Source organism: Pseudomonas antarctica (assembly GCF_001647715.1).
Taxonomy (GTDB): Bacteria; Pseudomonadota; Gammaproteobacteria; order Pseudomonadales; family Pseudomonadaceae; genus Aquipseudomonas; species Aquipseudomonas antarctica_A.
This window is the reverse complement of sequence record NZ_CP015600.1, coordinates 4325611-4381146: the sequence shown is the minus strand read 5'-3', so window position 1 is coordinate 4381146 and position 55536 is coordinate 4325611. Positions and strand designations below refer to the sequence as shown.

General features: G+C 59.5%; 58 protein-coding genes. 37 read left to right on the top strand and 21 right to left on the bottom strand.

Annotated elements, in window-relative coordinates:
- Positions 1-47 precede the first annotated feature (47 nt).
- Positions 48-695, bottom strand: a complete 648-nt coding sequence (locus A7J50_RS19845; RefSeq protein ID WP_064453341.1) for a TetR/AcrR family transcriptional regulator — start codon at positions 693-695, stop codon at positions 48-50.
- 121 nt (positions 696-816) lie between these two features.
- Between A7J50_RS19845 and A7J50_RS19840 the strand changes: the two genes are divergently transcribed.
- From A7J50_RS19840 to A7J50_RS19820, 5 genes are all read left to right on the top strand, one after another.
- Positions 817-2034, top strand: a complete 1218-nt coding sequence (locus A7J50_RS19840) for an MFS transporter (RefSeq protein ID WP_064453340.1) — start codon at positions 817-819, stop codon at positions 2032-2034.
- 86 nt (positions 2035-2120) lie between these two features.
- A complete protein-coding gene (locus tag A7J50_RS19835; protein WP_064453339.1) occupies positions 2121-3029 on the top strand; it encodes a LysR family transcriptional regulator in 909 nt (302 codons plus the stop codon).
- A gap of 129 nt (positions 3030-3158) precedes the next feature.
- A complete protein-coding gene (locus A7J50_RS19830) occupies positions 3159-3923 on the top strand; it encodes a glucose 1-dehydrogenase (protein WP_064453338.1) in 765 nt (254 codons plus the stop codon).
- 59 nt (positions 3924-3982) lie between these two features.
- Complete coding sequence (locus A7J50_RS19825) at positions 3983-6352, top strand: membrane-bound PQQ-dependent dehydrogenase, glucose/quinate/shikimate family (protein WP_064453337.1); 2370 nt, start codon at positions 3983-3985, stop codon at positions 6350-6352.
- Between the two features lie 140 nt (positions 6353-6492).
- Complete coding sequence (locus A7J50_RS19820; RefSeq protein ID WP_064453336.1) at positions 6493-7359, top strand: DNA/RNA non-specific endonuclease; 867 nt, start codon at positions 6493-6495, stop codon at positions 7357-7359.
- A 34-nt stretch (positions 7360-7393) separates the two neighbouring features.
- Here A7J50_RS19820 and A7J50_RS19815 read toward each other — a convergent pair whose 3' ends face one another.
- The 5 genes from A7J50_RS19815 to A7J50_RS31450 form a co-directional block, all read right to left on the bottom strand.
- Positions 7394-7573 carry a DUF1289 domain-containing protein gene (locus A7J50_RS19815; protein ID WP_064453335.1) on the bottom strand — a complete coding sequence of 60 codons (180 nt, stop codon included), beginning with the start codon at positions 7571-7573 and terminating at the stop codon, positions 7394-7396.
- A gap of 33 nt (positions 7574-7606) precedes the next feature.
- On the bottom strand, positions 7607-8527 hold the full coding sequence (gene dmeF, locus A7J50_RS19810; RefSeq protein ID WP_064453334.1) for a CDF family Co(II)/Ni(II) efflux transporter DmeF: 921 nt from the start codon (positions 8525-8527) through the stop codon (positions 7607-7609).
- Complete coding sequence (locus tag A7J50_RS19805; RefSeq protein ID WP_064453333.1) at positions 8524-8799, bottom strand: metal/formaldehyde-sensitive transcriptional repressor; 276 nt, start codon at positions 8797-8799, stop codon at positions 8524-8526. Before A7J50_RS19805 ends, dmeF begins: the two co-directional genes overlap by 4 nt.
- A gap of 90 nt (positions 8800-8889) precedes the next feature.
- Complete coding sequence (locus A7J50_RS19800; protein ID WP_064453332.1) at positions 8890-10107, bottom strand: MFS transporter; 1218 nt, start codon at positions 10105-10107, stop codon at positions 8890-8892.
- Between the two features lie 7 nt (positions 10108-10114).
- Positions 10115-10255 (bottom strand): hypothetical protein, encoded by a 141-nt coding sequence (locus A7J50_RS31450; protein WP_156526298.1) that lies wholly within the window; start codon positions 10253-10255, stop codon positions 10115-10117.
- Between the two features lie 199 nt (positions 10256-10454).
- Here A7J50_RS31450 and A7J50_RS19795 point away from each other — a divergent pair, with 199 nt between their 5' ends.
- From A7J50_RS19795 to A7J50_RS19775, 5 genes are all read left to right on the top strand, one after another.
- Positions 10455-11666 carry a YeeE/YedE family protein gene (locus A7J50_RS19795; protein WP_064453331.1) on the top strand — a complete coding sequence of 404 codons (1212 nt, stop codon included), beginning with the start codon at positions 10455-10457 and terminating at the stop codon, positions 11664-11666.
- A 27-nt stretch (positions 11667-11693) separates the two neighbouring features.
- On the top strand, positions 11694-12569 hold the full coding sequence (locus A7J50_RS19790; RefSeq protein WP_064453330.1) for a LysR family transcriptional regulator: 876 nt from the start codon (positions 11694-11696) through the stop codon (positions 12567-12569).
- Between the two features lie 110 nt (positions 12570-12679).
- Positions 12680-13105 carry a VOC family protein gene (locus A7J50_RS19785; protein ID WP_064453329.1) on the top strand — a complete coding sequence of 142 codons (426 nt, stop codon included), beginning with the start codon at positions 12680-12682 and terminating at the stop codon, positions 13103-13105.
- 135 nt (positions 13106-13240) lie between these two features.
- Positions 13241-13783, top strand: coding sequence for a cysteine hydrolase family protein (locus tag A7J50_RS19780; RefSeq protein WP_064453328.1), 543 nt, complete (start codon positions 13241-13243; stop codon positions 13781-13783).
- A 4-nt stretch (positions 13784-13787) separates the two neighbouring features.
- Positions 13788-14771: a GlxA family transcriptional regulator gene (locus A7J50_RS19775; protein ID WP_064453327.1), complete on the top strand. Its 984-nt coding sequence runs from the start codon at positions 13788-13790 to the stop codon at positions 14769-14771.
- Here the strand turns inward: A7J50_RS19775 and A7J50_RS30225 are convergent.
- Positions 14742-14909, bottom strand: a complete 168-nt coding sequence (locus A7J50_RS30225) for a DUF2986 domain-containing protein (RefSeq protein ID WP_064502998.1) — start codon at positions 14907-14909, stop codon at positions 14742-14744. The genes A7J50_RS19775 and A7J50_RS30225 overlap by 30 nt on opposite strands.
- A 222-nt stretch (positions 14910-15131) precedes the next feature.
- On the opposite strand from A7J50_RS30225, the gene A7J50_RS19770 reads away from it, so the two are divergent.
- A complete protein-coding gene (locus A7J50_RS19770; protein ID WP_064453326.1) occupies positions 15132-15320 on the top strand; it encodes a DUF1737 domain-containing protein in 189 nt (62 codons plus the stop codon).
- Positions 15321-15369: 49 nt separating this feature from the next.
- On the opposite strand, the gene cynR is transcribed toward A7J50_RS19770, so the two are convergent.
- Complete coding sequence (cynR, locus tag A7J50_RS19765) at positions 15370-16257, bottom strand: transcriptional regulator CynR (protein ID WP_064453325.1); 888 nt, start codon at positions 16255-16257, stop codon at positions 15370-15372.
- A gap of 111 nt (positions 16258-16368) precedes the next feature.
- On the opposite strand from cynR, the gene A7J50_RS19760 reads away from it, so the two are divergent.
- From A7J50_RS19760 to A7J50_RS19745, 4 genes are all read left to right on the top strand, one after another.
- Positions 16369-17010: a carbonic anhydrase gene (locus A7J50_RS19760; RefSeq protein WP_064453324.1), complete on the top strand. Its 642-nt coding sequence runs from the start codon at positions 16369-16371 to the stop codon at positions 17008-17010.
- Positions 17011-17191: 181 nt separating this feature from the next.
- Complete coding sequence (gene cynS, locus A7J50_RS19755; RefSeq protein WP_064453323.1) at positions 17192-17662, top strand: cyanase; 471 nt, start codon at positions 17192-17194, stop codon at positions 17660-17662.
- A 77-nt stretch (positions 17663-17739) separates the two neighbouring features.
- A complete protein-coding gene (locus A7J50_RS19750) occupies positions 17740-17979 on the top strand; it encodes a DUF2790 domain-containing protein (RefSeq protein WP_064453322.1) in 240 nt (79 codons plus the stop codon).
- Positions 17980-18049: 70 nt separating this feature from the next.
- Positions 18050-19273, top strand: a complete 1224-nt coding sequence (locus tag A7J50_RS19745; RefSeq protein WP_064453321.1) for an amidohydrolase family protein — start codon at positions 18050-18052, stop codon at positions 19271-19273.
- On the opposite strand, the gene A7J50_RS19740 is transcribed toward A7J50_RS19745, so the two are convergent.
- Complete coding sequence (locus A7J50_RS19740; protein ID WP_064453320.1) at positions 19252-20313, bottom strand: alpha/beta hydrolase family protein; 1062 nt, start codon at positions 20311-20313, stop codon at positions 19252-19254. The genes A7J50_RS19745 and A7J50_RS19740 overlap by 22 nt on opposite strands.
- A 108-nt stretch (positions 20314-20421) precedes the next feature.
- Positions 20422-20829 (bottom strand): hypothetical protein, encoded by a 408-nt coding sequence (locus A7J50_RS19735; RefSeq protein ID WP_064453319.1) that lies wholly within the window; start codon positions 20827-20829, stop codon positions 20422-20424.
- A gap of 151 nt (positions 20830-20980) precedes the next feature.
- Here A7J50_RS19735 and msrA point away from each other — a divergent pair, with 151 nt between their 5' ends.
- Positions 20981-21487: a peptide-methionine (S)-S-oxide reductase MsrA gene (gene msrA / locus A7J50_RS19730; protein WP_064453318.1), complete on the top strand. Its 507-nt coding sequence runs from the start codon at positions 20981-20983 to the stop codon at positions 21485-21487.
- A 254-nt stretch (positions 21488-21741) separates the two neighbouring features.
- Positions 21742-22641: an alpha/beta fold hydrolase gene (locus A7J50_RS19725; RefSeq protein ID WP_064453317.1), complete on the top strand. Its 900-nt coding sequence runs from the start codon at positions 21742-21744 to the stop codon at positions 22639-22641.
- A 196-nt stretch (positions 22642-22837) separates the two neighbouring features.
- Here the strand turns inward: A7J50_RS19725 and A7J50_RS19720 are convergent, their stop codons facing one another.
- Entirely contained in the window at positions 22838-24373 is a 1536-nt protein-coding gene (locus A7J50_RS19720; protein WP_064453316.1) for a sensor domain-containing diguanylate cyclase, read from the bottom strand.
- A gap of 420 nt (positions 24374-24793) precedes the next feature.
- Here A7J50_RS19720 and A7J50_RS19715 point away from each other — a divergent pair, with 420 nt between their 5' ends.
- Entirely contained in the window at positions 24794-25234 is a 441-nt protein-coding gene (locus A7J50_RS19715; protein ID WP_064453315.1) for an ASCH domain-containing protein, read from the top strand.
- Positions 25235-25342: 108 nt separating this feature from the next.
- Positions 25343-25858: a hypothetical protein gene (locus A7J50_RS19710; protein ID WP_064453314.1), complete on the top strand. Its 516-nt coding sequence runs from the start codon at positions 25343-25345 to the stop codon at positions 25856-25858.
- 169 nt (positions 25859-26027) lie between these two features.
- Here A7J50_RS19710 and A7J50_RS19705 read toward each other — a convergent pair whose 3' ends face one another.
- Positions 26028-26729, bottom strand: a complete 702-nt coding sequence (locus tag A7J50_RS19705) for a hypothetical protein (RefSeq protein WP_064453313.1) — start codon at positions 26727-26729, stop codon at positions 26028-26030.
- A 185-nt stretch (positions 26730-26914) separates the two neighbouring features.
- Positions 26915-27889, bottom strand: coding sequence for a GIY-YIG nuclease family protein (locus A7J50_RS19700; RefSeq protein ID WP_064453312.1), 975 nt, complete (start codon positions 27887-27889; stop codon positions 26915-26917).
- Between the two features lie 454 nt (positions 27890-28343).
- Between A7J50_RS19700 and A7J50_RS19695 the strand changes: the two genes are divergently transcribed.
- Together A7J50_RS19695 and A7J50_RS19690 are read left to right on the top strand one after the other, a co-directional pair.
- Entirely contained in the window at positions 28344-30326 is a 1983-nt protein-coding gene (locus A7J50_RS19695; protein WP_064453311.1) for a hypothetical protein, read from the top strand.
- A 476-nt stretch (positions 30327-30802) separates the two neighbouring features.
- Positions 30803-31234, top strand: coding sequence for a tetratricopeptide repeat protein (locus A7J50_RS19690; protein ID WP_064453310.1), 432 nt, complete (start codon positions 30803-30805; stop codon positions 31232-31234).
- A 443-nt stretch (positions 31235-31677) separates the two neighbouring features.
- Here the strand turns inward: A7J50_RS19690 and A7J50_RS19685 are convergent, their stop codons facing one another.
- From A7J50_RS19685 to A7J50_RS19665, 5 genes are all read right to left on the bottom strand, one after another.
- Positions 31678-32010 (bottom strand): DUF6124 family protein, encoded by a 333-nt coding sequence (locus tag A7J50_RS19685; RefSeq protein WP_064453309.1) that lies wholly within the window; start codon positions 32008-32010, stop codon positions 31678-31680.
- Between the two features lie 325 nt (positions 32011-32335).
- Positions 32336-33586 carry a flavin-containing monooxygenase gene (locus tag A7J50_RS19680; protein WP_064453308.1) on the bottom strand — a complete coding sequence of 417 codons (1251 nt, stop codon included), beginning with the start codon at positions 33584-33586 and terminating at the stop codon, positions 32336-32338.
- A gap of 104 nt (positions 33587-33690) precedes the next feature.
- Positions 33691-34131 carry a type II 3-dehydroquinate dehydratase gene (locus A7J50_RS19675; protein WP_064453307.1) on the bottom strand — a complete coding sequence of 147 codons (441 nt, stop codon included), beginning with the start codon at positions 34129-34131 and terminating at the stop codon, positions 33691-33693.
- A 12-nt stretch (positions 34132-34143) separates the two neighbouring features.
- Complete coding sequence (locus A7J50_RS19670) at positions 34144-35124, bottom strand: NAD(P)H-quinone oxidoreductase (RefSeq protein ID WP_064453306.1); 981 nt, start codon at positions 35122-35124, stop codon at positions 34144-34146.
- On the bottom strand, positions 35121-35543 hold the full coding sequence (locus tag A7J50_RS19665; protein ID WP_064453305.1) for a RidA family protein: 423 nt from the start codon (positions 35541-35543) through the stop codon (positions 35121-35123). Before A7J50_RS19665 ends, A7J50_RS19670 begins: the two co-directional genes overlap by 4 nt.
- A 194-nt stretch (positions 35544-35737) precedes the next feature.
- Between A7J50_RS19665 and A7J50_RS19660 the strand changes: the two genes are divergently transcribed.
- From A7J50_RS19660 to argE, 7 genes are all read left to right on the top strand, one after another.
- Positions 35738-36712 carry a LysR family transcriptional regulator gene (locus A7J50_RS19660; RefSeq protein WP_064453304.1) on the top strand — a complete coding sequence of 325 codons (975 nt, stop codon included), beginning with the start codon at positions 35738-35740 and terminating at the stop codon, positions 36710-36712.
- Between the two features lie 320 nt (positions 36713-37032).
- The gene (locus A7J50_RS19655; RefSeq protein ID WP_064454984.1) at positions 37033-38550 is read left to right on the top strand and encodes an amino acid ABC transporter permease/ATP-binding protein; all 1518 of its coding nucleotides are present in this window, start codon (positions 37033-37035) and stop codon (positions 38548-38550) included.
- A 27-nt stretch (positions 38551-38577) separates the two neighbouring features.
- Positions 38578-39450, top strand: a complete 873-nt coding sequence (locus A7J50_RS19650) for a phytanoyl-CoA dioxygenase family protein (protein WP_064453303.1) — start codon at positions 38578-38580, stop codon at positions 39448-39450.
- A 28-nt stretch (positions 39451-39478) separates the two neighbouring features.
- Positions 39479-40309, top strand: a complete 831-nt coding sequence (locus tag A7J50_RS19645; RefSeq protein ID WP_064453302.1) for an ABC transporter substrate-binding protein — start codon at positions 39479-39481, stop codon at positions 40307-40309.
- 50 nt (positions 40310-40359) lie between these two features.
- On the top strand, positions 40360-41091 hold the full coding sequence (locus A7J50_RS19640; RefSeq protein WP_064453301.1) for a class II aldolase and adducin N-terminal domain-containing protein: 732 nt from the start codon (positions 40360-40362) through the stop codon (positions 41089-41091).
- A 9-nt stretch (positions 41092-41100) separates the two neighbouring features.
- A complete protein-coding gene (locus A7J50_RS19635; RefSeq protein WP_064453300.1) occupies positions 41101-41778 on the top strand; it encodes a DUF1028 domain-containing protein in 678 nt (225 codons plus the stop codon).
- Positions 41775-42926, top strand: coding sequence for an acetylornithine deacetylase (gene argE / locus A7J50_RS19630; protein WP_064453299.1), 1152 nt, complete (start codon positions 41775-41777; stop codon positions 42924-42926). The genes A7J50_RS19635 and argE overlap by 4 nt, the downstream gene beginning before the upstream one ends.
- Positions 42927-43086: 160 nt before the next feature.
- On the opposite strand, the gene A7J50_RS19625 is transcribed toward argE, so the two are convergent.
- Positions 43087-44325 carry an acyl-CoA dehydrogenase family protein gene (locus A7J50_RS19625; RefSeq protein ID WP_064453298.1) on the bottom strand — a complete coding sequence of 413 codons (1239 nt, stop codon included), beginning with the start codon at positions 44323-44325 and terminating at the stop codon, positions 43087-43089.
- A gap of 271 nt (positions 44326-44596) precedes the next feature.
- Between A7J50_RS19625 and A7J50_RS19620 the strand changes: the two genes are divergently transcribed.
- The 4 genes from A7J50_RS19620 to A7J50_RS19605 all read left to right on the top strand — a co-directional run bounded on the left by A7J50_RS19620 (position 44597) and on the right by A7J50_RS19605 (position 47422).
- Positions 44597-45520, top strand: a complete 924-nt coding sequence (locus A7J50_RS19620; protein WP_064453297.1) for an ABC transporter substrate-binding protein — start codon at positions 44597-44599, stop codon at positions 45518-45520.
- A gap of 137 nt (positions 45521-45657) precedes the next feature.
- Positions 45658-45960: a type II toxin-antitoxin system RelE/ParE family toxin gene (locus A7J50_RS19615; protein WP_064453296.1), complete on the top strand. Its 303-nt coding sequence runs from the start codon at positions 45658-45660 to the stop codon at positions 45958-45960.
- Between the two features lies 1 nt (position 45961).
- On the top strand, positions 45962-46336 hold the full coding sequence (locus A7J50_RS19610) for an addiction module antidote protein (RefSeq protein ID WP_064453295.1): 375 nt from the start codon (positions 45962-45964) through the stop codon (positions 46334-46336).
- A gap of 135 nt (positions 46337-46471) precedes the next feature.
- Positions 46472-47422: a DHH family phosphoesterase gene (locus A7J50_RS19605; RefSeq protein ID WP_064453294.1), complete on the top strand. Its 951-nt coding sequence runs from the start codon at positions 46472-46474 to the stop codon at positions 47420-47422.
- Here A7J50_RS19605 and gudD read toward each other — a convergent pair.
- Both gudD and A7J50_RS19595 read right to left on the bottom strand, forming a co-directional pair.
- Positions 47391-48725 carry a glucarate dehydratase gene (gene gudD, locus A7J50_RS19600; protein WP_064453293.1) on the bottom strand — a complete coding sequence of 445 codons (1335 nt, stop codon included), beginning with the start codon at positions 48723-48725 and terminating at the stop codon, positions 47391-47393. The two genes, A7J50_RS19605 and gudD, sit on opposite strands and share 32 nt — an antisense overlap.
- Positions 48726-48744: 19 nt before the next feature.
- A complete protein-coding gene (locus A7J50_RS19595) occupies positions 48745-50106 on the bottom strand; it encodes an MFS transporter (protein WP_064453292.1) in 1362 nt (453 codons plus the stop codon).
- 338 nt (positions 50107-50444) lie between these two features.
- On the opposite strand from A7J50_RS19595, the gene A7J50_RS19590 reads away from it, so the two are divergent.
- The 5 genes from A7J50_RS19590 (at position 50445) to A7J50_RS19570 (ending at position 55379) form a co-directional block, all read left to right on the top strand.
- Positions 50445-51155: a FadR/GntR family transcriptional regulator gene (locus A7J50_RS19590; protein ID WP_064453291.1), complete on the top strand. Its 711-nt coding sequence runs from the start codon at positions 50445-50447 to the stop codon at positions 51153-51155.
- 24 nt (positions 51156-51179) lie between these two features.
- Positions 51180-51911: a tRNA (adenine(22)-N(1))-methyltransferase gene (locus tag A7J50_RS19585; protein WP_064453290.1), complete on the top strand. Its 732-nt coding sequence runs from the start codon at positions 51180-51182 to the stop codon at positions 51909-51911.
- Between the two features lie 219 nt (positions 51912-52130).
- On the top strand, positions 52131-52703 hold the full coding sequence (locus A7J50_RS19580) for an ATP phosphoribosyltransferase regulatory subunit (protein ID WP_064453289.1): 573 nt from the start codon (positions 52131-52133) through the stop codon (positions 52701-52703).
- Between the two features lie 89 nt (positions 52704-52792).
- A complete protein-coding gene (locus A7J50_RS19575) occupies positions 52793-53092 on the top strand; it encodes a DUF3144 domain-containing protein (RefSeq protein WP_064453288.1) in 300 nt (99 codons plus the stop codon).
- A 229-nt stretch (positions 53093-53321) separates the two neighbouring features.
- The gene (locus A7J50_RS19570) at positions 53322-55379 is read left to right on the top strand and encodes a methyl-accepting chemotaxis protein (protein ID WP_064453287.1); all 2058 of its coding nucleotides are present in this window, start codon (positions 53322-53324) and stop codon (positions 55377-55379) included.
- Positions 55380-55536 lie beyond the last annotated feature (157 nt).

Here is a 55536-nt window from a genome sequence, read left to right as displayed (position 1 = left end):
CAGGCGCCCGGTGGGACAGTGCGCCAGTGCATACGCATAGCAACCGTTTAAACGGTTCCGGTGTCTTCGACTCTGCTCGCCACCATCGCAGAAGCAATATCCCACGTCTGCATTAGCTGTGTTATCGCGGCATCAAGGGTGGTGTGTGTCACTTTATCGCGCGCCAGGATCGAAACGCCTTGCAGGAAGCTGTCAAACACCGTCGCCATCACCGGTGCTTCAAGCGTGTCCGGGAGTTGCCCGGCGCGGATTCCGCGCTCAACACACGCCACGATGCCCGCCCGCGTTCGTGCGCGCGATTGCGTCAAGGCATCCGCCACCCGCGCATTTTCAGGGCTGGGTGCGCTCATCACGCCCAGCGCCACCATGCAGCCCTTGGGGTGCCCGTCCTCACACTGCATGCGTGCCGACTGGCGCAGCGCGGTTTCGATGGCCTGGCGTGGAGCCAGGTTTTCGTCCCACAGGCATTCGGTGACCTGGGCGTAGGTCGCGAGGTAGCGCTGCACGCATTCATCGAACAGTGCCTCTTTGGAGCCGAACGCCGCGTAAAAACTCGGCGCGGAGATACCACCGCCCAGGCCGGCCTTGAGCTGGGCGAGTGAGGTGGCGTCGTAGCCGTGCTCCCAGAACAAGTGCAGGGCCTGCTCCACGGCCTGGTCACGGTCAAAATTACGCGGGCGGCCCATCTGTGCCATTTCAAGAGTCCTCTGGATTACGAGATAAATACTAGTCGATACATAAGTCGTTGACAATGCATCACGCCTACCTGCAACAGTTGTATCGATCAGTATTTAAGTGGCTCAAAAGGAGTTTCCCGTGACCCCCTCACTCAGCTTATCCGCGTCGTCCGAGCGCCTGCCCATTGGCGCCTTGCTCGCCCTGGCCATGACCGGCTTTATCTGCATCGTCACTGAAACCCTGCCCGCCGGCCTGCTGCCGTTGATCAGCGAAGGCCTGTCGATTTCCCCTTCGGCAGCCGGGCAGATGGTCACCGCCTACGCATTGGGCTCCGTGCTGGCGGTGATCCCCATGACGATTGCCACCCGGGGCTGGCGTCGGCGTAATGTGTTGTTGCTGACCATTGTCGGCTTCCTGCTGTTCAACTCCATCACTGCGCTGTCGTCCCACTACGGCGTCACCCTGGTGGCGCGTTTCTTCGCCGGTGTGGCGGCGGGCTTGGCCTGGAGCCTGCTGGCGGGTTATGCCCGGCGTATGGTCGCGCCGGAGCAACAGGGCAGGGCGCTCGCATTGGCCATGGTCGGCACACCGATTGCGCTGTCGTTGGGCGTACCGCTCGGCACGTGGCTGGGGGGGCTGGTGGGCTGGCGCACGACGTTCGGCCTCATGTCGGCGCTAACCTTGGTGCTGATTGTGTGGGTGCTGGCGAAAGTCCCGGACTATCCGCCGCAGGCGGCGCATCAGCGTTTGTCGCTGGGTAAAGTGCTGACCACGCCCGGCGTGCGGCCGGTGCTGGCGGTAGTGATCAGTTGGATGCTGGCGCACAACATTCTGTACACCTACATCGCTCCGTTCGTGGCGCCTGCGGGATTGGCCGATCGGGTCGATCTGGTGCTGCTGGTATTTGGCATCGCTGCGTTGGTGGGGATTTGGCTGACGGCAAAATTGGTCGAGCCGCTATTGCGCAAGACCGTACTGGTGAGCCTGGCGACATTCGCGCTGGTGTCTGTGGTGTTCGGTGTGTCGGGCAGCGTGCCTTGGGTGATTTACCTCGACGTGGCTGTGTGGGGCTTGAGCTTCGGCGGTGCTGCCACGCTGCTGCAAACCGCGCTGGCGGATGCCGCCGGGGATGGCGCGGATGTGGCGCTGTCGCTGAATGTGGTGGCGTGGAACAGTGCGATTGCCGGCAGCGGCATAGTGGGAGGGGTGTTACTTGATACGTGGGGTGTCGCAGCTTTTCCATGGGCCATGGTGGTACTGATTGCGCTGTCGTTTGCGATTGCCTGGTGGTCCAGTGAACATGGTTTCAAACCGGGAGCTCGTGGTACCGGCAAGCCAGTGGTGGAAGGCCATTGATACGGTTGCTGAGCACAGCTCATCAATAACCTGCCAAAAACTCGGTAAACTTCCGGGCAGACGTCACCACCGCCCAGGACACTGACATGCAGATCAGCCGCGCCAACCTTGCCGACTTCGTGCTCTTCCTGGCCATTGCCCGGCATCAAAGTTTCAGTCGTGCCGGCCTGGAGGTGGGGATCAGTGCATCCGCGCTGAGCCATGCCATCAAGGGGCTGGAAGCCCGCCTCGGTGTTCGCTTGTTGAACCGTACCACGCGCAGCGTGACGTTGACGGCTGCGGGTGAGGAGCTTCACAGCGTCATCAGTCAGCCTATGGATGACATCGGCCAAGCGGTGGAAGCGCTCAATCGTTATCGCGACGAGCCCACCGGGCGCATCCGCCTGAACCTGCTCAGCGATGCCGCTGACTTGCTGCTCGGTCCGGTGTTGCCGGTGTTCAACGAGCGTTATCCCGACATCCAGGTCGACCTTACCGTCACCAACCTGCTCGTCGACGTGATTGGCGCAGGGCATGACGCGGGTATCCGCTACGGCGGTACGGTGCCGGAAGATATGATCGCCCAGCGGTTGTCTGCAGATATTCGCTGGGTGGTGGCGGGTTCTGCCGAGTATTTGCAGCAGTTTGGTGTGCCGCAGCATCCCAATGACCTGCTCAACCATCGCTGCCTGCGTATTCGCCTGGGCAATGGCTGCATGTACGACTGGGAGTTCGAGAAAGGCACCGAGCAATTGGCCGTTGCGGTGCCCGGCCCGATCACCCTGGATGAAACGCGTGTCGGCCTGTCGCTGGTTCGCCACGGAGCAGGGCTGATGTATGCGCCCGAACCGGCGATGGCGCCTCTGGTGGCGCGTGGTGAGGTGGTTCGGGTGCTGGATGATTGGTCCAGCGTAGCGCCCGGGTTTTATATGTATTACTCCAGCCACCGGCAATTGCCGATGGGCTTGCGACTGCTGATCGAGCTGATCCGAGAAATGCAGCCGCTGGGCGCGTAAATCAGCACAGGGTGCCCCACCTCTACAGTAATTGCTGAGCAGCACTCATCAGTACATCCCGATTTCACCCGGTATTCATCCTTCGCTGCGTTCATTAGCGTGACGCAATGTTTTAGCGAGGAAATACTCATGAGCGTTTCATTCCAAGATCAAGTCGCGCTGGTCACTGGCGGAGCGTCCGGGATCGGCTTGGCAACAGCGAAGGCGTTTGCGCACGCCGGTGCAGCCGTCGCCATTGCCGACGTCAACGCGCAGGCTGCACGCGCCGCCGCCGAGGTGTTGGTGGGCGCGGGTTATCAAGCGATCGGTATCGGCTGCGATGTCTCGGACATTGATCAGGTGCACGCTATGGTCAAAGAGACCGTCGCCACGTTTGGCCGGCTCGACGCGGCATTTAATAACGCAGGGATCCAGAACGTGCTGGCAGAAATCGCCGATGCCAGCGTTGAGGATTACGACCGGGTAATGTCGGTCAACCTGCGCGGCGTCTGGAGTTGCATGAAATTCGAACTGGAACAGATGCGTCGACAGGGCAGCGGCACCATCGTCAACTGTTCGTCCTTGGGCGGGTTGGTGGGGGGGGCGGAGCGGGCCAACTATCATGCGGCCAAGCACGGCGTGATTGGATTGACCAAAAGTGCGGCGCTTGAATATGCCGCGAGAAACATCCGCATCAATGCGGTGTGCCCCGGCTTGATCTGGACGCCCATGGCCGACCAGATGGTCGCTGCAGGTCAAGGCGAAGCGCTGAAGGACATGGTCAAGAGCATCCCCATGGGCCGTCATGGTCGCCCCGAAGAAATCGCGGACGCCGTGCTCTGGCTCAGCAGCTCCACTGCCAGCTATGTCACAGGACAGTCCATTTCGGTGGACGGTGGTTTTGTCATGCGTTAGGGCAGGCCTCAAACCGCAATTGCAGCGCCCGCCATTGCACCACAAGGAGTACCGACTCGATGCCCCAGCCCGTCCTTTCCAAAACGGCCTCGCTACTGTTGTGCGTGCTTGGACTGTTCCTGTTGCTGGGCGGGCTGTGCCTGTTAGGCGGCGGCGCCTATCTGATGGCCCTTGGTGGTTCCTGGTACTTCGCGCTCGCGGGCATCGGCCTGACGGTCAGCGGCGTGCTGTTGATGCGTCGCCTCCCGCAAGGCGCAGTGGTTTATCTGGGCGTGTTTATCGTCACCATCGTCTGGTCGTTATGGGAGGTGGGCCTGGACTTCTGGCCGCTGTTTTCACGGCTGGTAGCGCTCGCGGTCTTGGCTGTGTTGGTACTCGTTGTCAGTGCGCCTCTGCGCAGGAATGTTCGACCTGCCGCCTACGCCGGTGCGGCGGTATTGACACTCTGCCTGGCGGCCACGGTCTACATGGCCTTGCAGCCACAGCCGATCCAGACGGCGGAGGGCGTGTCCGTACCCTTCGCCGGAAGGGCGGTCGGTCGCGTAGAGCCGGCGACGGATTGGCGTTACTTTGGGCAAACGCCTTCGGGGGCCCGGCATGCGCGGATAAACCAAATCACCCCGCAGAATGTTGCCGGGCTGCAAGTGGCCTGGACCTACAGGACCGGTGAAATTCCAACTGGCAGGCAAGGTCATGTGGTCACGCCGCTGCATGTGAATGGTGTGCTCTACGGCTGCACGCAGTCCAGCCAGTTGTTCGCCCTGGATGCCGACACCGGTCAGGAAATCTGGCATCACAACCCGCAGGTACAGGCGAACAACGTTTACCCGCGTTGCCGTGGCGTGGGGTATTACGACGCGACGCACGATGCGCCCACTCAACAGGATGAAGCCTGCACGCGCAGGGTGATTGCGACCACCGTTGACGCGCGCCTGATCGCAGTGGACGCGCAAACCGGGCAAGCGTGTGATGGCTTTGGTGAAGCAGGCAGCGTCAGCTTACGCATCGGTATGGGCAATGCCGATCAAGACCTTTATTTCCCCACCGCAGCACCGACCGTGGTGCGTGATCTGGTGGTGGTGGGTGGGCTGGTTTGGGATAATCAGAAAACCGGCGAACCCTCCGGCGTGGTTCGCGCTTTCAATGTGCGCACCGGAGCACTGGTGTGGGCTTGGGATTTGGGCAACCCGGCGATTACGCGTGAGCCACCCGAGGGCCAAACCTACACGGCGGGTACGCCGAATGTTTGGTCGACGCCAGCTTTCGATGAGGCCCTGGGCCTGATCTATCTACCGACGGGCAATGCCACACCGGACTTTTGGGGTGGTCATCGCACCGAAGCCGATGACCGCTACTCATCCTCTATTGTTGCACTGGACATTGCCACCGGCCGCGAGCGCTGGCGTTTCCAAACCGTGCACCACGACCTGTGGGATTACGATGTGCCGTCGCAGCCCTCGCTGTATGACGTGCCGGATGGCAACGGCGGAACGCTGCCGGCGTTGATCCAGACCACCAAGCGCGGACAGATCTTCATGCTCGACCGACGCACCGGCACGCCGATTGCGCAGGTGCAGGAGCAGGCTGTTCCCCAAGGGGGTATGGCTGACGACCGGACCTCGCCGACCCAGCCGTATTTGGTGGGAATGCCTTCCATCGGCACACAGCCGTTGAGTGAGAAACGTATGTGGGGGCTCACACCGTTGGACCAGTTGGTGTGCCGCATTGAGTTTCGCCAGTCGCGCTACGAGGGCGAGTTCACGCCCCCCAGCGAACGACGGACTCTGCAGTACCCGAGCTGGCTGGGCGGCATGAATTGGGGCTCCGCTTCGATCGCCGAGAACCTCGGCTACATGATCGTCAACGATACGCGGGTAGCGACCTGGAGCCGGATGATCCCGCGCGCCGTTTATGATGAAAAAGCGCTCAGCGGTGGTGGTCACGAAGGCAATGCGCCCCAGGCCGGCACGCCATGGGGCATCGAACAAGGACGCTTCCTGTCGCCCTTGGGCATCCCGTGCCAGGCCCCGCCTTACGGGACCATCAGCGCGTTGGACCTGGCCACGCGCAAAGTCGTCTGGTCGATGCCATTGGGCACCACTGAACAAACCGGGCCGCTGGGCATTGCTACCCACCTGCCCATGCCCATCGGTATGCCCACGCGCGGCGGCCCCGTGACTATCTCCAGTGGCTTGGTCTTCATGGCTGGCACTCAGGACTTTTACATTCGCGCCCTGGATGTGCGTACCGGCAACGAACTGTGGAAGGGCCGTTTGCCGGTCGGCGCAGAAGCGACCCCCATGACCTATATTTCGCCCAAGACCGGGCGCCAGTTTCTGGTCATCAGCGCGGGCGGCAATTCGGCAACCGCACGCAAAGGCGACTACGTGGTGGCCTTCGCATTACCGACGCCGATGATGAAGCATTGAGACGTCGGCACTAAGTCATTAAAGAGTGGGAAGGGGGCAGCACTAATAGGCCTTGCGACGGTCAATAAACCTCGTAAGATCATTCACTTGGCTCCGTTTTTCGGAGCCTGCCGCCTCACTCCCTTTCGAAGAAGTAATGCATGCACCTGCGCAAAATTGCAGTTGGGCTGTCGGCCCTTGTTTTGCTTTCCACTGGGGTACAAGCCCGTGGCCTGCTGGACCTTATCAAGTTACCCGCCCCGGAACACGCCTCTCGCTCCGGCTCGATCAGCCAGCACGCGGCCCTCGACCTTTATTCCAGCAAAGAAAAACAGCCTTCATTCGACGGCTGCGTCGACCTGTTCCCAGGCGCCACGCCCATCAACACGGCCACCGTGCCCGCCACGATGAAACCCCTGGCCCTGTGTTCCGACAACTTTGCGGTGCTCTACTCGCAAACCAGCAAGACGCCGCTGGTGGTGGTCGAACGCTTGAATGCCGCCCAGTTGAAGGATGCCAAAGGCGAGGAGCGCACCAACCAGTTCTACCCGGACCCGCGCATTCCCAAAGGCGCGCGCGCGGAATTGAGCGACTACCGCGGCCAGCAACCGGCTGTGGATCGTGGCCACCAGTCCCCGGCTGCGGATGCGCCGAACGCCAATGCCATGGCCCAGTCTTTCGCGCTGTCGAACATGGTGCCGCAAGACCCCACCAACAACCGCAAGATCTGGAGCAAGGTCGAGGCGGACGTGCGCAAGTTTGCCGTGCGAGCCGGCGGCGATGTGTTTGTGTTTACCGGGCCGCTGTTTGACGCGGGCTACAGCACCGTCGGTGACAACAAGGTCTGGGTACCGACGCGCCTGTTCAAACTGGTCTACGACGCTTCGTCGAAACGCGCCTGGGCCTACGTGCTGCCCAATGCTGAAACCCGTATCCAAAAGCCGATGGACTACGACACCTTCGTGAAAAGCACCGGGCTCAAGTTGCTGGGTAATCTTCCGGTCACAGGCTCGGTGGGGCGCACGTGATGTGACACCCCCAAGGCTGGCAGAACCGCCAGCCTTACTTGGCCTTCTTCAGCGCCTTCAACCGCAACGTCGCGCGTTGTACGGCGGCCATTTTCTCCGGGCGTTTCATGCGCTTCCACTTACGGATGTCGTCCTTGCTCCGTCCACAGCTGACGCATAGATCGCCACTGAGCTGGCAGGTGGAGATGCAGGGGTTCTCGATATCTTTAGCCAAAGGTTCACCTGGGTTTGCTAGTGGGGCGCGCGGCTAGGCCGCACGAAATTCAACGGTGAGGTGGCTCACTTCATGCACCGGTTTGAGGCGCTCGCGAATGCTTTCGGCATCGGTGGTCGAGCGGCCCACCACGCTGACGATGGCCGCGTGCGCGTCGGGGCCGACGCGCCACACGTGCAGATCGGTAATCGTCGCATCACCGGGTTGTTCGACGAGTTCACGAATTTCTGCGGCGACGTGTTCATCGGTTTGATCCAGCAATACGCCAGCGGTCGTACGCATCAAGCTCCAGGACCACCGCGCAATCACCACCGCGCCGACGATACCCATCGCCGGGTCCAGCCACACCCAGCCCAGATAACGGCCGGCCAGCAACGCGGCGATGGCGAGCACAGAGGTCAGCGCATCGGCGAGCACATGCACGTAGGCTGAGCGCATGTTGTTGTCGTGGCCATGATGGTCGTGGTCGTGGTCGTGGTCATGATCATGCCCGTGGCTGTGACCGTGGCCCAGCAACAGCGCGCTGATGACATTTACTGCCAGCCCCACCACCGCAATCAGCGTGGCTGTACCAAACTGCACTTCAGCCGGCTGCAGCAAGCGCATCACCGACTCGACACCAATGCCCAAGGACACCAGCGCCAGGATAAGCGCCGAGGCGAAGCCACCCAGGTCGCCGACTTTGCCGGTGCCGAAGCTGTAGCGTGAGTTACTCGCATTGCGCCTGGCGTAGGCGTAGGCCGCAGCGGCAATGCCCAGCGCCGCCGCATGGGTAGCCATGTGAAAGCCGTCCGCCATGAGCGCCATGGAACCGGTCAAGGCCCCGGCGGCAATTTCCGCGACCATCATCACCACCGTCAGCATCACCACCCACAGGGTGCGTTTGGCGTTTTCGTCATGGGCCGAACCGAGGAAGACATGTTCGTGCGTGTGAGCACTAGGGAGGGCGTTCATTTGGAGTACCGCCGAATGGCTTCCAGCAGTTCTTCAACGCCGCGTGCGCGGGCTTCCTCGCTGAGGGCGGGATCGGCCACATGCGCCCTGGCATGGTCTTCGATAATTTCTTCCATCAAGCCGTTGATGGCGCCGCGTGTGGCGGCCACCAGGTGCAGCGTCTTGGCGCAGTCGAGGTCCGACTCCAGCGCTCTTTCAACCGCCTGGATCTGCCCGGCGATGCGTTTGACGCGCTTGATCAAGCTGTCTTTGTTTGCGGCGATGTGGCCCACAATATACCCCCCCTACCTATGAGGGGGCGGATCATTGCATACCCCGCCCCCCTATGCAACGTGGCGGCTGCGGCGAAGTTCTCAAGGCGGCTACTTGGGCTTATCCAACTGGCGCCTGAGGGTGTAAAGCGCCACGCCAACCGCCAGAATGCCGGACACCGCGCCGACCACCAGTGCCCAGCGCGGGCCCAGATGGTCGGCCACCCAGCCGACGATGGGCGCGCCAATCGGCGTGCCACCCAGTGCAACGGCGACGCGCAGGGCGATCACCCGGCCGCGCATGGCCGGCTCAGTGGTGAGTTGCATCAAGCTGTTGGTGGTGTTGCTGAACGTCATCGCGCCCACGCCGATGATCACCAGCGCAATCGCGAACATCCAGTAATTGGGCGCCAGGGCCGCCAGGAAACAGCCAAACCCGAACACCGCTGCACCGGTCAACAGTGACTTGAACTGCGGTCGTTCACTGCCCGCGGCAATCAACGCCCCGGCGATGGTGCCGATGGCCAGGGTCGACGTCAGCAGGCCGTAGCCACGCGCATCGGCATTGAACACGCTGACGGCCATGGTCGAGATAAAAATCGGGAAGTTCATGCCGAAGGTGCCGATCAGAAACAGCATCAGCAAGATTGCCTTCAGGTCCGGCCGCGCCCACACATAACGCATGCCCTCGGTAAGGCTGCCTTTGGTTCGTGGGGCGCGCGCCTTGGCATGCAGGCCCGATACCCGCAGGAAAAACAGTGACGCCAGCACCGCAAAAAAGCTCGAGCCATTGAGCAGGAACGCCCAGCCGGTGCCGACCGAGGCGATGGTCACGCCCGCCACCGCCGGGCCGATCATGCGCGCCATATTGAATGACGTTGAGTTGAGTGCGATGGCATTGGACAAGTCCTTCTCGCCCACCAGCTCCGCCACGAAAATCTGCCGCACCGGTGCATCGAATGCCGAGGCACACCCTGATAAAAACGCAAACACGTACACGTGCCAGAGCTGCACGAAGCCGGTGATGGTAAACACCCCCAGTGTCAGCGCCAGTACGCCCATGACCGCCTGGGTGGTAATCAGCAGCTTGCGTTGGTCGTAGTGGTCGGCCGCAAAACCGGTCCAGGGCAGCAACAACAGCTGCGGCCCGAACTGCAACGCCATGACGATGCCCACGGCGGCGGCGTTGTGCGGGGTGAGCTGGGTGAGCACCAGCCAGTCCTGGGCGGTGCGCTGCATCCAGGTGCCGACGTTGGACACCAATGCGCCAGCGGCCCAGATGCGGTAGTTGGGGCTGCGCAGGGAGCGGAAAGTACCGAGGAAACTCATGACGGCTTCAGTTCCCCCTTTTTTTGAGCAACCCGAGGAGGGTCTGCGCCGTGCCCGATTCGCCCGGCGTGGGCAATACGTGTTGCAGGCTGTAGGCGTGCGCTTCGATGATCAGAGCAATTGTTGCGTCCAGCGAGGTGGCAGCCATGCTATTTCCTCAATCAGGTCGTTCAAAAATCAGCGAAGCGCTCCAGCCATTTCATCGCAGCGGCGAGTTCGTCGTGTGCCTGGGGCGACAGGTGTTCATTCAACGTTGCAAGCGTAGGAGCCATGCCCTGAATGGTACCAGTCTGGGTTTATACTTGCCGTCATCCAACCCACCCGATTCAAACAGACTGAGATTCGCCATGAGCACCTCGCTTCCCCTGACGCCCGCGCGCAAGCCCTTCGCGCCGCTGGTGGCCTTTATCGTCCTGGTAGTCGGCGCCGTGTTCCTGCAAAACAGCGTTGGCCCGCGCCAAGTGTTGTTGCTGGTGGTCGGTGCCGCGCTGGGCTTGACCTTGTACCACGCCGCCTTCGGCTTCACTTCGGCCTGGCGTGTGTTTATCAATGATCGGCGCGGCGCCGGTTTGCGTGCGCAGATGGTGATGCTGGCCGTGGCGGTGCTGTTGTTTTTCCCGGCGCTGGGGGCCGGCACGTTGTTCGGTCAGCCGGTGGTTGGGCTGGTGGCGCCGGCCGGCGTGTCGGTGGTGTTTGGGGCGTTTATTTTCGGCATCGGCATGCAGTTGGGCGGCGGTTGTGCGTCGGGCACGCTGTTCACCGTGGGCGGCGGGAATGCGCGCATGCTGGTGACACTGTTGTTCTTTATTTGCGGTTCGTTGATCGCTACGCACCATGTTGATTGGTGGTTTGCGTTGCCGGCGTTCCCGGCGGTTTCAATTGTCAAAAGCTTCGGCGTGTTGCCGGCATTGGTCGTCAGCCTGGCTGCGTTCGGCCTTATCGCCGCCATCACCGTACGCCTGGAAAAACGCCGGCATGGCCAGCTTGAGGCGGGCGTAACCAGCGAACACATCGGTCTGCGCCGCTTCCTGCGCGGGCCATGGCCATTGGTGTGGGGCGCGATTGGCCTGGCACTGCTCAACTACGCGACCCTGGCATTGGCCGGGCGGCCGTGGGGCATTACTTCGGCGTTCGCGCTGTGGGGGGCCAAGGTGGCGAGCGGGTTGGGGGTTGATGTGGCCAGTTGGGCGTTCTGGCAGATGCCGGGCAATGCCAAGGCCCTCGCCGCGCCGGTATGGGAAGACATCACCAGCGTGATGGACATCGGCATCGTTCTTGGTGCGCTGTTGGCGGCAGGCCTGGCCGGGCGTTTCGCCCCCAGCCTGAACATCCCGGCGCGCTCGCTGGTGGCGGCGGTGATCGGTGGCTTGTTGCTGGGTTACGGGTCGCGGCTGGCGTACGGTTGCAATATCGGCGCGTACTTTAGCGGTATCGCCTCGGGCAGCCTGCATGGCTGGGTATGGTTGGTGGCGGCGTTTATCGGTAACAGCGTGGGCGTGCGGTTGCGGCCATGGTTCTTTGCGGGCGAGCGGCCGCAGGTGGCGTTGAGCGGTTGCTGAGCGCAAAACAACCAGTAGGGTACCCGCATGATTCGAGAACTAAGGACCTTTGTGAGCGCTGCGCGGCGCGGCACCTTTGCCGCTGCCGGCCAGCACGTGGGGCTGACGCAATCGGCCGTGAGCGCGCAGATCAAGCACCTTGAGGACGCGCTCGGGGTCAAGCTGTTCGATCGCACCGGCCGCTCTGCCACGCTCAACTCCGCGGGGCAGCGTGCGGTGCCGCTGGCGGAGGAGATCCTCGATATCTTCTCGCGTATGGGCACCCCCGACAGCGCGAACAACTTTCAGGGTTCGTTGCGTATCGGTGCCATCGGCAGTGTGCAAACCGGCCTCCTGCCCCAGGCGCTGGTGGCCCTCAAGCGTCGTGCGCCGTTCATTGAGGTCAACCTGGTGCCCGGCGTTTCGCTGAACTTGCTCAGCCAGGTCGACGCCGGCGAGCTGGACCTGGCGATCATGATCCGCCCGCCGTTCAACCTGCCCAAAGACCTGAGTGTCGAAGTCATTGCCCGCGAGCCCTTCGTACTGATCACCGCCAGGGACGTGCAGGGCGAGGACCCGTTGCAAATCCTTCGCGAGCAGCCCTTTGTGCGTTACGACCGCGGCTCGTTCGGCGGGCGTCAGGTCACGCAGTTTCTCAAGGAGCAAAAGCTACACACGCAACCAACCCTCGAACTCGACGAGCTGGATGCCATCGTCAAGATGGTCCGCAGCGGCCTCGGCGTTTCCCTGGTGCCCATGGCCGGCTTGTGGCTGGAGCACGACAGCGACGTGCGGGTATTGCGCCTGGACAAACTCACGTTCTTTCGTGAAATCGTGCTGCTGACCAAGTACACCCAGCGCCAACTGCCACTCTTCGAGTTATTCAGGGCGTGCGTCATGGAAGTGCTGGACGCTGCGAAGTAGGGCGCGAGCATCGAAAAAATTGAGGCTCAGGGTGAAAGATATCCGCTTTATCACCCCGTCGTTCTGGTGAAGAATCGTGTTCTAACCCACAGAACCTGCAGGTAGTCACCGTGAGCCTTTCGCCCTTTCATTTAGCGATTCCCGTCTACGACCTCGCCGCCGCTCGCCACTTCTACGGCGACGTGTTCGGGCTCTCCGAAGGCCGTTCCAGCGCCCAATGGGTCGATTTCGACTTCTACGGCCACCAGCTGGTTATCCACGAACACCCCAAGACTGAATCCCAGGCATCGGTGCACGCCAACTCGGTCGACGGCCACGACGTACCGGTCCCGCATTTCGGCATCATCCTGCACTGGGACCAGTGGGAAGCCTTGGCGGATCGGCTCAGAGCGCGTGAAACCCGGTTTGTGATCGAGCCCTACATTCGTTTCCAGGGCCAGGTGGGTGAGCAGGCCACCATGTTCCTGTTCGACCCCTGCGGCAACGCGCTGGAGTTCAAGGCGTTCAAGGACATGAGCCAGCTCTTCGCCAAGTAATTGCACACGCGTTGCCGGTTGTAATTGATGTCCGAATCGGTCCTTAAGTGGTCCGGCACGCGTCTGTTGCTCATTCGCTTGTGTGCCTACCATGGCTTGCATCACTCACCGTAATGCAAGCCCAGAGGACACATCATGAGCCGCAAAGCCCTTGTCGTAATCGATGCGCAACATTCGTTTCGCCATTCAACCTACTGGTCCGAAAATGACCTGCCGGATTACCTTGAAAAACAACAGGCGCTCATCGACGGGTGTGTTCAACAAGGCATCCCGGTGATACAAGTCTTCCATGTCGAAGACCAGGGGCATTTCTCGCTGGCGTCGGGCAATGTCAGGGCGTTGAGCGAGTTGTCGATCAACCCCGACTTGATCATCCACAAGCGCTACCACAGCGCCTTCGCTGGAACGCCGCTGGCGGCCCGGCTCACGGAGATGGGAGTTACCACGGTGATCATCAGTGGCATTCGGACCGAACAGTGCTGTGAAACCACCACGCGCCAGGCGTCGGACAGCGGCCTCAGTGTGGATTTCGTCAGCGAGGCGACGTTGACCTTCCCCATGACCCACGCCCGCAGCGGTCGGGTTTACACCCCGGCACAGATTCGCGAGCGCACTGAACTGGTACTGGAAGGGCGTTTTGCCCGCATCGTGACGGTGGCCCAGGCGTTGGAGGGGTGAATCCATGACGGTGCCGGTGCTGTTCGTACTCTTGCCCAACGTGCTGATGCTGGACCTGGCGGGCCCTGCCGAGGTGCTGCGCCTTGCCGCTCAAGTCGAGGACCCGGCGGCCATCGACTTCGATTTACAGTACGTCAGCCCGGTGCAATCCCTGCAAACGTCCATCGGCTTGCCCCTGACGGGACTGGCGCCGCTTCCGTCAACCCTGGCGCCGGGCACGCTGGTGGTGTTGGTGGGCTCGACCTCGAAGGTTACGCCGCAGCGCCGGCAGGCGTTCGAGTCGGCCAGCAATACGCTGACCCAGTGGCTGCAAAATGTATTCGCGCCGTCGGGTGAGCGGCTGGTGTGCGTTTGCGCAGGTGCCTTGAGTGCCGCCCGTGCAGGCCTGCTCGACGGACGCCAATGCACCACGCACCACGCGCTATGCCCGACGTTACAAGCCCTGGCCCCCAAGGCCCGGGTGTTGGAAAACCGCCTTTACGTCACCGACGGCCCGGTCAGTTGCAGTGCCGGTGTGACAGCGGGCATCGACCTGATGCTGCACCTTGTCGCTCAGCTGGCCGGGCCCCGGCTGGCCTGCGCCGTCGCGCGGGATATGGTGGTGTACATGCGTCGCAGCGGCGCCGATCCGCAGCTTTCGCCGTGGATAGCCGGGCGCAACCACCTGCACCCGGCCGTGCACCGGGTGCAGGACGCAATCGCCGCTGCGCCGTGTGAGGTGTGGACCGTCACGCGCATGGCCAGCCTGGCCTGCACCAGTAGCCGGCACCTGGCGCGTTTGTTCCACGAGCATGTCGGCATCAGTCCGCTGGACTATCTGCACACGCTGCGGTTAACCGTGGCCCGTGAGTTACTGGTTGAGTCGACCCTGGACATTGAAACCGTCGCCGAGCGCGCAGGCTTTGGTTCGGCGCGCCATCTGCGGCGCATCTGGGGCAAATATGAAGCGGGGACGCCTTCAGCTGGGCGTGTCGCCGGCGCTGGTTGAGGCTTGATCAGCCTCAGCGTCCAGTTTCGCGCGGTCGGCTTTGCTGATGTACTTATCTTTGCTTTTCGGCGCCAATTTGGCGCTGGCTTTTTTGGCTTTGGCCTTAAAGAGCTGCTTGAGTTTTTTCTGGCGATTCATGACGTGCTACTCAGCGGGTAATTGCTTGAATGATATCAGCTTAAGTCACTGACTCAGGTCTCGGCGTTAAGGCGTTGATACCTGCACATGTTCACCCTTGTCGTCGCCCTACATTGTCGTGCCGCTCGTTGACATTGCAAGGATGCTACAGTCGATTCGCCCGGTTGCCTTAAGGCGAGCCTGGGCTTCATCATTTTCATGTCGATCCAGGAAGGCACGCCCATGCAAACCACTCCTCCCGAAGGCTTACCTGTTTACCGGTTACTAACCGGTAAAGATGACGCATCGTTCTGTCATCGAGTCTCCGAAGCCCTCGCGCTGGGCTACCAGCTGTATGGCTCGCCCGCGGCCACCTTCAATGGCGAACACGTCGTGGTGGCTCAGGCTATCGTTTGGAACCCCGCCAAGTAGGTTGGGGATTTCCACTTCGAGACAACAGCGAAGGCAGACCAGGCGCGGTTCATTCCCCCAGCGCCACAGCGACCTCCTTCGCCACCTGCACAAACGCCCGAGACGCTGAAGACTGATAAACCCCTTTGCGCTGCATCAGCACCGCCGTCCGTTGCAGCCGCTCCGGCCCAAGCTCAATCGCCACCAACTCAGGATGCGCTCGCGCAATGGCCGCCGGCAGCAGCGTCGACAACGTGGTCCTGCGCACCACCTCGGTCAGCGCCCCAATCACATTCGCCTCCATCACCACGCGCGGGCGGATGCCGTGTTGGTTGCAATAGCGGTCGATCTGCTCACGCGTGGCGAACTCGGCGCTCAGCAGAATCAGTGTTTCTGCATTCAACGCCTCCAGCCCGATAGCCTGCGCCTCGGCCAGCGGGTGCTGATTACCCACCACCAACGCGAGTGTTTCGACCAGCAGGGGATAGGCGTCGATATCCTGGGCATGCACCTCATCAAACGCGATGCCCACATCCAGCTCATCGGCCAGCAGTTGCAGCTCCATCTGTTCCTGGGCGACCTCACGCACGTTCAGCGTGATGTTCGGGTAACGGCGGTGAAACGCCTCGACCAGTGGCCCGACCAGATACGTGGTGAAGGTCGGCGTGACTGCAATCCGCAGCGTCCCCCGGCTCAAGTCGCCGACGTCATGGATCGCACGTTTGCCTTCTTGCAGTTCCTGCGCCGCCCGCAGCGCGTATCGCAGGTAAACCTCCCCAGCATCGGTCAGGCGCGTCTTGCGTCCTGAGCGATCAAACAACTGCGCGCCAAGGCTTTCCTCCAGTTGTCGCACTTGCTGCGACAGCGCCGGCTGCGAGACATGCAGGGCCGCTGCGGCTTTGGTGAAACCTTGATGTTGCGCGACGGCGAGAAAGTACTGGATGTGTCGTGCCAGCATGTTTGCATCCATAAGATTATCTAATGTGCTGGATCATATATGAGACTTTTACCTTATTGCACGGGCTACGTAACCTTTGCTCCATCGCATCGCGAACCAATGGAGTCACCCATGCAAGACATCATCGACGGTTTCCTGAAATTTCAACGTAACGCCTTCCCCGAGCGTGCCGGCCTGTTCAAAGACCTGGCCAACCAACAGAGCCCACGGGCGCTGTTCATCTCCTGCTCCGACAGCCGCCTGGTGCCAGAGCTGGTCACGCAGCGTGAGCCCGGTGACCTGTTCGTCATCCGCAACGCCGGCAACATCGTGCCGTCCTACGGCCCCGAGCCGGGCGGCGTGTCGGCCTCGGTGGAATACGCCGTCGCCGCCTTGCAAGTCAGCGACATCGTGATTTGCGGGCACTCCGACTGCGGCGCGATGACCGCCATCGCTACCTGCAAATGCCTGGACCACATGCCCGCCGTGGCTGGCTGGTTGCGCTACGCCGACTCCGGCCGAGTCGTGAACGAGGCCCGCCAGCATGTCGACCAGCACGCCAAGGTCGCCTCCATGGTCCGCGAAAACGTCATCGCGCAGTTGGCCAACATCCAGACGCACCCTTCGGTACGCCTGGCCCTCGAAGAGAAGCGCGTGACGCTGCATGGCTGGGTCTACGACATCGAAAGCGGCTGCATCCAGGCCTTCGATGGCCGCACCGGCAAGTTCGTGGCCCTGGCCGACAACCCGACCGTACGCGCTGTTTCGTACTGACCCTGCAAGCGAAGAAAGTTGAAGGTGGCAGCTGGCTTGCCTGCGATGGCATCCACCCGGTCTGCCTGGCACACCCAGTTGCCTGCATCGCAGGCAAGCCAGCTCCCACACTTGATCTTCGGCGCTGTCCCGATTGGCACTAGCCGTTTCACCCTTACTGTTTACCCACGGAGATAACCCCATGATCCAGTCACAAATCAGCCAAAACACTCGCCTTGCCCTGGCCGACGTCATCCTCCTGGCCAAAGCCCGCAAAGACCTGTCGTTCGCCCAGATCGCCGAAGGCACCGGCCTGCACGAAGCCTTCGTCACCGCCGCCTTGCTCGGCCAGCACCCACTGCCGGCCAACGCCGCCCAAGTGGTTGCCGACACCCTGGGTCTCGACGCCGATGCCGTGCTCCTGCTGCAAACCGTTCCGGTGCGCGGCAGCATCGGCAACGGTATCCCGACCGACCCGACCATCTACCGTTTCTACGAAATGATTCAGGTCTACGGCACCACGCTCAAGGCGCTGGTTCACGAGAAATTTGGCGACGGCATCATCAGCGCCATCAACTTCAAGCTCGACATTAAAAAGGTCGACGACCCGGACGGCGGCTCCCGCGCCGTGATCACCCTGGATGGCAAATACCTGCCGACCAAACCGTTCTGATCCCGCTACCCATGAGCCCGGCGCTGCACAGGCGCCGGGTTCGACTTTCCTCACGATGCCGAAGAGGTCATCTGAAAATGAAAGCGTTACTTGTACTGATACTCGGCGTGTTTTGCGGCGCGGCGATGGCCGAAGAGCCACTCCCGGTCGAGCAATACAGCTATGCCCAGCACCTGGACATCGCCCGCGTGATTTCCACCAGCGAAGTGCCGGACGTCTGCGCGGTGGTGCCCGTGCGTATGACCTACGAAGACTCCAAGGGCCAGCAGCACATTCTCGAATACCACGTGATGGGTAACGGCTGCTCCAACGGTTGAGCCGTCCATTGTTTGTTTTTTACCGTTGCGCCCGGTGCGCCTGAGGGCCGCAACATTGAGGGTCGGATTCATGGATTTAATCTTTCGCAACGTACGCATTGATGACGCACAACCGCTGATGGACGTGGCGGTGCACAACGGCCACATCGTCGAGGTTGCGCCGAACATCGCAGCCCGGGCCCGGCAGGAAATCCAGGGCCACGGCAACGTGCTGATACCGGGGTTTGTCGAAGGGCACCTGCACCTGGAAAAAGCCCATGTCATGCACCGCAAAGCCAACCGCTCCGGCACCTTAAAAGAGGCGATAGCGGTCACCGCTGAACTCAAACCCACTTTGACCCGCGATGACATCTTCGAACGCTCTACCCAGGTACTGCGCGCGCTGGTGCAGTCCGGCACCACCCACGTGCGCGCCCACGCCGAGTTCGACCCCGTACAAGGCTTCACCGGGTTCGATGTGGTGCTGGAACTGCGCGAAAAATTTCGCGACGTGATTGATATTCAAGTGGTCGCTTTCCCACAGGAAGGCATCCTCAAGCTACCGGGCATGCAGGCAATGATGGTCGAGGCCATGGAAAAAGGCGCCGATGTGGTGGGCGGCATTCCCTACAACGATGACTCGCCGCATGAACACATCGACTACGTGTTCAGCCTGGCCAAGCGTTACGGCAAGGACATCGACTTCCACCAGGATTTTGCCGACGACGCCGACCACATGAGCATTGAATACCTCGCGCGCAAGACGATTCAGGAAGGCTACCAAGGCCGCGTGTGTGTCGGCCATCTGACCAGCTTGGGCGCCGTGCCGCTGCATAAACAGCACGAGATTATTGCGCTGATTCGCGAGGCCGGCATCAGCGTCATGTGCCTGCCCGCCACCGACTTGCACCTGGGCGCGCGCGGCGACGGCCATAACGTGCGCCGCACCCTGACGCCGGTACGCGCCCTGCGCGATGGCGGCGTAAACGTGTGCCTGGCCACCAACAATATCCGCAACGCATTTACCCCGTTTGGCACCGGCGATTTGCTCAACATTGCGCAACTGGCCATTCCTGCCTGCCACCTGGGCGGGGCGGATGACCAGGCCACGGTGTTGTCGATGCTCACCACAAGTCCGGCGAAAGCGCTGGGGCTGAAGGATTATGGGTTGGCGCCGGGTAAGGCTGCTGATTTGGTGTTGCTGGATACGCGTTCGGTGGGTGATGTGATTCTCGACTTGCCCGCGCGGTTGATGGTGCTTAAACGCGGGAGGGTCGTGGCGACGTCGGTCTGTCAGCGTTCGGTGGTTTTTTGACCCGGTAGGCTGGTCCTGGCCAGAAACTCGCTGATCTGCGCCACCACCTGCTGCTGAATCACCGCCCGTGGCCGAGCGCCTTCACCGTCCCGGCAAATCATGCCATCGCCGGGTGAGCTCTCTTCAATCAACGCCATCCCGCCCGGCTTGCAGATCGACATAAAGCTGAAGTGCGTGGCGTCGCTGATCTCCACATACTGCGTCGATGTGTTTGGCAGACGCTTTACCATGTCGGCGGACTCTAATTCGGGGGACATGTCCTCCGTGGGCACGCCACCCGCAATCACCAGCGCCGGTACCGGCAATGCGGCAAGGCTTGCACTGGTCAGGCCGCGTGACAGGCCCAGGTCCAAAGACACAATCGCGGTGACGCGCTTGTCGCTCAAATCAGCGGCCAGTTGTGCCTTGCCGGCTGGCGTGCCGGCGGGGTTCATCTCCTGGTAGCCGATGCAGCCACCCAACTTAGGGTGTTCGGCGCAGTCCCGGTTGAACAGGTCGGGGTCGAAACGCGCGCCAGCGATTTCCAGCACGGTCCAGCCGCCGAGGGAGTGGCCCACTGCCGCAATCTGATGTTCCGCCACCGCGCCAAATAGTTTCGGCTGAGCCAGCACCGCGTCAATGGCGCGGCTCAGGTCGGCCGGGCGTAGCCATAACTGGGCGGCGGCTTTTGGGCTGCGATCCTTGGTGGTGGTGCCCGGGTGGTTGACCGCCGCTACGATGTAACCCTTGTGCGCCAATGCGCTGGCCAGCCACACCTGCTTGCCCCAATTACCACCGTAACCGTGGGAAAGCACCACCAGCGGATGCTCGCCGGCAGCCGGCGCTGCATCGGGCACGGCGAGGGCGCCGATGAAGACCGCGTTGTCGGCGATCAGCTCGGGTTTGGCTGTGGCGGCGGCGGGGTACCAGACAGCCAGTTCCAGTGGGCGCTGGCTTTTTGTATCCGGCAGGGTGGCGGTTTTGAAACCGACGGGGCTTTCGGCAGCCAAGGCGGGTGTCGCCAGGCACAGCAGGAACAGGGCACGCAGCACTGTTTTCATTGTTTTTATCTTCCTTGATTGGGGTGGCGCATCATCACCTGAAATCCTGTCGCAATGCATCCCTCCCAGGAAGCACACCACCTGTTCTGACTGCGTTGGAACGCACGCCTATGGCGCCGCGAAACCCTCGTAATCCAGGGAGATATGGTCGGCCTTCGGGTAACTGACATACACCACCACCGCGTCGCTGCTGACGACCAGCGCGTAGGGCCATTTACCGTTGGCCTTACGCATATCCTCGTACAGCGGCAGGAAAAAGTCCTTGGTCTGACCGCGTGGATCGTAGGGCGCTTGCACCTGGAAAATCGGGTAGTGGCCGCCGTTGCACAGCTGGATGCGTTCGAGCTGGAAGTTGTTTTTCTCCAACAACGTGCGGGTCGGGTGCTGCCAGGTGGCGAGGTCCACATCGTGGCAGTCTTGGGCGGTGGTGGTGTAGAGCGTGGTGTCTTTGAGGGCGGGGAGGGCGTAAACCAGCCCAGGGAGAAATAACAGCAGCAAGGGGATATGACGTCGCATGGCGCGGTTCCGAGCAGGATAGGCGCGAGAGTGTAGAACCTTTTGCCGCTACAGTTTTGGGAGAGAACCACAACTAACTGCCGTTGAACCTTGGTATTGGCCAACACAGCCCCATAACTATTGTTGTATCCATTGAGCGCAAGGACACACCATGACCAACCAAACCGAAACCGCCATCCTCGCCGGCGGCTGCTTCTGGGGCATGCAGGACCTGCTGCGCCGCTACCCCGGCGTGCTGAGCACCCGAGTCGGCTACACCGGCGGCGATGTGCCGAATGCCACTTATCGCAACCATGGCAATCATGCGGAAGCGATTGAAATCGTGTTTGACCCCGCAGTGATAACGTACCGGCAGATCCTTGAGTTCTTTTTCCAGATACACGACCCCAGCACGCCCAACCGGCAGGGCAATGACGTCGGGCCGGGCTATCGGTCGGCGATTTATTACCTGAGTGAACAACAACGCGACATCGCCGAAGACACCGCTGCGGATGTTGATGCGTCGAAGTTATGGCCAGGCCGTGTGGTGACTGAGATTGAGCCCGCGGGGCCGTTCTGGGAGGCGGAGCCGGAGCATCAGGATTATTTGGAGCGGATACCCAACGGCTATACCTGCCATTTCATACGGCCGAATTGGAAGTTGCCGAAGCGGGCTTGAGGGTGAGCAGTGCAAGCGAGCAATGGGGTGGGCGACGATTCGTGGTGAGCGGGAAATAGGCTGCTTTCGACCCGAAGCGGACGCCAAGGATTGCCGGCGGGGAGAGTTTCCTGATGCCTTTGTGCGCCGTATAGTGGCAATACTTTTTCGGTCAAAGGAATGACTATGAACCCGCTAAGCGGCCTACCCGTCGGTGTAATTGGCGACCGTGACACCGTAAATGTCACGTCGCATTGCGCGAAAAGGGGAACGCCATGCGTGCAGGTGTGATCCTTGCCGGGATTGGCACCACGTTGGCGCTGTTGTCTGCATCGCCAGCCCAGCCTGCGCCCCTGCCGCCAGTCACTGTCAACCAGGGTGGTATCTCAGTGCTGGTACAAGGCTCGGGAACAGATATCATCTTAATCCCAGGATTTGCGTCGTCCTACGAAGTCTGGGCTGATTTGGCCTCCAGATTACGGCACAGCCACCGTCTCCATCTCGTGCAGGTAGCTGGCTTTGCCGGCTCGCCTGCCGTATCCAATCCAGACGGGAGACTCGTCGCGCCGACGGTCGAGGCGATCGCTGAATACATCCGCAGCCAGCGCATCGAGGCGCCGGTCATCATCGGTCATTCGTTGGGTGGTGAGGTGGCACTGATGCTGGGTGCGCGTCATCCCGATCACGTGGGACGCCTGATGATTGTCGATGCGATGCCCTTCTATACGTTGCTCTTTGACCCCTCCGCGACCAGTGAGACGGCGACCCCGCATGCTGCTGCGATGCGCGATGCGATGTTGGCGGCAACGCCTGAGCAAGCGCACGCCATGCAGCAGGCCGCCATCGCCCGTCTCGCTAAAACTGAAGCAGTCAGGCCCGGCCTGGTCGCAGCGGGGATGAACTCGGACCGAAAGACGATGGCCGATGCCATGTATGAACTGATGGTCACCGACCTCCGGCCTGAGCTTGAACGCATCAAGGTGCCTGTCGAGGTCGTCTATGCCTACGACCCGCTTTACGGCGTAGAGGCGTCCCACATTGATGCAATGTTCCATAACGCCTATGTCTCGACCCCAAACATTAGCTTCAGGCGCATTGACGGCAGTTTTCACTTCATCATGCTTGATCAGCCAGAACTGTTCGCCAGTGCTGTCATCAAGTTCCTGAACCGGTGAGCGGCGGCGGGGTAGCTAGAGCGATGAATCACCGTTAAAGGGCACAGGATTCGTTGCCGTGCTTGCAGGTCACCGACCGTCCGTTTTTGGCCGATAGCTGACCTCGGAATACTTCAATCCGGCGCTGGATTTCGAAGCGGATAACGCACTTACGATTCAGATCCTGGATCGGGCCATGGAAGATGCTGGCGAGGCTTTATGTTTCGATGACTTCCCGCAACTGATGCTCAACTCGGTTGCGCCCCAGTTTTTTTGCGCGATACAGAAGACTGTCGGCCTTTTCCAGCAAATCAAGCGCTACGATTACGCCACGCTGGTGATTGGCCGTGACGCCTGCGCTGATGGTGACAATGCCTGCCGTACAGCCTCTGTGTTCAATGTTTGCAGCCTCTATTGCTGAGCGCATATCCTCAGCGATCTTCACTGCACCTGCCAGTTCTGTCTCTGGAAGCAAAATTACAAATTCTTCCCCACCATACCGGGCAGCCAGGTCGGCTGGACGATTTGTATGTTTGCTTATTAACTGGGCGATTTGCTTTAAACATTCGTCGCCGAGAACATGGCCATAATGATCGTTGTACTGCTTAAACCAATCTATATCGATCAGTATGATCGCTACGCTATTTCCAGTGCGGCATGCTCTAGACCACTCGTGTGCCAGTGTAGCGTCGAAACACCTACGGTTAGGCAACTCCGTGAGGCTGTCGGTCTTGGCAATATGCTCTAAATCACGATGTGCAATATGCAACTCTTCTTCTGCCACCAACACACGTTGGATTTGTCGGTAAAAGAGTACGCCGAGGCTGATCAGTACAAAAATGATAAGCCCTACTATAATCGATGCCTGATAGACGTACGTCCACCATGTTGCAAATACTGAATCCAACGACAGTCCTGCTGCAGCGACGATCGGAAGGCCCCGTATGCGGCTATAGGCATAGACGCGTTCTACGCCGTCCACAACCGATGTCAGGTTGGCTGTTCCTTCATCACTGTTTATTAAGTATCGACTGAACAGTTCTCCCTTTGCGATATTAGTCGTCATTAGCGCGTCAATCATGGGGCGGCGGGCGAGCAAATCGCCGTTATTGAGTGCAAGCAGTATCACCCCTTTTTTGTCTACGTCTAAACGCTCAAAGAAATGTTGAAAGTAGGCGACGGGCAATGTGGCCAACACCACGCCGCTGAAGCGGCCATCGGGGTATTGAGTGCGGCGGCTGACCGGGATGATCATGTCGCCTGTGGTGCGGCTCAAGATGACTTGGCCTATGTGGATGGCCGAGTCAGGATGGTTCTTGTGGTAGATAAAATAGGATCGATCGCTATTGTTCTTTGCGATCGTCTCTGAAGAGAACGAATTGACGACCCAGTCGCCATTCTGGTCGTAAATGAACAAGCCTTGAATGCCGTCGGTTGTCTCAACGTTGTCGGCCATTACTTTGGATAATCGAACCCTCTGTTCGTCGCTAGGTTTGTCATGTTCAACGCGCTCTGCAAGGTTGCTGAGAATACTTTCAGCCTGACGTAAGGTGTCCTGAGCCTGCTGCTCGGAAGCCCGAACAATGTTATTCACGGCAACTTGGGCATTCGTCAAGCGTTCGTCCGCCGATTGCTTTAACTGCCAGGCAAATGCAGAAACGAGCGTGACACAGACCAGGAAGATGAAAGCTATCAGGCCCACAGAAAGAGCTTTAGGTGATAATCGACCAGACACTAGCGTTATGGTTTTCATGGGCCTCGTCAGAGTGTGGGCGTGCTGGACCTTCCAGTGAATTTTCTAAAATTCATCAATCCAGGTTGAGCATACCCACCACGATCAGAATACCGAGTCAATATGGGCTTAATAAGCCAAACATGCACGCTATGAATCTACGCCAGGTCAACGTTTCGCAACCGCTGTGGTGGGCGCAGCTGTGGCGATGGGACCAGGCTTGGCATATCAAGGGAAAATTGTGGGCTGACCACCATTATTTCAACCTTGGTCTGACCACTATTCTTCGCACCCAAGAGGTTGCTCGCAGTACCTGTCCCGAAGAGTCGATGTTAGTCCAGCATAAAGAATGCTAGCGACTGAGTTTCGCATGGGCCTTGACCGTGACGATTAATGGGTGATATGGCTATCGCCAATGACATGATTTAAAGGGATTTAGTTATGAGCATAGCTGATGATTTAAAGGTCAGGTACCCCGGCGCCACGGCATGGTCATTTGGGGATACTCCAGAAATGGCCGATGAGCTCGCCGAACGGGTTGCTAAAGGCATAAAAACAGCCACCTGTTGCTCGCTCTCATCATTCAAACATGAAGATGAATCATCCACTATTGGCGGTTACAGTATCGTCCTCAACAGTCAGGGCGAACCGGTATGTGTCATTAGAGTTATTTCGATGCGTATCATTCGTTACTGCGACGTCGATCAAGACCTAGCCAGGAAGGAAGGCGAAGGGGATCTCAGCCTCAGGTACTGGAAGCAGGGTCATAAAGGTTTTTTCCAAAGAGAGGGGGCGTTCGACGAGGCTATGGAACTTGTGGCAGAAGAATTTGAGTTGGTGGAAGTGTTGTGCCCGACAAAGCGCCTCGCTAACTGTCTTTAGCCGATCAATTATATTAAACGTGGTCTGACGCTTACTCTTTATTGCTTGACCCATCCTGATTTATCAAACGGGTTAATTCCGCCCTCTATCGACATTAATAAGGAAATTATGAAGCCTCTTTACCTGTGTTCAATTCTGCTGCTGGCAGGCTGCGCCCCAGCGCCGAAATACCTCGTGCCCGCGGGGGCGCCTCACGCGCTTATCCGCAGCGAATTGGTGTCGATGGAGAATTATCGAAACGGTGTGTCGCTGGTCGAGGCGGATGCCATCGGCTGCAAATACGGCAAACCCGTGGCGACTGCGTCGGGGGAGGGCAAGCAGCTGGTTTCCGTTCACAAGAATGTATCGACGCCGGAGGGCTTTTTTCCGATTGAAGCTGGCAAGCCGCTGCACTTGGAGTTGCGCGGCGCGGCCAATGCCAATCGCTCGTGCAGCATATCGTTTGTCAGCGAATTTGCACCGGGCGCACGTTACGTGATCAAAGGCGGGATTGTCGACATCCCGGGCTCGCTAAGCCGTTGTTACATTGACATATTCAATGTCGATTCGGGCGTGCGTGTCCCCATGGCCAATGAGCCGAAAATGGAGAGCAATTGTGCGCAGGATCGGCTACCGACGCTCTAGTGGGAAGTTTCACCCTGCCTGACGCTCCCATGTGCGTTCGACTTAACCCTTTATATGCATCATTTTTGACCGGCAAGATGAGTGGAGACATGACCGGCAGCAATCGGCCAGAAGCGGACGCTCGCGACGGAACAAGCAGCATGCATCGGAGCCAGTATCACGCGTGAGGTTACTTGCGATCCCCCATGCGCCTTTTCACGCTGTAACAGTCATTAATATCGAGAGCCTTTTGATAGTATTTCGAGCGTTGTGCGCGGTTACTGTCCCCCTGTAACCGGTAAATCTCCGCTTGGTAGTCACGACTGCTGCCCCACTGCATAGCAAGGCCCACAGGTTGTTCCCGCTTGCACTCAAGCCTCACAACAGGCTGTGGAAAGTATTTTTCATAGATTGGCATGCTGGTCTCTGTGGCCTGCAATGCTGTTTGGTACAGGGGCGTGTCGGTGTACGCCAAACACCAGGATGAAATCTCAAGTGCCGGTGGAGCAAAGCCATGAGCAAGGCTTTTTTCAAACAAGGGGCAAGCTTTCTCTTTTATGACTTCGCTCGGATACAGCATCACATAGATCAGTCCGAGACGATATTGGGCCACGGGATGATCAAGGGCGGCTGCCTGCTCAAGAAGAGTGATCGCTGGCTTTAACAGTGCGCCAGCTTCATCGATCAGGGCCCAGGAGCGCGTCTTCTCTTCTGCGCTTGCTGTAGGAGTGTTAGCCGGTACTGCTTCGAGCTTGCTATTCGCCTGTTGTAGATACGGGACGGCCTGCTGATATAGGCTCTCACTGCGAGGATCGATATGAAACGTGCCGGCCATGCACAACTGTGATAGTAGGCACCCTGCTAGGATGTAACTCCAGCGATTAAGAAACATAGTTTTCTTCCTTGCGGCACACTATTTGAGAGCCGCGTAGCGTACTGATGATTTTCCCTAAAGACTACTTTCCCGGCTTTTGATTCCCTTGTCTGATGGTGAAGAGCAATAACGCGGTCTGGTCGTTTTACGCCGCCACGAGCGACTGCTCTTGGCCGTTTTCTGCCTCTCGTCAAGGGCAGTAGTCAGCTACCAGACTTAGGTAAGAACTCCATTACCTTTGCTATTGCATACTCGCACTCGTGTGAGTCTGAAGGTGGGGAGAAGAGTCCGCCAAGAGGAAAAATTACGCTGATCCATGCTTCAGGAATGCGTTGTAGCTGCCTGAGCCATTCAAATTTCTCCCGAAAAACCTCACCGATAATTTCATCCTTATCCGAGAACGACGCGCCACTCACGTACGAATTGGGCAAATCCACTTTAGAGACTGTACCCCCGAGACAGGTCACCTGGCTAAAGCTGCTCATTATGGAACCGGCACCACCTGGGTAGTCGTAGTGCGTTGATAGCGGTTTCAGGCTCCAAAGCAAGGCACCTGAAGGCACAGGCACGCTATCGGCAATCACAAGGTTGGATCCCAAACTCGTATCGCAGATTCCGGCGATGTTGCCGTTCAGTTTGAGGCGGTCCAACTCGTCGGCTATGGTTGGAAGAATTGTATTCAAGCTAGCTCGCAGGGATTCCCGCTTGGTGCGTCGGTGCTCGACTAGGTCCATTTCCCGCTCGATGCGGCGTGCATCTTTTTCTTTCTTCAGATGCTGGCGGGCGATAACTGCTTGGGAAGGTTCTAGTTGCTTTTCGAACAGGGCTGCAAGCTCTCCTCCACTTACCGCTTCGTGGGGATGCAGGTCTTGGTTATCCCTCAGATATCTCACCAGACGTGGCCAGCAACTGGTACTGAACCATTCACTCGCCCCATCTGCGCTACCTCCGCTAGCAATCACTTCAAGAGGGTCCACGCCAGCAAAGCGAAATGACCGGTGTAGGATTTTTTCCAAGATGTACGCATCGGCCTCAGATGCCAACCGAAGGCCAAGCGATTGCTGGAAATCGATGGACCCCCACCTAAAACTACGCGCCCTGGCGAGGATATTGTTCGCTTTGCCGATTTTGAATCTGGGATGCTTTAGATCGCGCAGAATATAGACATGGGACGCCATGCGTTCAATCTCCTGACCACGTGGGTATTTCCGGCGGAGCCGGGCAACTTGGAGTGTCCCAATTGCCTCCTTCTCGGCTTTTCATTCACTTGCTTCGCCTCTTTAAGCTCTTTTATGGTGGTTTACGTATTATGGGACTGGAGTTTACGGCTAGGGAGGCGATAATGTAGATGACACCGCCTGCGTTGCTTGCACTGCTTGTGATAGTGATACGGATAAGGCACGCAAAGCATGCATTAAGGCTGATACCGATGATGGGCAACTCATGTCTTTTAGGCTATCACCCGCCGCTATCGAAATAGGTCAGCTTTTTCAGAAGCTGGCACGCATCGGGCTATAGTATACTTACACAAAGTGGGGCTTCAGTTAAGAAACTTTTGTCTTGCTAATGCGCATGCTTAATAAATTTTTAAATTGATTTGCGCAGAATATTATAAGGAAATAAGGATTAACTATGCTTACCATTCCAGTGTTCCGTCCATGGCGCTCGATTTGGGATACTCAACTCAGCGATAAGATGATTAAGCTTGATGCTATTGCCGCGCAGAGGCAGCGAGGGCGTCAAAGACCTCCAGCACTTGAGGGCCTGAGTGATCACGCCCTAGTCCTTGCTGCTCTTCATTTCTCACGGGCGCGATTGAACTCCCCTGAGATATTGCACCAAAAAATCGAACCTTTACTTTTGGCATGTGTCTGGCCACGCTGGTTGCTACTGGAAGAAGCGTTAGACCACGCCACCACCTCAGGTGACCTCCACTTGGCTGCTCTAGCGCTTCGAACCCAGATCGAAGAACTCGATGCATTAAATGCCGTCGCGGAACTCTTTGAGCTTGGCAAAAAGACTCCATTTGACAGTGAGGCTGTGGCGGAAAAAATTCGTTTTCTCCAAAGTCGGGTCTTACCTAGGCTGGAATTAAAAAATAGTGAGGAGCTGACTGATCAGGCCTCAGACAAAGAGATAGCCGATAAGCGTCATGAAAGTTTGAAGCTGGCTTTCAACCAACTTAGTGAATATGTCCATCCCAACTATGGTAGCCACATTCTATCTGTGAGGCCTCACTCTATTGAGGCCGCAACTATTGTAGCTGACGCTTTTATCGTAATTTATGAAGCGTTTTTTCAATTACCATGGGTTAAAAATGACAATTACAATCATATTGGTTTTTCACCTTTGAATCAGATATCCTCAAATGATCCTTTCAGTATCTTGGCGGATGTAACTTTACCCATCCTCAAAAATATTTACTCTGTGGAAACGGGACATAGAGAAGCAGATTGGAAGGACGCAGAGGGGGCTTTTCGCCATTTTGCTAACTGCGAGTCTAACTGGGAAAGCGCTCTTGGTACTCCGCCGAGTTGGCCAACAGATGTTGAGGCAATCAAGGCTTTGAGAGAGAGCCAGCTTTCACCAAGTCTTTGGCCTGAATCGCTTAAGACAATTTCAGGGCGGAATCGATATTCGTTCTTAGTTCAACAGGAACTTCAACTTGCTCAAGCTGCTAATTCTTTACCTATACCAAATGGTTCGTATGAGGGTAATGAGCAGCTCGCGATCCTGGTTTCGAGCCTGAGCTTCAGCATCTATGTAATTGAGCACAAAATGTGGTCTATGGCTCATCAATCGGCGAGACTTGTTAACGCAGACAGCGTTCTCGGGGTGGCGCTACTCGTGCGCTCAATGCTTGAGCATCATGCATTGGCATTCGAGTTAGGGGAGAAATTAACCAAAGCTATAAGTGAAGTGGAAAAGTCTGCTCCTAACTCCGAAAGAGTTTTGAAATTATTGGCGAACGCTGAGAAACAATTGGCAAGAGTTCTTGCGGGAAGCTCGAACTTGTCAAGTGGAACGTCCGAGTGGAGGCAGCTTTGGCGAGAGTCTATCAAAAAGCCGTATAACATTCTAACTCCACTAGGGACAATGAATTCAAAACAACCAGGGGTGCTCAGCCTGTACGGTTTCTTGTCCCATGTTGCGCACGGTACAATTGCTACCGGAGGTGATCTTTTGGGAGGAGGGGGTGAAGGATGGAAGTCAGGCCATAAGAAAATTCTGGCACAATTGACACTTATGCTTTCAACGCTATGTGGGATTGGGGCGATGATGGATCGCCAAGTAGCCTCTATGCTGACCGGATCTTGGCTCGACTCGCAGCGAGAAGAATCAACTGACCTCGGAGAAAGTATCAAGGCGACGCGAATACTTGAAGGTCAAAAATTGAAATCTGGAAGGGATATTTTTGGAGTTGGAACCAAAGATGATCCTTACCGCTTTCGCGAAGGATTGGACTATCATCGGTCATTTTATCACTACTTGTCACAAGAAGGTTTAAAAGTTGACAGTCGGAGTGTTGCCCTGCTTAAGGGAGCATTTGGAGATGAGGTCAAGCTCGATGATGGAAGTGTGCTGTACTTTATGAATTCCCAGTTGAACATCTGACTCTAAGGTGAATACGTTCGTCTGAGTTGATTACCGTCCAAGGTGGCAAATTGGATCCGTTCTGGAATTATATTCTTAAGCATTCTGATTGCGGCCTTTTTCTCGCTAGTTTATTTCAGGCCGGCTGAGGCTCAGGAGTCGAGTACGTCAGACCATCCCTAGCTTGCCGTTAGAAAACGACCGCTTTGGGTCGACTGCTGCCGGTCATGAGCGAAAAACATCAGCCTTTTCGGTGATGGATTGGAACTGCTAATCCTGTAGGCCACGTACTACTTACCCGACAGAGCCGACCCGATAGCTGCGTACCAATTTTGTACCGACATGAGTCCATGCAGCGACGCCCTGCCCCTCACGACAGGCGGCCATCGGCCGTTAGCTGGCCTATATATCGTCGTGATCTTTACGATTGTTTATCGCCCAGCTGGGTTGCAAAATCGGCGGCTCACGCGGTTGAACCTTATAGACAGGGAGATCAGATGGAAACTTTCGAATTGGATGACTTGACCCATGAGCAGATCAAGGCGTTTTGCCAATTGGGTGATGAACATCTGGAAGGCGGTGATTTCAAGGCTGCCATCGGTCAGTACAACCTAGCGTGGGAGTTGATTCCAGAACCCAAAAATAACTGGGAAGCGGCGACATGGGTGCTTGCCGCTATCGGCGATGCCTGTTTTCAGGGAGGATTCTTTACCTCCGCAAAAGAGGCCCTTGAGTATGCGATGACTTGTCCCGATGCAGTCGGCAATCCATTTTTGCATTTGCGTTTGGGCCAAGCACTTTACGAGAAAGAGGAAACTGATCGAGCCGCCGATGAACTTATGCGAGCATACATGGCGGCTGGAGATGAGATTTTTGACAACGACGACCCCAAGTATTTCGCGTTCCTAAAAACGCGGGCCGTGATTTAAAAAACGGAATAGCCGCTAACAAAAGCTCGACGGCGGCAGTAATTGGCCGAGGCTGTGTAAAAACGTTTTTGAGCGCGCCAAGTGCTCAAAACCGGACTGGAAATCGCGTTTCTAAGCGAAATCCACATCTGCAGACGTGCCGATAAATTTCAGATTTAACGTAGACGCGCATACTTCAATTTTGGCGAAGCGTTTTTACACACTCTGGGCCGGTTGCTGCCGTTCGCGACCGGCAACTCTTGGCCAACATCGACCTTTCACCGCCATAAATGAATGACCCAATACAGTCCTGTTTTTTCATGTCTTTCACCCCGCGACTTTCAGCAGGGCATGTGAATTAGACGCCCTCGGACACTAACCCAGTAAAGCCACAAAAAAGCGCCGATTCGTCATCAAGGGCATTGCGACGAATCGGCGATTTTTCGGGTCGTGCTGTTGAACGCTTAGCCGCCTGTTACAGCGGCCTCGCGCTCCATCAGCCTATCTATCAATAAAACCCCCAATTCACTCAACTGGTGAATCGCCAGCGCCACATCGCGCTGTTTCCCCGTCAAGTCCTCCGACAGGTCGAGCAGCAAGGCGGTGACTGAGGAAAAGGTTTCATAGCTGTTGGTGATCAGGGTTTCGCTGCTGGCGTCGGCGGCAACGCTGAACAAACCCGGCGGTGATGACGGTGGGGCGGTTTCTGGATTGAGATAATGATCAATCGAACGATGCGCAGCCTGATTGAGTTTCAGGTCCGGTTCGTTCGGAGGGTTGGGCGTAACTTTGAACATGGTGTAATTCCTGAATGAGGCCGACACCCTTTCGCTACTACACAAAGAGGGTGGCAGCTGTACGCAGGTTAGTAGACCGGGGAATTACACAAAGCCGGCGCACCCGAAGGCGCCCTACGCACAGCCACCATCAGGCACAGACAGGAACGTCTGATAGATGAAGCTCATGCACTAAGTGTAATTGACCCAAGGGCTACTAAACCCGATCACTGAGTGTTCAGCGACCGAGCAACCTTAGAGACGCCCACTCAAGCGCACAAGCCGGCGGATTCTGACGCAAGCGTAGGCAAGGGAGCAAGGCGCTGTCGCCTCGAACTTTGCTGTTTCAGGGCTTGTTGTAGGACATGTACTCATTCTGCAAAACAATATGATCGGCCACGTACTTCGCATCGTGCCAAACCCCATAGATAAACGACGACGCGCGGTTCACCAGGTTCGGCAGGCCGAGGAAGTAAATCCCGCTCTGTGCCGAGATCCCGCGCTTGTGGAACGGCTCGCCTTTTTCGTCAAACGCATCGACCTTCAACCAGCTGAAATCGAACGTGAAGCCGGTGGCCCAGAGAATGGTGGTCACGCCCGCTGCGGCCAGGTCCAGGCTGAGGATAGGGTTAACCAGGCACTCCGGGTCTGGCAGCAGTTCCCAGGCGTCGGGTTCGAGGGGGAACGGTAAACCGTTGGCTTCGATATAGGCGTCGGCGTCGCGCAGTACATCAAAGTAGGCGCGGTCGCCTTCGGCCACGTTGTCGGCCAGGCCCGGTGCAAAGGTCATCACGCCGTCGTCCCAGCTGCGCGTCACGCCTACCAGGTTGATGCCTTGGTGTGCCAGGCGGCGGAAGTCGACGGTCTTACCGCCTTCGTAGCCGCTGACGGCAAAGGCCACGTGCTTTTTCTTCGGCTGTATTTTGACTTCGTCCCACAAGCCCAGGGCGCCAAGCCACCAGCAATAGTCACGGCTGCGGTAGGCGCGGGGCGGGCGGTAGTGTTCGCCCACGGAGAGGTACACGGTCTTGCCGGCCTTTTGCAGTTCTTCGGCGATTTGCGAACCGGAGGCGCCGGCGCCTACAACCAGTACCGCGCCTTCGGGCAACTGAGCAGGATTTTTGTAGGAGGATGAATGCAGTTGATGCAACGGCGCAGTGGCGGGAACGATAGTCGGCATCGACGGGCGTTGGAACGGGCCGGTGGCGGCCACGACATTATTGGCCTCGATCACGCCTGCGGAGGTGGTGACTTTGAAGCCGGGGCGGCCCACGTGGCGTTCCACTTGCTGGACTTCCACACCGGTGCGCACAGGGGCCTGCAATTTTTGAACGTAGGCTTCGAAGTAGTCGGCCATGCGCTCTTTGGGCGGGAAGGCTTCGGGGGAGATGCCTTCGAATTTCAGCCCCGGAAAGCGGTCGTGCCAGGCCGGGCCGTTGGCGACCAGCGAATCCCAACGCTCCGAGCGCCAACGTTCGGCGATGCGGTGGCGCTCCAGCACGATGTGGGGCACGCCCATCAGGGACAGGTGTTCGCTCATGGCGACGCCGGCCTGGCCTGCGCCGACTACCAGGGTGTTGATTGTTTCGACGGTCATTGGCGTTTCCTGAGAGTAAGAGGTTGTCTGTAACACCGAAGATCCAGTGTGGGAGCAGGCAAGCCATCTCCTACATTCGAGTGGCTGTGTTTTCGAGCCTGTATTTAAGGTTTGAGCAACGCGGCCACCGCCGTCAGTGCCAGTTCATAACCCAACGCTCCCAACCCGGCGATCACGCCGGTGGCGGCCTTGGACACGTAGGAGTGATGCCTGAAGCTCTCGCGCTTCCAGATGTTGCTCATGTGCGCTTCGATGATCGGGCCGTCGAACGCCAGCAGTGCGTCGAGGATCGGCACGGAGCTGTAGGTGAGCCCGGCGGCGTTGATCACGATGGCGTCGGCGTTCAGTCGGGCCTCTTGAATCCAGTCCACCAGCACGCCTTCGTGGTTGCTTTGGCGAAAGTCCAGGGCCAGGCCGAGCCCGGCGGCGTGGTGCTGGCAGCGGGCTTCGATGCTGGCGAAACTCTCGCTGCCGTAGGTGCCGTTTTTATCCAGCCCGTAGAGGTTGGCGTTGGGCCCATTGAGGAAAAACACGCGGTGGGGCATGGGGCTCTCCCGTTATTTAGCGACGGTCAGCAGGACTTTGCCGACGTTGGCGTTGGCTTCCAGCAGTCGGTGGGCCTCGGCTGCTTGAAGCAGCGGTAGCTGCGCGTGGATCTGCGGGCGCACCGCACTGCAGGCCAGCCAGGGTAAAAAGCGCGAGCGGATGCACACCGCCAACCGGGCTTTTTCGGCGTGGCTTTTGGGGCGCAAGGTGGAGGAGGTGAGGCTGAGGTTTTTGCGCATCAGCACCTGCAAGTCCAACTCGATGTGGGCGCCCTGCAGGAACGCCAGGCTGACGTGTCGCCCGCCCATTGCCAGGGCGGCGAGGTTGCGCGCGACGTAAGCGCCGCCGACGTTATCCAGCACCACGTCCACGCCACGCCCTTCGGTGAGGTGGTTCACCACGTCGACGAAGTCTTCGCTGTGACGGTCCACCGCTCGCCACACGCCCAGCGTTTGCAGCATCGCGACTTTCTGCGGGCCGCCCGCGGTGGCGATCACCCGTGCGCCGGCCGCCTGCGCACACTGCACGGCAAAACTGCCGACGCCACTGGCGGCGCCGTGGATCAACAGCGTGTCGCCCGTGCGCAGGCGGCCCAGTTCAAACAGGTTGTGCCACACGGTAAAGGCTGCTTCCGGCACCCCGGCGGCGTGTTGCAGCGATAATCCCGCCGGTACCGGCAGGCAATGCGCCGCGTGGGCCAGGCAATACTCGGCGTAGCCACCGCCGTTAAGCAACGCCATCACGGCGTCGCCGGGTGCGAACTCGTCCACACCGCTGCCCACCGCAACCACGGTGCCCGCCGCTTCCAGGCCGAGCACATCGGTGGCGCCAGGGGGAATCGGCGCGCCGCTGCGTTGCATCAGGTCCGGGCGATTCACGCCAGCGGCCGCCACGCGAATCAGCACCTCGCCTGCCTGGGGCGTCGGCACCGGGCGCTCTACCAGGTGCAACACATCAGGCCCGCCCGGCTCGCGGGCAATCACCGCTTTCATACGGTCCAGTCATCCGGCACGACGGCGATCACATCGATTTCCATCAGCCATTCCGGCTGGCCCAGGCCGGAAATCACCAGGCCGGTAGAGATCGGGAACACGCCTTTGAGCCATTTACCCACCTCCTGATACACCGGCTCGCGATAGCGCGGGTCGATCAGGTAGGTGGTGGTTTTCACGATATGCGACAGGTCGGAGCCTGCCTCTTCAAGCAGTTGCTTGACGTTTTTCATCGCCTGTTCGGCCTGGGCGCGTGGGTCGCCGAGGCCGACCAGGTTGCCGTCGAAATCGGTGCCGATCTGGCCGCGCACATAGACGGTGTTGCCGGCGCGCACGGCCTGGCACAGGTCGTTGTCCAGCGCCTGGTTGGGGTAGGTCTGTCGGGTGTTGAACATGCGGATGCGGGTGTGGGTGGGCATGGCGGGCTACTCATCGCAAGCGGGATGAAACAAGCTTCACATCGCCCTCGTTCTCGCGAAACCAGCATTTGCGCGGGGTAGTGCTTAGGAAAAACCGAAGCCTGTGCCCCTCATCGGCACAGCGCAGGGCCGGCGATGACCCGGCACGAACCCTGCAACGCGACCCACACAGTCATTGTTGAGGGGCAGGCGTAATGCTCAGTCGTATTACTCAGCGTCAACTGGAGTATTTTGTGGCGTCGGGAGAGGCAGGCAGCATCAGTGCTGCGGCTGAACGCATTCACGTGTCATCGCCTTCCATCTCGGCGGCCATCACCCATATGGAGGCCGAGCTGGGCATTCAGCTGTTTATTCGGCACCACGCGCAGGGCATTTCCCTCACGGCGGTGGGGCGCCAGGTGATGCAGGAGGCCAAGCTGATTCTGGAGCAGATGACCAACCTCTACACCATTGCCTCGGAGTCGTTGAACACCGTGCGCGGGCCGTTGCGGGTGGGCTGCCTGGAGTCGCTGGCGCCGATGATCACGCCGGAATTGGTGTTCGGGTTTGGCCGTGCGTTTCCTGGCGTGCGGCTGACCCAGGCCGAAGGCAACCACGAGGAACTGCTGGAAAAACTGCGCAGCGGCGAGCTGGATATCGCCCTGACCTACGACCTGGTGACCAGCCCGGATATCGACTTCCAACCCCTGGCGCACCTGCCGCCGTATGTGATGGTCGGCGAGTATCACCCGCTGGCGAACCTGCCGGCGGTGAGCATGCAGGACCTTGAGGCGTACCCGGTGGTGCTGCTCGACACGCCGTGGAGCCGCGACTATTTCCTCAGCCTGTTCATGCAGGCGGGCACCACGCCGAACATCATCATGCGCTCCACCAACCTCGAAACGGTGCGTGCGATGGTGGGCAATGGCATTGGCTACTCCTTCGCCAATGCACGGCCCAAATCGAACATGTCGCAGGATGGCAAGCGCGTGATTCGCCTGCGCCTGGCCGGCGCCCATCGGCCGATGCGGCTGGGCTACGCCACGGCGAGCAACACTCAGCTGTCGCGCGTGGTGTCGGCGTTTGCCGAGCGCTGCCGGATGTTTGTGTCCGACCAGTACATCCCCGGCATGGCCCCGCCGAGCTTTTTTGACCCGCATGCGGTGCGGGTGCTGAGTGGTGTGAGCTGAGCTTGCACCAAAAGGTGGCGGGTTCGGTGTGGCGCATCAAGGCGTGCACTGTTTCGGTCAGGGCGTAAAGCTTCCAGCACCACCTGTTCAGTGTGGGAGCGGGCTTGCCTGCGAGACAGGCACCGCGGTGTGGCAGGTCCACCCAGGTGATGCCATCGCAGGCAAGCCAGCTCCCACATTGGAATTTCAGTGTTTCCTGGCTGCATAGGTTCTGCCTACCCAGTGGGCCGGGTTTTACGAATTGACCCCAAGTGCCTCCCGCCACGACTCTCATCCCATCGATGCAGATCAACTTCTTTTTTGTTCAGGGCACCGCGACGATGACATTCGACTGGAACTACATGTTTGGTTTGCTCGGCGACGCCGAGTTCTGGCGAGCCACATGGACGGTGATCAAACTCAGCACCCTGACCTGGCTCTTGAGCATTGCCCTGGGCTTTCTGCTGGCGCTGGCCAAGCAATCCAAACAGCCGCTGCTCAGCCTGCCGGCCCGTGGCTATATCTGGTTGTTCCGCAGCTTGCCGCTGCTGGTGCTGCTGATCTTTATCTACAACTTGCCCCAGGCGCTGCCGGGCACGTCGGCGGTGCTGGCCGACCCGTTCTGGTCCGGCCTGTTGGCGCTGGTGATTTGCGAAACGGCCTATGTGGCCGAGATCCATCGCGGCGGTTTGCTCTCAATTCCCAAAGGGCAGGGCGAAGCGGCGCGCGCACTGGGCTTGAAGTTCTTCGGCACCCAGTGGCGCGTGGTCATTCCCCAGGCCTTGCGCGTGGCGTTGCCGTCGCTGGCCAACGAATACATCTCGATCGTGAAGCTCACCTCGCTGGTGTCGGTGATCTCGCTGACCGAAATCCTGATGGTCGGACAGCGCCTGTATTCGCAGAACTTCCTGGTGATCGAAACCATGGCGGCGGTGGCGTTCTTCTATGTGTTGATCGTCACCGTGTTCGATTTTTTGCTCAAGCGCCTGGAGCGCTTTCTCGACGTCAACCAGCGCAACGTGTCCCGCGTGCCGGACGCGGCGGTGCTGGCCCTGGCCACGCAACAGCGCACGGCGTTGCAGCGCCCGGCGAGCACCGGTGCATCGGCGCTGCAAGCCACGCGGTTGCACAAGGCTTACAACGATATTGAAGTGCTGGGCTCGGTCAATTTGCAGATTCAGCCGGGTGAAGTGGTGTCGGTGATCGGGCCGTCCGGCTCAGGCAAGACCACGCTGATCCGCCTGCTCAATGGCCTTGAACAGCTGGACAACGGCGAGATCACGATCAACGGCCAGCCGTTCATACATCTCAACAAGGTCGGCGCGCAGAAACCGCAGTACGTCGAGCACGCCGAGCATCGCCTGAACATCGGCATGGTGTTCCAGAGCTTCAACCTGTTCCCGCATTTGAGTGTGCTCGACAACCTGCTGATGGCGCCGAAATACCATCGCCTCGGCCGTACTGACGCGCTCAAGCAACAGGCCTACGCGCTGTTGCACAAGGTGGGCATGCTCGACCACGCCTGGAAGTACCCGCACCAGTTGTCCGGCGGCCAGCAACAGCGCGTGGCCATCGCCCGCGCCTTGATGATGCGCCCGCAAATCATGCTGTTCGACGAGCCCACCTCGGCGCTCGACCCAGAAAAAGTCAACGAAGTGCTGCAGGTCATCGAAGCCCTGGCCGGGGAGGGCATCACCATGGTGATCGTCACTCACGAGATGAACTTCGCCTTCAAGGTCTCCGACCGCATCGTGTTCATGGAGAAGGGCCGTGTGGTGTGCGACGACACCCCGCAGGCTTTGCGCAGCGGCCACAACCCACGCGTGGAGGCGTTCCTCAAGGACGTCTCGCTGGCGTGATCTCTTTTACGTTCAGGACACAACAATATGATCGAGCAAGCTCAAATCGAACAGTTCCAGCGCGACGGATTCCTGGTGGTAGAAGGCGTGCTGTCGCTGGACGAAGTGGCCACGCTGCAACACGACTTCGACCAGTGGGTGGAAGAGAGCCGCCGCCACGACCAGGGTTGGGGTGCCACGGTGGACGGGCGCGCACGCTTTGACCTGGAGGGCGACCACCGCCCGGATCACCCGTCGTTGCGCCGGGTGAGTTCGCCCACCGAGATTTCCCCGGTGTACGAGCGCGTGGCGTTGCACTCACGGATGGCGGCGATTTCTGCGCAGTTGATCGGCGCTGGCGGCGCGCGTTTTCATCACAGCAAAATCAATTCGAAACTGCCGCACACCGCGACCCAGGTGAAGTGGCACCAGGACTTTCTGTTCACGCCCCACAGCAACGACGACATCGTGACGGCCTTGCTGATGGTCAGTGAAGTGACCCCGCAAAACGGCCCTCTGAATGTGATCCCCGGCAGCCACAAAGGCCCGCTGTGGTCGCACTGGCAGAACCAGCGGTTCACCGGTTCGGTAGAGGATGCGGTGGTCGAAGAACACTGCCAGCAACCGGTCGCCTGTTACGGCCCGGCCGGCTCCGTGTGCTTCATGCACACGCGCCTGTTACATGCTTCGAGCCCTAACGAGACCGAACTGCCGCGCACTCTTTTTATCAGCGTATACGCCGCTGAAGACGCGCTGCCATTCGGTGAAAACCCGTTGCCCAGTGCACACGCCGGCGTGTTGGTGGCCGGTGAAGAAAGTGGCTTGGTGCGCTCCACGGACAACCATCTGCGCTTGCCGCAGAAACCCCGTGGCGCGTCCTTTTTCGTGCAACAGGCCGGCCAAGATTCCGCGACTGCCTAACCCCCTAAAACCCTTGCAGGTAATGACCATGACAGCGTCTAAAAAAAGTGTTCGCCCTCTTGCCGTGTGCCTGCTGGGCGCTGCGGTTGCACTGACCTCGTTGGCGGCTTCGGCGTTCCAGCAGGAAGGCAAGCTCATCGCCGGTTCCGATGTGACGTTTTTTCCCTATGAGTACATGGATAACAACAAGCCCGCAGGCTTTGATATCGAGTTCATGGACGGCCTGGGCAAGGTCATGGGCCGCAAGGTCGAGACCCTCGATACACGCTTTCCCAACCTGATCACTGGCCTGCAGGCCGGGCGGTTCGACCTGACCAACTCGTCGATGTACATCACTGCAGAGCGGGTCAAAGTCATCGACATGATCCCTTACCTGAAAAGCGGCGAGTCGATCCTCACCCTCAAGGACAGCGCCTTCCAGCCCAAGACTCCGGAAGAATTCTGCGGCCACAAGATCGGCTCCATGGGCGCCACTTCCTGGCTGGCGCAGATGAACAAATTGTCGGCTGATTATTGCGTGGCCAAGGGGTTGAAGCCGATTCAGATCAGCGAATACAGCACCGACCCGCAAACCACCCAGGCCTTGCTCGCACACGCCGTGGAAGCGCAGATCACCGACGCCGCCGTGGCCCGTGGTGTGGTCGACAAGCTGGGCAGCCGCGTGGTGATTTCTTCCGACACCCTGATCTACCCGGTGCTTAACGGCTTTGGCGTGAAGAAGGGCAATGACACGGTGAAGAAAGCCCTGCTCGACGGGCTGGAAAAATACCGCGCCACCCCGGAATACGCCGCCTTGCTCAAGAAGTACAACTTTGAGGCCCCGACCGACGCCGACATCGCAGCGCTGATGCCCCAGTAAGCCTATCGCGCGGCCGCAGCCCTGCGGTCGCGCCTTGCGGAGACCGATTCATGGCGTTATCCCTTGAAGAACAGACTCGCATCGACCTGGCGGCGACCTTTCGTATCATTGCGCATGTGGGCATGCACGAAGCGGTGGCCAACCACTTCAGCGCCGCCGTGTCGGCCGATGGCAAACAGTTTTTGCTCAACCCGAAGTGGAAGCACTTTTCGCGTATCCGCGCCAGTGACCTGTTGCTGTTGAACGCCGACGACCCCGCCAGCGCCGACCACCCGAATGTGGACGCCACCGCCTGGTCAATCCACGGGCAGATTCACCGCCTGTTGCCGCAAACCCGCGCGGTGTTGCACTTGCACCCGGTGTACACCACGGCAGTGGCCTGCCTGGCCACACCGCATGTGCCGCCGATCGACCAGAACACCGCGCGGTACTTCAACCGTGTGGCCGTGGACGAACTGTATGGCGGTATGGCGGACACCGAAGCCGAAGGCGCGCGCCTGGCCGGGTTGCTTGATGGCAAGCGTCGCTTGTTGATGGGGAACCACGGTGTGATGGTGACGGCGGCGTCCATCGGTGAAGCCTTTGACGACATCTGGACCCTGGAGCGCGCCTGCCAGATTCTGGTGACGGCGTGGTCCACCGGCCAGCCGCTGCGGGTGCTGTCGGATGAGGTGGCGGAAAAAACCGCGCGGGGCTGGGAAGGCATCGCGGATTTTTCGCAGCAGCACTTTGAAGAAATGAAGCAAATGATGATCGACGCCGATCCTTCGGTGCTCGACTGAGGGCTTTTTATGACGTTTTCCGTTGTGGCTAGCTGCGCCGAGACGGGCCAGTTGGGTATTGCGATCAGCTCTTCAAGCATTGCCGTTGGCGCGCGTTGCCCGTGGCTGCGCCCCGGTGTGGGCGCGGTGGCGTCGCAGAACATCACCTTGCCGAGCCTGGGCCCGCAGATCCTCGACGTGCTCGGGCAGGGCGTGGCGCCGAGTGAGGCGCTGGCAGAGGTATTAGCCGCTCAGGCGCATAGCCAATATCGCCAGGTCACCGTGATTGATCATCAGGGCCGCACCGCACATTTCAGCGGCGCACAGACCCTGGGCATTCATGCGGCGCAGAGCGGTGAGCAGTGCGTGGCGGCGGGCAATATGCTGGCTGACGCCAGTGTGATCGAAGCCATGGTGCGTGCTTTCGAACGTGCGCCGGGGCAGCTTGCCGAACGCTTGCTGGCCGCGCTGCACGCCGGGCAGGCCAGGGGCGGCGAGGCAGGCCCGGTGCATTCGGCCGCCTTGGTGGTGGTCGATGACCTGCTGTGGCCCATCGTCAATTTGCGGGTGGACTGGGCCGATGAAGACCCGATCGGCGCCCTCGACCAACTCTGGCAGGCCTATCGCGGCCAACTGCAGGATTACATCGACCGCGCCATCAACCCGCAACACGCACCGGGCTATGCGGTGCCGGGAGATGACCGATGAGCAACAGCCGTGAGTTACTCGCGCAACTGGTGCGCTTTGATACCACCAGCCGTGAATCCAACCTGGCCTTGATCGACTTCGTGCGCACCTATTTGCAAGGCCACGGGGTGGCCTGTGAGCTGGTGTTCAACGCGCACAAGAGCAAGGCCAACCTGCTGGCGAGCATTGGCCCGGCCGGGCTGCCCGGCATTGTGTTGTCCGGCCACACGGATGTGGTGCCGGTGGATGGCCAGCGTTGGACGGTCGCGCCGTTCGACCTCACGGAACAGGACGGCAAGTTGTATGGCCGTGGCGCCGCCGATATGAAGGGCTACATCGCGTGTGTACTGGCCAGCGTGCCGTCGCTGGTGCAAGCGCCGTTGCGGATGCCGGTGCATATCGCGCTGTCCTATGACGAAGAGGTCGGCTGCCTGGGCGTGCGTTCGTTGATCGAGAGGTTTCACGCGCAACCAGTCAAGCCGCTGCTGTGTGTGATCGGTGAGCCGACCGAACTCAAGCCGGTGCTGGGTCACAAGGGCAAGCTGGCGATGCGCTGCGAAGTGCATGGCGCGGCGTGCCATTCGGCCTATGCGCCGTCCGGTGTCAACGCCATCGAATACGCCGCCCGGTTGATCAGTGAACTGGTGCGGCTCGGTGAAACGCTCAAGGCGCCGCAGCAGCTTGACGGGCGATTTGACCCGCCATTTTCCACGGTTCAAACCGGCGTGATAAGCGGCGGCAAGGCGCTGAATATCGTCCCGCAAAATTGCACGTTTGATTTTGAAGTGCGCTCGCTGCCGGCCCAGGACCCCTGGCAAGTGGCGGACGCGTTACGCGGCTACGCTGAACACACCTTGTTGCCGGCAATGCAGGCCGTGAGCGAGCAGTGCGCGATCAGCTTCAGCGAACTGTCGAGCTACCCGGGCCTGGCCACTTCGGCCGAAAGCCAGGCGGCTGCCTGGGTTGCCGAGTTCTGTGGTTCGCCGGCGTACGGCACGGTGGCCTTCGGCACTGAAGGCGGGTTGTTTGATCAGGCCGGTATCCCGACGGTGGTGTGCGGGCCGGGCAGTATGGAGCAGGGGCACAAGCCGGATGAGTTCATCAGCCTGGAACAGTTGGCGGCGTGTGATCGGATGCTGGCGCGGGTGGTGGAGTTTGTGAGGCGGTGACACCGACACCTGTCCCAAGCCATGCGCGGGTAACCCTGTGGGAGCGGGCGTGCTCGCGAAGGCGTCGTGTCAGTCACCCACTCTATTGACTGGCCCACCGAATTCGCGAGCACGCCCGCTCCCGCCTTTGCCCGGTGTTGTGGCTTCAACCGGGCAACGCTCAGCCCTTGGCCACGCCCACTCGCCACTGCGCCGGTGGCAGCAACCCGTTCACCAGGTAATTACCCACAATCCGCGACTTGTACACCCGTGGATTATGGTTCGCCAACGTGCGCGCATTGCGCCATAGCCGGTCCAGCGCCTTGTTGCTCGCCGTTGCACTGGCGCCCAGCGCGTCAAACAGCGCGGTGGTCGCCGCGAGTGTGGCATCCACCACTGGGTTGACTGCCAGGCACACCTCCAATTCCGCCAATGCCACGTGCGGGTCATCGTCATGCAACGGCTGCTCGTGGGCGATCACATACTGCGCGGTCTGCTCCAGGCGCTGCGCCGCTTGCTGGCTGATGGCTTGCGCGGCATACGCCTGGCTGGCGACTTCGCCGATCACTTGCAGCAGTTGCACGTCGTGCGCGGCGGTGTCGGCATTGCCGGTGGTGAAGGTCCGGGCGCGCTGGCTGAGTTCTTGCGCACCACTCAACGCAGCGCGGCGGGCGATGCCGGCGAGGGTGCTGAGGTGGTAGATCTGGAAGAAGGATTGGCCGTAGCCGAAGCGCTGGTGTGTGGGGCGCAGGTCGTCTTCCACCGGCGCATTGTCAAAGACGCATGTACCGCTGGCGGTGAGGCGTTGGCCGAAGCCGTTCCAGTCGTCGATGATCTGAACGCCAGGGGCTTTGAGGTCGACCACCACGCTGTACACCGTGCCGTCTTCGCCCGTGGCGATGGTGTTGATCAGGTCACTGTAGAGCGCGCCGGTGGTGTAGAACTTTTTGCCGCTGATGCGCAACGTGCCCTGTGCATCACGGTGAAGGCGGGTGTCGAAATCACCCCGGGTCTGGTTGCCGACTTCCGTGCTGCCGGGGGAGAGCAGCGCGCCCTGGCCGAGTCGGTGCAGCCATTTGGCGCGCCAGTCGAGGTCTTTGGCGCAGAGTACGTCTTCGCAAAAACCAAAATGCCCGCGCAGGGCCTGGGTGATGTTGGAGTCGGCGGCGGATAACTCGGTGAGCAGCGCGAGCAGTTCAACCAGTGTCGCGTCCTGGCCGCCCTCACTCACGGGTAAGCGCCAACGGGGCAAGCCCAGTTTATTCAGCTGCTGGATAACGTTAGTGAGGCTGGCGCGGGTTTGATCAGCCTCGGCGGCTTGGGCAAGGATCTGCGCAAACAGTGGGCGAAACGGTGCGGCCAGTTGTTCGTAACGGGCGGAGGGCGCGCAGCCCCAGATATTCAAAGCGGGAGTCGACATGCAATGGACCTTGCAGAAAGGGATTCAGGCGCGGGGTCCAGTGGTCTGGTGGCGTCACCCTAACTCAGGGAGGGCAAAGTTTTTAATACGGAAAAAACCTATCGAGCTGCGCCGCAGTTCTATCGATAGTGCTCAACAGTATTAATCACTGCGCCTTTATTGCGTTAGCTTCTAGGGGCGCCACACTTGGCGACCGATCAAACCCTCCCTCATCACCAGACTGCATGCGCACAGATGGTTGAGTCAGCCATTAACCGTGTGGATGCCTTTCATGATCAATCGTCAAACAATGCTCGCCCTGCTGGGCCTGGCTTCGCTAACGCTGCACGGCCCTTCGGCGTGGGCGGCAGAGCCCCAGACCCTGACGGTGGGCGACCAGTTTTTCTCCAATCGCATCGTCCTGGAACTGTCGGGCGAGCTCAAAGACTTGCCGTACAAAATCGACTTCAAGCGCTTTAACACCGGTTCGCCGGTGGCCTCGGCGGTTGCCAGTGGTGCGCTCGACGTGGGCATTGTCGGCGACACGCCGGTGATCAGCCTTGCCGCCAATGGGGCGCCGGTGAAAGTGGTGGCCAGCACCCAGACCAGTCTTGACGGTGTAGGCATCGTCGCGCGTAAAGGCATCCATTCGGTGGCCGACCTGAAAGGCAAAACCGTCGCGATCTGGAACGGCTCGTGGAGCCAGCAACTGGCCTATAAAGCGCTGGATGAAGCCGGCGTACCGCGCAACAGCGTGACCTTCAAATTCCTGTTGCCAGCCGAAGCCAGCCTGGCACTGACCCAAGGCGACATTGATGCCTTTGGCACCTGGGAACCCTATGTGTCGTTGCAAGAGAAAGAAGGCAGCACGCTGATCCGCAATGCCAAGGGCTTGATGAGCGCACCGACCTACATCGTTGCGTATGAACCGGCGCTGGCGCAAAAAAGCGCGATCATCAAAGACTTTGTCGCGCGCCTGACGCGTGCTCGGGTCTGGAGTAACACGCACGTTGATGAGTATGCCGAGGCGTGGTCGAAGGCCAACCAGTCCTCGCCGGACATTGCCAAGGTGTGGTTCAAGCGTGACGCGATCAAGGTGCTGCCGATCTCGCCGACGATTGTCAGCGAGGCCCAGGCCACGGCGGATTTCCTGGTGGATGCGCAGATGCTCAAACAGCGGTATGACGTGACGCCGTTGTTTGATCGGGCCCTTTAAACACGAGGGAAACAAGCGCTAATAGTATTGACCGCCTGATGGCACGGGGGCTGGGCTAGGGTTTTTTATTCCGGTTAGCGCCGGGATAAAAAATCACTGGCATCAGCAAGGAGTAGCCAGTAGGCTACAGGTGAAACGTGACTAATTTGATCGGCAGGACGCCGGAGTTTGATACATGGCTCGACGGTATGAGGGATGTTTGGGGAAAAACTGCAATTCTGACCCGGCTGGATCGAGCCGAGGAAAACAATTTTGGCGATTGCGAACCCGTAGGCGATGGGTTGAGTGAAATGCGTGTCTTCGTCGGGCCCGGCTACAGGGTGTACTTTGTGCGCACGGGAATCACCGCTTACCTGATGCTGTGGGGAAGCGATAAAACCGATCAGAGGCGAGGAATCAAGCGGGCAAAAGAGATACTCGATGCCCTGAGAGGTCAATGAAATGAGCAAATCGACATTCAAACCCGAGGACATGCCGATCCTCGATCTCGACACATCAGGCACTCATGTCTATGAGGCTTCGCGCTTCCTGGACAGCCCCGAAATCATCAGTGCTTACCTGGCGCAAAGCCTTAAGTCCCAAGACCCGCAGATACTCATGAAGGCGCTCGCCGAAGTGGCCAAGGCCCAAGGCGTTAACAAGGTTGCCGAGGCAGCAGGGGTTAATCGGGAGAGTCTGTATAAAACCCTCAAGGGCGGCTCAAAAACGCGCTTTGAAACCATCAAGAAGCTGATGCTGGCGTTGGGCGTGGAGCTCACTGTGCAACCTGTTGCAACGAGCGCACTTAAAAAATTGCCACGGCAAAACGGGCAATAGCCAGCAAAAGGCAAGGGTCACCGTATCTTTCTGCCTGCCGTCATGTTCTTGTCACGCGCTCATGCGATTTTCCCTCACCCCCGAAAAAACAAAGCAACTGACTGCGCTTGAGCCGCACTTCAAGGAGATTCAATCATGAGGGTAGTGACCTCCGGCTCGGCCTATCTGGACATCGATGCGTACGCCTGCTGCATTGCGTACGCCGAACTGCTTAATCACCAGGGCATTGAGGCGCGTGCCGTGAGCAGCGCACCGTTGAATTTCAGTATTTGCAGGAGCGTGCTCGACTGGAACGCTTCGCTGGACGATTACCTGCCCATGGCCGGCGATGAGTTCGTGTTGGTGGACGTCTCCGACTACCATCACTTCGACCCGAGCGTGGTGCTCGATCAGGTGCGGGAAGTCATCGACCATCATCCCGGCTTTGAAATCCATTGGTCGCAAAAGCTTGGCGCGGGTGCCGATATCCGCCCAATCGGCGCAGCGGCGACACTGGTCTTCCAGCGTTGGGAAAAATCCGGACTGATGCCGCAGATCAGCCGACACAGCGCGGCATTGTTGGCCACGGCGATTCTGGACAATACCCTGAATTTCACCGGGAAAATGACCACAGCCCTGGATATCTGGGCATACGAGGTGCTCGCGCAGCGGGCGGGCTTGTCTGCAGACTGGCCGGTGCGCTATTTCAGCGAATGTCAGGCCGCGATCGAGGCCGACCTGCTGAACGCCCTGGCAGCCGATATGAAACAGATGAGTGCCGCACGCAACTTGCCGTGGCTTATCGCGCAAATGACGGTGTGGGATGCACAGGCGTTGGTCCAGCGGCATCGCGCAGCCATTGAACAATGGCTGGCGGCGCAAGGTGAGGACTGGCTGTTGAACGCCATCAGCATTCGCGAGCGCAAAAGCTATTGGCTGGCAGGGCCGTTGCTCAGCCAGCAAAAGCTGAGTCTGCTGCTGTCGCTCAACTGGCAAGGTGCACAGGCGGTGCTGGGGCGCGCCATGCAGCGCAAGGAGCTGGTGAAGCTGGCCTTGGCTGCCATGAACGAAGGGCTCAACGTACCAGGCAAGGCTGTTTGTTGTTGAAGACCCAGCCTGGAATCAAAAACTGCATCGCCACGCTGTCATTCCGTGCCCCAAGGCCCATGCCTTTGTACAGCTCATGGGCCTTGGCCACCGCGTCCATGTCGATCTCCACGCCCAGGCCCGGCTTGGCCGGCACCTTCACGTAGCCGCCTTCGATTTTCAGTGGCTCCCTGGTCAGGCGCTGGCCGTCCTGCCAGATCCAGTGAGTGTCGATGGCGGTGATGTCGCCCGGCGCCGCCGCCGCCACCTGGGTGAACATCGCCAGGGAAATATCGAAGTGGTTGTTGGAGTGCGAACCCCAGGTCAGGCCCCAGTCATTGCACATCTGCGCCACACGCACCGAGCCTTGCATCGTCCAGAAGTGTGGGTCGGCGAGCGGAATATCCACCGATTGCAGCTGGATGGCGTGGCCCATTTCGCGCCAGTCGGTGGCGATCATGTTGGTCGCGGTTTTCAAACCCGTGGCCCGGCGAAATTCAGCCATGACTTCGCGGCCCGAGTAGCCATTTTCCGCGCCGCACGGGTCTTCGGCGTAAGCCAGCACGTGGTGTTGATCGCGGCACAGGCGGATGGCTTCTTTCAATGACCACGCGCCGTTCGGGTCGAGGGTGATGCGTGCATCCGGGAAGCGTTCGGCCAGTGCCGTCACGGCTTCGATTTCTTCGTCGCCGCTCAATACGCCGCCCTTGAGCTTGAAGTCGTTGAAGCCGTATTTGTCTTTGGCGGCTTCGGCCAGGCGCACCACCGCTTCGGCCGTCATGGCTTTTTCGTGACGCAAACGAAACCACGCGTCATCCGCGTCGGCCTCGTTGCGGTAGGCCAGGTCGGTGGCGGTGCGATCACCCACGTAGAACAGGTAGCCAAGCATTTTTACCGCGTCGCGCTGCTGGCCTTCGCCGAGCAAGGCGGCCACCGGCACGTCGAGGAATTGACCCAGCAGGTCGAGCAAGGCGGCTTCCATGGCGGTGACGGCATGAATGGTGATGCGCAGGTCAAAGGTTTGCAGGCCACGGCCGGCGGCATCCCTTGAGGCAAAGGTGGTACGCATCTGGTTCAGGATGCGCTGGTACTGGCCGATGGGTTGGCCGATCACCAGGCTGCGCGCGTCTTCCAGCGTTTCGCGAATGCGCTCGCCACCGGGTACTTCACCGACACCGGTATTGCCGGAACTGTCTTTGAGAATCACGATATTGCGCGTAAAAAACGGCCCGTGTGCGCCGCTCAGGTTCAGCAGCATGCTGTCGTGGCCTGCCACCGGGATGACGTGGAAGTGGGTGACGACGGGTGATTTGGACGTGGTCATGGCAAATTCCTGAATAAGCTTAAAGAGGTTTGCTGAGCGGGGCGCCCGTGGGCACGCCGCTGTGTGGCGTCAACACCGCAGAGGGCGACGTCTTGGCAAAGAACACCAGGATTGCGGCGAGCACCGAGGTGCCGGCCAGGCCGTAAAGGCCGCCCTGAATCGAACCCGTGGTCTGTTCCAGAAAGCCGAAAGTGGTTGGGGCTACGAAGCCGCCCAGGTTGCCGATGGAGTTGATCAGCGCAATCACGGCGGCGGCGATGCGCACATCCAGGTAGCCCTGGGGGATCGGCCAGAACAGCGACGAAGCGGATTTGAAACCGATGGCCGCAAAGCAAATCGCGACAAAGGCGAAGATCGGCCCGCCGGTGGTGGACATGAACATGCCGACTGCGGCAATCAACAACGCGGCGGCCACCCAGGCTTGCTGGAACTTGAACTTGCCCGACAGCGCAGCGAAGGCGTACATGGCGATGATCGAGATCAGCCAGGGGATCGAGTTGAAGAGGCCGACCTGCACGTCACTCAGGTCGCCCATCTTCTTGATGATGCTCGGCAGCCAGAAGGTGGCGGCGTAAATCGTCAGTTGGATGCAGAAATACAAGGCGCAGAACAGCAGGATCTGGCGGTCCTTGAGCAGCTTGCCGAGGGTCGGTTTGACGCTGGTCAGCGCTTCACGCTCGCGCTGTTCCTGGTCGATGGCGCCCACCAGCGTGTCTTGCTCTTCGCGGGTCAGCCATTTGGCGTCGTGGGGTTTGGAGTCCAGCCAGAACCACACGAAGAACCCCAGTGCGACGGAGGCCAGGCCTTCAAGGGCGAACATCCACTGCCAGCCGTGAAAGCCGAACCCTTCGATTTGCAATAAGGCGCCCGACAATGGGCCGGAGATCAGCGACGCAACCGCCGAGCCGCTGAGGAAGATCGCAATGGCTTTGCCGCGCTCCACACCGGGCAACCAGCGGGTGAAGTAGTAGATCACCCCAGGGAAAAAGCCGGCCTCGGCCACGCCCAGCAGAAAGCGCAGGACATAGAACTGGGTTTCGTTCTGGATGAACGCCATCAGCGTGGCGACGATGCCCCAGGTGAACATGATGCGGGTTAGCCAGATTCGCGCGCCGACCTTTTGCAGCAGCATGTTGGAGGGCACTTCAAACAGCGCGTAGCCGATGAAAAACAGCCCGGCGCCCAGGCCGTAGGCGGCCGCGCCAATGCCCAGGTCATGCTCCATGTGCGTACGCACGAAGCCGATATTGACCCGGTCGATGTAGTTGAGGATGAACATGATCACGAACAGCGGGAGCACATGGCCCTTCACTTTACTCACGGCGCGCGCGAGGACCGAATCACGTTCTGAAGCGACAGATGCATGGCTTGAATTGTTCACAATTCAAAACTCCCCCTGATTTATTTTTATGCGGGTTTGCGTGTTTTGTTGATAGACATCATACAAGTTGATTTCTTGGCTTCGCAATCCGGTGGGTGATGTATTTGTTCTTATAAGGCCGTCAGCCAACTGGGTTTATTGGTTATTAGCCTATATATAAAGGGTTTGGCCGCCTTTTTTGAGAAGGTTTATGTGCGCTGGTACCTTCACGTACAGAAAAAGAGGTGTGACTCGAAAAGGTTGGTTGTCATACAAGATGGGTGGTTCTTTAATCTAGCCAACGTCGCCGCCAAACAGGGTGTTAAGCTCCCATCAGCCCAACCCCGTGGACCCTGATGATGCCCATTGAAAACCCAAGCCTTGTGCGTAAACGTCCCAATAACCTGGCCCAGGGCGTGGTCGACGCGCTGACCCAGCGCATCCTGCTCGGGCAACTCAAACCCGGTGAAAAACTGCCGTCGGAATCCACCATCGTCCTTGAGCACGGCGTGAGCCGAACGGTGGTGCGCGAGGCGATTTCCAAGCTGCAGGCTTCCGGGCTGGTAGAGACGCGTCACGGCATCGGCACCTTTGTGCTGGAGCCGCATGCCCAGCAGGGTTTGCGTTTGCATGTGGACACCGTCGCCAGCGTGCGTAACATGCTCGAGCTGCGCCTGGGCCTTGAGGTGCAGGCCGTGGCGCTGGCCGCCCTGCGCAGGAGTGACGAGCAACTTGCGCGCATGCGCGAGGCGCTGAACGACTACCAGGCCTCGCTCGCCAACAACGACAGTTGCGTGGAGGAGGACAAACGCTTTCATCAACTGATCGCCGAGGCCACCGGCAACACCTTCTTTACCGAGATCATGCTGCACCTGGGCAATGCGATGATCCCGCGCACTCAGGTCAAGGGCGTCGAACGCGGCGGGGCCGATTTCGCCAAGCTGGGGCAGTTGGCAAACCTGGAGCATGAGGCGATCTTCAATGCGATCAAGCGTCAGGACCCCGACGCGGCGCGGGCTGCCATGGTGTTGCACCTGACCAACAGCCGGGACCGGTTTTCGGGTGAGTAAACTTGTGGTGATAAGGAACAACCGTTGAACGAACACACATTGTCCATGCGCCTGGAGCGCGTGGCGGCGCAGGTGCCGGTGGGCGCGCGCCTGGCCGATATCGGCTCGGATCACGGCTACCTGCCGGTGGCGCTGATGCGCCGTGGCGTGATCACGGCGGCGGTGGCGGGGGAGGTCGCGACCACACCGTTTTACGCGGCCGAACGCACGGTGCGCGACAACGGCCAGGAACAGCACATCAGCGTGCGCCTGGCCGATGGTTTGGCGGCCATCGAACCCAGTGACGGCATCACGGCGATCAGCCTCTGCGGCATGGGCGGCGAGACCATTCGCGACATCCTCGACAGCGGCACTTCGCACTTGAGTGGCCGCGAACGCCTGGTCCTGCAACCCAACGGCGGCGAACAACCCTTGCGCCAGTGGCTGATGGACAACGGCTACCAGATCCTGCACGAAGAGCTGCTGCGGGAAAACCGTTTTTACTACGAGATTATTGTCGCCGAGCGCGCCGAGCCGGTTACCTATACCGCCGAGCAGCTGTACTTCGGCCCGCTGCAAATGCAGGCCCGCAGCCCGGTGTTCCTGGCCAAATGGCAGCGCATGCTGCGCCAGAAGCAGAAGACCTTGGCCGGCTTTGAGCAGGCGCGCCAGGCCGTGCCGGAGCAAAAGCGGCAAGAGATCGCCCGGCACACGCGATGGATTACTGAGCTGTTGGCTTGTAACCCTTCCCAGGGCTGTGCAAAGATCAGCCCATGACTGAATTTTCGCAAAGCAACCGCCATCACCACCACGGACCTTCCCTCAGGTGCCGCGGTTGCTTGCGCTCACTGATTGACCAGAACCTCTGATCATTCAATGAACCACCCCCAAGGCGCCCACGGCGCCTTTTTTATTGCCTTGAAAAAATGGAGATTCAACACATGACCATGCTGCGCGGAACGCGAATTGTGACGGGTAAAGAAGCGCAAATGATGCGTGAGACAGAGGGCCGTTTCCGGAGCTATCTTCATCGAAGCGGGCGCTGAAGAAGCCATCGTGCCGGCACTGTGGGGCCAGGACACGTTTATCGAAAAAGCCGGCGGCAGTGAAATCATCGGGCAGATGTGGGCCTTCGATGACAAGGCGGGCCGCCAGTGCTGCCTGATCCCGGAGGCCACCGCGCTGTTCCAGGAGCGCAGTGCCGTTTTGCTGAATGGGCGAGCAGAGGCGATGTTTTTCTACGTGGCGCGGTGTTACCGATATGAGCGGCCTCAAGCCGGTCGCTATCGCGAATTCACCCAGCTGGGGTTGGAGATTCTCAGCCCCGATCCTGCGTTGGCGTTGCAGCGCAGCCAAGCCCTTTGCACCGGGTTTCTGAATACGCTCGGGCTCGACTATGAGCTGAACCTGGCGGTGAAGCGCGGGTTGAGTTACTACCTGCAAGGCAATGGCTTCGAAGTGCGCTGCCCGACACTGGGTGCGCAACAGCAGGTCGTGGGCGGCGGCGCTTATCGAGAGGGCGCCGGTTTCGGCATCGGCCTTGAGCGGTTGGTGCTCGCCTTGGCGTGATGTTCAAAGACGTCTCCCCGGAGGCGTCTCCTCGGCGGCGGCCGGATATGCTCCAATAGCGGCCTAATTTGCCCTCCAGGAACCCGATCATGGCCGACGCCACCGACCAAGCCTTCTACGACCGTGCAGACGCCCATATCGAACTGTCGAACGAACAGCTCAAAACCTGCGAAAACCTCGGCGAGGTCAGCGCCTCAATGATGTTCGGCACCACCCGCTTCAACGCCTGGGCCAGCGCACGCAATTTCAAGTCCGGCGCCGAAATGGCCGAGGCACGGGAAGCGATGCTGAAGTATTTCTGTGATCAGTACCGGATGATGCTCGAGGATAATCTGGACGATCACATTAATAATTTCAGTCAGTACATGCTGGTTAAAGCAACGGATTAAATGACGCGTACCGGGGCGAGCGTTGGGTGATGGCGGGTCGAGTTACCGTTTCACTCTCCCATTGAGTGCTTTCGCCCCATTTTCGCGCACGCCCGCGCATATTCTCCTCGCCGCACGGCCTAGCTGCGGCCTCTGCACCAACGGCCCGTATCTTGCTTGAGCCAACTTAATCAATGACATGGCATTTTGCTTCTAGTCATTTCCAGGTTGTTTTCGGGAGCGGTCAGTCATGCACACTCTTCTATCACCCGGTATCCGCTTGCTCGGCCGTTTCGGTTTCGCGCGCAAGTTCCAGGTGCTGTTCTTCCTGTTCATGCTGCCCCTGGCCGGGAGCCTGTGGATGATCGGCCAGGACTACCGCGACAAACTCGCGGTGATTTCCAGCGAGCAGTCCGGCGTTCGCCAACTGTTGGCGCTCGATGCACTCGATGGCCAACTGACCGCGCAACGCAACCAGGCGGCCCGCTGGAAAGCCCTGGACATCCTGCACACCCCGACGCCCGCCGCCCAGGCCGCGATGGACAAGGTGGATGCCGGCAATCCCGTCATTATGCAAAGCCTGCAAACCCTGGGTGATGCGCTCAAGGCCCAGAACGCCAGTGTCGACACATTGGCGCGTTTCGAGGCGTTGCAGGCGACGGTCAAGGGGATGGACACTCAGTCCCTGCGCACCGTGGGCTGGTGGCCGGACGGTTACGACCGTTTCACCGCTGCCCTGACCGCCATGCAAACCCTGCGCGAGCAGATCACCCTGGACACGGGCCTGATCCTCGATCCCTGGCTGGAAACCTACCTGCTGATGCAGATTTCCAGCCAGCACACGCCGGACTTGATCGAGCGCATCGGTCGCACGGCAAGCGTCGGGCAGTCGTCCATCGCGTCCGGCCAGTTCACCTTGCAAAGCCGTTTGCAGATGCGTGACCTGCGTGGCCGTATCGGCGATGCACGGGACCAGTTGGTCAAGGCCGCCGCTTCGCTCAAAGCCAAGCAATACGCGGGGCTTGAGCCGTGGACGGCGCAATACGAAAACAGCCTGCAGTTGCTGGATAACGAACTCAAGTCCCTGGACGACGGCGTATTTGGCGGCACGATCAAGCTCGACACCGCCGCCTTTGATCGCAGTGTCGACGGCATGCTGGGCGCGTTGGGTGCGTTGCGCAGCCAGTCGCTGCACTCACTGGATGAGCGCTTGAGTTATTACCACGACCGCTCACTCAAGCAGTTTATTCCAGTGGTGGCCACGTTCAGCCTGCTGGCCTTGGCGGCGCTGTACTTGTTCAGCTGCCTGCAAGCCTCGATCCGGCGCAGCGCCAGTGGCATCACCACGCTTGCCGAGTCGTTGCGCGACGGCAACTTGTGCGTCGAGGTGGCGGTAGAAGGGCGTGACGAACTGGCGGCGATCAGCACCGCGCTCAACGTCGCGGTGATGCAACTGCGCACCAGCCTGCTGGGCGTTAACCACGAGACCCAGCAACTGGGTTCAACCGTACTCACCCTTAACTCGCAATCGGGCAGCACGCTCACCGAGGTCGAGGACCAGCAGCACCAAATCAGCCAGATTGCGGCCGCCGCGACGCAACTGGCAGCCACCTCGATGGGGGTCGCCAAAAGCTGCGAACAGGCGTCGGGCAGCGCGCAGCAGACTCGGCGCATTGCCGAAGACAGCAGCCGTGACAGCCAGCGCACCACGGCCAGCATCCAGCAACTCAACCAGCGCCTGACCGACACGGCCAACGCGCTGGAACAAGTGAGCCAGCAGGGCCAGCAGATTCAATCAGTGGTCGACACCATTCGCGGCATTGCTGAACAGACCAACCTGCTGGCGCTCAACGCCGCGATTGAGGCTGCGCGCGCCGGCGAACAAGGTCGTGGTTTTGCCGTCGTGGCAGATGAGGTACGCAGCCTCTCGCAACGCACTCAGGCCTCCACGGCGCAGATCGCCGGCACGGTGGACAGCCTGCGCGCGACCGTGAGCCAGGCCGTGAGCCTGATGAGCGCCGCGTGCGAACAGGCGCTGACCGACGCTGAGTCGGTCACCGGGCTGGGCACACGCCTGGGCGAGATCGCCGGCGCGGTGCAAAACGTCACCGACACCCTGGCGCAGATTGCGGCGGCGGTGGAAGAACAGGCGGCGACGGCGGATGAAGTGAGCGGCAATATCCAGCAAGTCGATCAGGCCGCAGGGCGTTTGCTTGACGGCGCACGTGCAGTCAACCAAGCCGCCGATACGCTGAGCAAAGGCAGCAAGGCGTTGAGTGAAAATACCGCGCGGTTCCGGCTGGTCTGATCCCCCATCCCGAGCTGACGGTGTATTTATTGGGGCGAGCGGGGCAAACCCGCTCGTCACCGCGTCGGCGTTGATCCCGGTTATACATTCTCTTGAGGGCACTCCCTGCTGCCAGTGTAGTCTGCTCTTACACACCCTGGTTTTTGCCCAACGGAGC

What these genes read in the sequence shown, in the direction of transcription:
- A7J50_RS19820 (WP_064453336.1), top strand. Translation starts at nt 6,493, where the DNA reads ATGCACCTGCGCAAAATTGCAGTTGGGCTGTCGGCCCTTGTTTTGCTT.
- A7J50_RS19610 (WP_064453295.1), top strand. Translation starts at nt 45,962, where the DNA reads ATGAGCAAATCGACATTCAAACCCGAGGACATGCCGATCCTCGATCTC.
- A7J50_RS19800 (WP_064453332.1), bottom strand. Translation starts at nt 10,107, where the DNA reads ATGAGTTTCCTCGGTACTTTCCGCTCCCTGCGCAGCCCCAACTACCGC.
- A7J50_RS19705 (WP_064453313.1), bottom strand. Translation starts at nt 26,729, where the DNA reads ATGTTTCTTAATCGCTGGAGTTACATCCTAGCAGGGTGCCTACTATCA.
- A7J50_RS19640 (WP_064453301.1), top strand. Translation starts at nt 40,360, where the DNA reads ATGGCGTTATCCCTTGAAGAACAGACTCGCATCGACCTGGCGGCGACC.
- A7J50_RS19770 (WP_064453326.1), top strand. Translation starts at nt 15,132, where the DNA reads ATGCAAACCACTCCTCCCGAAGGCTTACCTGTTTACCGGTTACTAACC.
- A7J50_RS19635 (WP_064453300.1), top strand. Translation starts at nt 41,101, where the DNA reads ATGACGTTTTCCGTTGTGGCTAGCTGCGCCGAGACGGGCCAGTTGGGT.
- msrA (WP_064453318.1), top strand. Translation starts at nt 20,981, where the DNA reads ATGACCAACCAAACCGAAACCGCCATCCTCGCCGGCGGCTGCTTCTGG.
- A7J50_RS19685 (WP_064453309.1), bottom strand. Translation starts at nt 32,010, where the DNA reads ATGTTCAAAGTTACGCCCAACCCTCCGAACGAACCGGACCTGAAACTC.
- A7J50_RS19740 (WP_064453320.1), bottom strand. Translation starts at nt 20,313, where the DNA reads ATGAAAACAGTGCTGCGTGCCCTGTTCCTGCTGTGCCTGGCGACACCC.
- A7J50_RS19715 (WP_064453315.1), top strand. Translation starts at nt 24,794, where the DNA reads ATGAGCATAGCTGATGATTTAAAGGTCAGGTACCCCGGCGCCACGGCA.
- dmeF (WP_064453334.1), bottom strand. Translation starts at nt 8,527, where the DNA reads ATGAACGCCCTCCCTAGTGCTCACACGCACGAACATGTCTTCCTCGGT.
- A7J50_RS19650 (WP_064453303.1), top strand. Translation starts at nt 38,578, where the DNA reads ATGATCGAGCAAGCTCAAATCGAACAGTTCCAGCGCGACGGATTCCTG.
- A7J50_RS19680 (WP_064453308.1), bottom strand. Translation starts at nt 33,586, where the DNA reads ATGACCGTCGAAACAATCAACACCCTGGTAGTCGGCGCAGGCCAGGCC.
- A7J50_RS19655 (WP_064454984.1), top strand. Translation starts at nt 37,033, where the DNA reads ATGACATTCGACTGGAACTACATGTTTGGTTTGCTCGGCGACGCCGAG.
- A7J50_RS19735 (WP_064453319.1), bottom strand. Translation starts at nt 20,829, where the DNA reads ATGCGACGTCATATCCCCTTGCTGCTGTTATTTCTCCCTGGGCTGGTT.
- A7J50_RS19725 (WP_064453317.1), top strand. Translation starts at nt 21,742, where the DNA reads ATGCGTGCAGGTGTGATCCTTGCCGGGATTGGCACCACGTTGGCGCTG.
- cynR (WP_064453325.1), bottom strand. Translation starts at nt 16,257, where the DNA reads ATGCTGGCACGACACATCCAGTACTTTCTCGCCGTCGCGCAACATCAA.
- gudD (WP_064453293.1), bottom strand. Translation starts at nt 48,725, where the DNA reads ATGACCACGTCCAAATCACCCGTCGTCACCCACTTCCACGTCATCCCG.
- A7J50_RS19830 (WP_064453338.1), top strand. Translation starts at nt 3,159, where the DNA reads ATGAGCGTTTCATTCCAAGATCAAGTCGCGCTGGTCACTGGCGGAGCG.
- A7J50_RS19660 (WP_064453304.1), top strand. Translation starts at nt 35,738, where the DNA reads ATGCTCAGTCGTATTACTCAGCGTCAACTGGAGTATTTTGTGGCGTCG.
- A7J50_RS19670 (WP_064453306.1), bottom strand. Translation starts at nt 35,124, where the DNA reads ATGAAAGCGGTGATTGCCCGCGAGCCGGGCGGGCCTGATGTGTTGCAC.
- A7J50_RS19695 (WP_064453311.1), top strand. Translation starts at nt 28,344, where the DNA reads ATGCTTACCATTCCAGTGTTCCGTCCATGGCGCTCGATTTGGGATACT.
- A7J50_RS19570 (WP_064453287.1), top strand. Translation starts at nt 53,322, where the DNA reads ATGCACACTCTTCTATCACCCGGTATCCGCTTGCTCGGCCGTTTCGGT.
- A7J50_RS19620 (WP_064453297.1), top strand. Translation starts at nt 44,597, where the DNA reads ATGATCAATCGTCAAACAATGCTCGCCCTGCTGGGCCTGGCTTCGCTA.
- A7J50_RS19780 (WP_064453328.1), top strand. Translation starts at nt 13,241, where the DNA reads ATGAGCCGCAAAGCCCTTGTCGTAATCGATGCGCAACATTCGTTTCGC.
- A7J50_RS19665 (WP_064453305.1), bottom strand. Translation starts at nt 35,543, where the DNA reads ATGCCCACCCACACCCGCATCCGCATGTTCAACACCCGACAGACCTAC.
- argE (WP_064453299.1), top strand. Translation starts at nt 41,775, where the DNA reads ATGAGCAACAGCCGTGAGTTACTCGCGCAACTGGTGCGCTTTGATACC.
- A7J50_RS19835 (WP_064453339.1), top strand. Translation starts at nt 2,121, where the DNA reads ATGCAGATCAGCCGCGCCAACCTTGCCGACTTCGTGCTCTTCCTGGCC.
- A7J50_RS19605 (WP_064453294.1), top strand. Translation starts at nt 46,472, where the DNA reads ATGAGGGTAGTGACCTCCGGCTCGGCCTATCTGGACATCGATGCGTAC.
- A7J50_RS19645 (WP_064453302.1), top strand. Translation starts at nt 39,479, where the DNA reads ATGACAGCGTCTAAAAAAAGTGTTCGCCCTCTTGCCGTGTGCCTGCTG.
- A7J50_RS19720 (WP_064453316.1), bottom strand. Translation starts at nt 24,373, where the DNA reads ATGAAAACCATAACGCTAGTGTCTGGTCGATTATCACCTAAAGCTCTT.
- A7J50_RS19760 (WP_064453324.1), top strand. Translation starts at nt 16,369, where the DNA reads ATGCAAGACATCATCGACGGTTTCCTGAAATTTCAACGTAACGCCTTC.
- A7J50_RS19700 (WP_064453312.1), bottom strand. Translation starts at nt 27,889, where the DNA reads ATGGCGTCCCATGTCTATATTCTGCGCGATCTAAAGCATCCCAGATTC.
- A7J50_RS31450 (WP_156526298.1), bottom strand. Translation starts at nt 10,255, where the DNA reads ATGGCTGCCACCTCGCTGGACGCAACAATTGCTCTGATCATCGAAGCG.
- A7J50_RS19825 (WP_064453337.1), top strand. Translation starts at nt 3,983, where the DNA reads ATGCCCCAGCCCGTCCTTTCCAAAACGGCCTCGCTACTGTTGTGCGTG.
- A7J50_RS19690 (WP_064453310.1), top strand. Translation starts at nt 30,803, where the DNA reads ATGGAAACTTTCGAATTGGATGACTTGACCCATGAGCAGATCAAGGCG.
- A7J50_RS19775 (WP_064453327.1), top strand. Translation starts at nt 13,788, where the DNA reads ATGACGGTGCCGGTGCTGTTCGTACTCTTGCCCAACGTGCTGATGCTG.
- cynS (WP_064453323.1), top strand. Translation starts at nt 17,192, where the DNA reads ATGATCCAGTCACAAATCAGCCAAAACACTCGCCTTGCCCTGGCCGAC.
- A7J50_RS19845 (WP_064453341.1), bottom strand. Translation starts at nt 695, where the DNA reads ATGGCACAGATGGGCCGCCCGCGTAATTTTGACCGTGACCAGGCCGTG.
- A7J50_RS19575 (WP_064453288.1), top strand. Translation starts at nt 52,793, where the DNA reads ATGGCCGACGCCACCGACCAAGCCTTCTACGACCGTGCAGACGCCCAT.
- A7J50_RS19710 (WP_064453314.1), top strand. Translation starts at nt 25,343, where the DNA reads ATGAAGCCTCTTTACCTGTGTTCAATTCTGCTGCTGGCAGGCTGCGCC.
- A7J50_RS19750 (WP_064453322.1), top strand. Translation starts at nt 17,740, where the DNA reads ATGAAAGCGTTACTTGTACTGATACTCGGCGTGTTTTGCGGCGCGGCG.
- A7J50_RS19625 (WP_064453298.1), bottom strand. Translation starts at nt 44,325, where the DNA reads ATGTCGACTCCCGCTTTGAATATCTGGGGCTGCGCGCCCTCCGCCCGT.
- A7J50_RS19790 (WP_064453330.1), top strand. Translation starts at nt 11,694, where the DNA reads ATGATTCGAGAACTAAGGACCTTTGTGAGCGCTGCGCGGCGCGGCACC.
- A7J50_RS19590 (WP_064453291.1), top strand. Translation starts at nt 50,445, where the DNA reads ATGCCCATTGAAAACCCAAGCCTTGTGCGTAAACGTCCCAATAACCTG.
- A7J50_RS30225 (WP_064502998.1), bottom strand. Translation starts at nt 14,909, where the DNA reads ATGAATCGCCAGAAAAAACTCAAGCAGCTCTTTAAGGCCAAAGCCAAA.
- A7J50_RS19745 (WP_064453321.1), top strand. Translation starts at nt 18,050, where the DNA reads ATGGATTTAATCTTTCGCAACGTACGCATTGATGACGCACAACCGCTG.
- A7J50_RS19675 (WP_064453307.1), bottom strand. Translation starts at nt 34,131, where the DNA reads ATGCCCCACCGCGTGTTTTTCCTCAATGGGCCCAACGCCAACCTCTAC.
- A7J50_RS19795 (WP_064453331.1), top strand. Translation starts at nt 10,455, where the DNA reads ATGAGCACCTCGCTTCCCCTGACGCCCGCGCGCAAGCCCTTCGCGCCG.